Source organism: Turicibacter bilis, from assembly GCF_024499055.1.
GTDB lineage: Bacteria > Bacillota_I > Bacilli_A > MOL361 > Turicibacteraceae > Turicibacter > Turicibacter bilis.
The window spans coordinates 980,414-1,038,084 of record NZ_CP071249.1 but is presented as its reverse complement, the minus strand read 5'-3'; the positions used below and the strand labels follow the sequence as shown (position 1 = coordinate 1,038,084).

Below are 57,671 nucleotides of genomic sequence, written 5' to 3'. Positions count from 1 at the left end.
AGAATAAATTTTATCGTTGTAAATTGGTTGGCAATGAGTTCTATCGAATCGGTCATACCTACTTGTGGAGTTAGCATATCGTTAAAGGAAAATAGGGTGAAAAGGGTTTGAATAAAGTTGAAAATCATTTCATTAAAGGCCATAAAACCATTTAAAAGCGAGGTTTCAAAATAGAAAGTTGTGGCCAAAATAGCAGCAAGATAGTTGAAGGTGACACCTGATCCTAAAATGATAAATTGCTTATATCGAGAGAGCTTTAATTCTTGACTTTGTGGATAGATGGTCATCCCACCCCCGGGAATAATGTTAAAGGTAAAGGTCGTATATTTTGTTTTGAAGGAGATAACTTTAAATCCCATGCCTGTAATAACGTCAGTGGCTTTAACACCAAAGAAATAGGCAGATGAATAATGCCCCATTTCATGAATAAAAATACTAATGTAGGCAATTAGAATATACCAAAAAATCGCCATCATATCCCCCCTTGTTTGCATTAACCGTATTGATACAATATATGCAATTAAATTTAAAATATAAGTATTGAATATGAAACATTGGGGGGGAGAGAGTCTAGCGATTAAGAAAGATAACTTTTTAGTTGAGTGTCATATATTGGAACAATTTGTAAGAAGAGTTAAAATAAATTTGAAAAATTAGGAAAAAATAGCTCCCAATAGTTCATAAGTGTGTATAACATTTCAAAAAAATATAACAAAGCCATTTATTTCACTCCTTTTTTTTTGTATAATACGAATAGTTTGCATTTTTAACGGAGAATTTATAAGCTAAAAAATATATTTTTCTACATTTTTCGTGGTTAATTCGCGAAAAAGCAACAAAATGTGAGTGAAATGTAGAGGCGTTTTATATTATTTTCTTTTGCAATTTGAATTATTATATGGTACAGTATAAATTTCGAGTTGACTTTTCTTTTGTAAGGTGGGATTACTGATGCAAAATATGAATGATATTATTAAAGAATCGATGATTGCCAATGCGATTAAATGTAATTATGATGAGAGTTTTGAAACAATTTTAAATAAATTAAAGAAACCTGAATTAAAAGCAATCGTGGATGCACATGGTTTAAAAGGATGTTCATCATTAGCTAAAGGTGGATTAATTGAGCGTATCAAATCAACATTAGCAGATTCAGCTCGCTTAGAGTATATTCTTTGTGGATTAGATGACGTCATGATGAGTGATTTCGTAATGCTCGCAAATGAAACGTATGTATCTGTTGATGATGTCATGAGCGGATGCGTTCATATTTTATATAGCCTAGGATATGTTTTACCAGTTATGAATGGTAAAGAGGTTGTTTATGTGATGCCAGAAGTGGTAAAAGAGGCTTACCAATCAATTGATCAAGCAGCTTTAGAAGAGGCTAAAGTTCGAGTTGATTTAGTTTACTTATATATGAAGGCGCTAGTAAATTTATATGGAGTTTGTGAGTTCAATCAGTTAATTTCAGTGTTCAATCAATATGAAGCACCAGAATTAACAGCAGAAGAAGCATTAAACGTGTTATTCTGTAAACTAACATTCAAGGGTGATGTTCAATCATTCGGTCCATTATTAGTAAGCGATGTATTATTAATTGATTCAGAGATGGATGCTGTTGCACTATATGACATGCAACAAGATAAACCTTATTACATGCCAACGAAAGAAGAGGTTATGCAATTTGGTACAGATCAAGGGGAGTGGACACCACAACTAGAACAAGTTTGCAAATTCATTTCTGAAAATATTTGTGATGATGTAAATGTGGCACGTGAAATTGCACATGAAATGGGTGTCGCCTTCACTTATAAATATCAAGCGAAATTAGCTTTTATGGCACTTGAAAGTCGTGGAATTGAAATTGAATCATACAATGTTGGACAAGCATTAATGATTTTATTAATGGATGCTTTCAACTATGCACGCACATGGGAAAGTAAAGGATTCCGTCAAGTGGATCAAGAAGCTACTTCATTAAATGACGCACAATCTAATCAAGTCGTTGTCCCAATGATTAATCCAATGAAATCAACAAAAGTTGGACGTAATGAACCATGCCCATGTCAAAGCGGTAAAAAATACAAAAAATGTTGTGGACGTTAATATCGAAAAAACACCAGTAGAGCCTTTTGCTCATTGGTGTTTTTTTGTAGGTCTTATGTGGATGACTTAGAATTAAGTCGAAAAAATGATATAATAGAGGAGATATTTTATTAAAGTATAAGGGGAGTTATATGAGTCGATATTTTAATCAGCAAGAAGTCGAATTACTTGCGCCGGCAGGAAATTTTGAAATTTTCAAGCAGATTCTTCATAGTGGAGCAGATGCATTTTATTTAGGTGGAAAAATTTTAAATATGCGTCTGCATCGTAAAGATTTTAATTTTTCGAATGATGAGATTGTCAAAGCAATTCAGATGGCACATGAACTTGGAAAGAAAGTTTATGTCACGGTAAATAATTTATTAAGCTCTGAAGATCTGCTAGAGACAGAGCATTATTTACGTTTCTTAGAATCAGCAGCTCCAGATGCGATTATTGTACAAGATATGAGTATTATTGCGCTCGTGCAGAAGTTAAAGTTAAAGTTAAATATTCATGCATCAGTCATGATGAATGTTCATAACTTAGAGACGATTAAAAAGTTACGTGAACTAGGTGTGACGCGTGTAGTGACATCACGAGATATTGATTTAAACACTGTCAAATTATTCTCTGTTCAAACAGATATGGAGTTTGAGTACTTTGTTCATGGTGATATGTGTGTGGCACATGGGGCACAATGTACATATAGTGGAATTTTGTTTGGAAATAGTAGTAATCGTGGACGATGTATGAAACCTTGTCGTTGGGGATATAAAATTAATCATGGGAATTTACAATATAATACAACTTTCCCGATGGCAGTGAAAGATATGTATATGTATGAACATATTCCAGAATTAATTGATGCCGGAGTTGTTTCATTTAAGATTGAAGGGCGTATGAGAGATGCAGAGTATTTAATTGGGATTATTAATAGTTATCGCGATGCGATTGATCGATACATTGATGATCCTATCGTCTATGACCGTAAAAAAGAATCTCAGACATTATTTAATAATCGTAAACGTGATTTTTCGACAGCTTATGCGTTTGGAAAACCAGGTTTAAGTAATATTAATGAACGTTACGAGGGGACTGGAAAATTTTATAGTACGGGGAAAGTCTTTAGTAAACCAGTTAATGAACTTGATCTAACACAAAAGCGTGTCGAAGAAATTCAAGAGGCATTCACTATTGAGGGAATCTCACATCATCAACCAACATTAAGTGTAAAAGTAAATAACTACGCCTCTGCTTTAATGGCCATTGAAGAGGGTGTCGATTATATTTATTTATCGGGCGAGGTTTTCCAACCTAATTTGCCGTTTAGTAAAAAGGAAATTAAAGATTTAACTTCACAAAAAGGACAATCAAAAATTTATTTAGGGTTACCGACCATGATGTATGAGGATGATTTTGCAAGATATCAACATTTATTGACGGATCAAGATTTAGGAATTGATGGACTACTCGTGACAAACTTAGGAAGCATGCATAAGTTTGGATCATTAGGATATTCAATGCGAGGGGACCATGCCTTAAATATCTATAATGCAATTGCAGCTAACTTTTATCAGCAATTAGGTTTAAGCACAGGAACTATTTCAAATGAGTCACCAGTTAAAAATACAAAAGAATTAGTGACTCAAACTCAATTACCGATGGAAATGGTTGTTCATGGTTCACCAGTTGTCATGTATATGAGTCATGATTTATATGAAAATACAAAAGTGATGGCACCAAGTGAACAGAAAGGGCGTCAGTATCAAGATGCCAGACCATTACTTTTAATTGATGATAAAAATAATGAACATCCTGTTTATCGCGATAATAAAGGAAATAATCACATGTTATTATCAAAAGAATTGTGTTATTTACCATTATTAAAATCACTTCATGAATTAGGTGTAAAGACATTTAGAATTGAAGGATGTCATTATGAATTAGAGACGTTAAGAATGATTATTCAAACGTATAAAAAAGCAATCACAAATTTAGAAGAGTGTCAGAATCTATTTAAATCATTAAACTATGATCATTTAGGGTTTACGCTTGGAGCATTAAATTTTAATTAAGGAGAGGTCATTAATGATTGGCGCTAATCAAATAATTGAGAAAAAGAAAGAATTCTTACTTCCGTCATCTCATCGTAATCACTTTTATGCGAATCCTCCGCAAATCGTAAAAGGAAGTATGCAATTTTTATATGATGATCAAGGAAAAGAATATTTAGATTTCTTTGCGGGTGTTTCGGTGATGAACTGTGGGCATTGTAATCCAGAAATTTTAGAAAAGACGATTCAACAAATGCAAACCTTACAGCATACGACGATTATTTATTTAACAGAGGAAATGGTTCAGTTAGCTGAGAAACTTGCTTCGGTCTTACCGGGTGATTTACGACGTTCATTCTTCTGTTGTACAGGTTCTGAAGCAAATGAAGGGGCAATGTTACTTGCACGTTTATATACAGGAAAAAATGAGTTTATCGCGTTAGAGAATGGCCTACATGGACGTACCTACTTAACGATGAGTGCAACAGGAATACCAATGTGGCGAGCAGATCCAGATTTATCACCTAAGGTTCACTTTGCAAAAACGGTGTGGGATAGTAACACTGATTTAGAACAAGCTGCAAAAGCGTCAATTGAAAGCATCAAAGAAATTATTCAAGCACGTGGTGCTAATCATATTGCAGCCCTAATCGCAGAACCGATTCAAGGGAATGGGGGAATTATTACTCCACCTGCTTGGTACTTTAAAGAGTTAAAACAATTATTAGAAGATAATGGAATTTTATTAATTATTGATGAAGTTCAAACTGGATTTGCACGAACTGGTAAAATGTTTGCGATTGAGCATTACGATGTGGTGCCTGATATTATGACAGTGGCCAAAGCATTAGGAAATGGGATGCCAATTTCAGCATTCTGTACGACGGATGAAGTAGCAAAGGCTTTTACTAAACCATCGGCATCGACATTAGGGGGAAATCCTGTTTCATCTGCGACTGCGCTTGCCGTGCTTGATTATATTGAAAAATATGAGTTATGTGAGACAGCCGCTCATTTAGGAGAGATGTTAAAAGAGGGACTCATTGCTCTTCAAGCTAAATATTCATTAATTAAAGATGTTCGTGGCATCGGCTTAATGTTAGGGGCGGAGCTAGTTAAAGAAGACGGACAACCTGCTTCAGAGGAAACAGATGTCATTTTAGAAAAGTTAAAGGATCGTGGGATTATCGTTGGAAAGAATGGATTAAATCGAAATGTATTAGCCTTCCAACCGCCACTAGTCATTACGGAAGCAAATGTTCAAACATTACTTCATGAGTTAGATGAGGTATTAGCAGAACTTCAATAAAAGGATAGAGAGTACTCTTAAACTGAGTACTCTTTTTTCTAACAACCTATTCTAAAAGATAATGGCATGATATAATTTAAAGATGGAAAGGTACTCAAGTGGCTCAAGAGGATGTCTTGGAACGGCATTAGGACGAGAAATCGTCGCGAGGGTTCGAATCCCTTCCTTTCCGCCAGTATGAAAATAATATGAGAGGTTCATAATCGATCATTAGGATAAATAAAGGTGTGATTGAAACGTGTCAACGATAAAAGAGGTAGCCAAACGAGCTGGTGTCTCGGTTGGAACTGTCTCGAAAGTGATTAATAATATTGAAGTAAAGCCAAAAACGAAACAGGCGGTTGAATTGGCTATCAAAGAACTAAATTATCAGCCAAATGTCTATGCGCGTGGTTTGAAAGTTAGCCGAACGAATACGGTGGCACTCATTTTACCAACCGTCTGGCATCCTTTCTTTGGTGAATTGGCTTATAACATTGAAAAAAATTTAAGACAACATGAGTATAAAATGATTCTTTGTAATTCCGAAGGTGACTATTTAACCGAATTATCTTATCTGACGATGGCAAAACAGAATCAAGTAGATGGGATTATTGCGATTACATATAGTGATATTGAACATTATGTTTCATCGAATATTCCATTGATCAGTATTGACCGCTTTTTTAATGATGAAGTACCTTATGTGAGTAGTGATAACTTCTTAGGTGGCCAGTTAGCCGCAAAACATTTAGATGAAGCGGGATGTCAATCACTGTGTTTTATCGGAGCTGGTTCTAAGAAAGAAAATACAACAAGGAATCGAAAAAAAGGATTTATTGATTACTGCGAAAAATATCAAAAGACCTATGAGATCTTTGATTTAATTGGCAGTCAATCTGAGTTTCATGAGAAAATGGAGCAGTTTTTACTAGAAAAAATTATTAAAGAACATTCAATTGATGGAATCTTTGCCGTAACAGATGCCTATGCTTTAGAAGTGATTAATTTTTTAGAAAAACATCAAATTTCAATTCCAGATGACGTACAGATTATTGGTTTTGATGGGGTGAAATCCTCTAAACATGATCAAATTGAAATTTCAACGATTCGTCAACCGATTGAAGAGATAGCTAAAGAGAGTGTTGCAGCAATCATTCATTTGATTAATAAAGAAACGATTGAAAAAGAAATTCTTTTACCTGTACACTTTATCCAAGGGAATACAACGAAACGACAAAAAGACAGCTAATCGAAAAAAGAGGCTGTCTTTTTTTATGGATTAGATTCTGAGTAACTTTCCTATACATAGTGAGCGTGTTATTGATGATTTTTGAATGACGGTTGCTTAATATATACAAATAGATTTATAGAATATCAGACTTAGTATCATTAAACATGTTTCAATCAGATCGCTTCTTATAGAATTAATCTTCATTAAAGTGAAAGATACTATGAAAAAAGTAAGAACGGATAGAACTTAGACTAAATGAAAACATTTTTTGAAAACGTTAAAAAATGTTGACGGTTACAAAAAAATATATTATGATTATACCATAGAAAGTGAAACGTTTCATTTTTAAGTGAATGAGTAGTTTCTTTTTTAGGAATAAAAATGAAACGTTTCATTTTTATATAAGGAGGAATCAGTATGGCAAATAATCAATACCTTGAAGCTGCAAAACAAATTGTTGCTTTTGTAGGTGGGGAAAACAACGTCATTCGTGTTGCAAGTTGTGCCACACGTTTACGAGTTGTTGTAAAAGATGATAAAAAAATTGATGTTGATCAAATTGAAGCAATGGATCTTGTTAAAGGAACATTTAATAATGGAGGGCAATTTCAAGTTATTTTAGGAACGGGGATTGTGGATCAAGTTTATCGTGAGTTTGTGCAAGTAACTAATATTCAAGAAGTTAGTAAAGAAGAATTAAAAGAAGCAGCTGGATCAAAGTTAAATGTCTTCCAACGTATGCTAAAATCGTTAGCTGATGTGTTTGTTCCTATTTTACCAGCTTTAGTTGCTGCTGGTTTATTAATGGGATTAAATAACGTCTTAACGGCACAAGGGTTATTCATTGAAGGGAAGTCTTTAGTTGAAGCTTATCCGCAAACGGCCGATTTAGCTGAGATGATTAACTTATTCTCAAATGCAGCCTTTACGTTCTTACCAGTGTTAATTGGATTCTCAGCGACTAAAATTTTTGGAGGAACACCCGTTCTTGGGGCTGTTATTGGGGCAATCATGATTCATCCAGATTTATTAAATGGATATGATTATGGACAAGCCTTATTAGATGGTACAGTTCCAGCATGGAATATTTTTGGTTTTGAGATTGCAAAAGTAGGTTATCAAGGAACGGTATTACCAGTTATCGTATCATCATTTGTTTTAGCTAAGATTGAACAACGATCACGTAAAATTGTACCAGCAATGTTTGATAACATCATTACACCATTAGTTTCAGTGTTATTAACGGCAGCTTTAACATTTATCATCATTGGACCTGCAATGCGCGTGGTAGGAGATGGACTAACAGAAGCTGTAATGTGGTTATTCTTTAGCTTAGGCCCAGTCGGGGGAGCAATCTATGGTGTAGCTTATCCATTATTAGTAATTACAGGGATGCATCACTCATTAGTAACTGCTGAGACGCAAATTTTGGCCAATATCGGAACATTAGGCGGGTCACCAACCTTTGCGGTTGTTGCAGCATCAAATGTGGCGCAGGGAGCGGCTGCTTTAGCCGTGATGTATCTCATGAAGCGTAATGCAAAGATGAAGAGCTTGGCTTCAGCAGCTGGAGTATCTGCTTTACTTGGAATTACAGAACCAGCGGTGTTTGGGGTTAACTTAAAGTTTAAATATCCGTTTATTGGAGCTTTAATTGGTTCGGCTGTTGCCTCTGCTTACTGTACGTTTATGCAGGTTTTATCAGTTTCTCCTGGACCAGCAGGAATTCCTGGAGTTATTGTGATTCGTCCAGAATCAATGATCCAATACATGGTGACTTTAGTAATCGCATTTGTGATTGGATTCATTGCGACAGTGATTTTAGCCAAATTATTTAACAAAAAACAAAATGTTTAATTAACAAAATGACTGCTTTAATTTCTTTGGAGATTAAAGCAGTTTATATTAGTAAGAATAAAATAAAACGATTACTTTTTTAAGGAGTGTGCAGAAGATGGAGTGGACGAGAGAACAGCGTTATCGACGCATCGAAGAGGTATCAAAAGAAGAGTATGATGCATTAAAACAGCAGGTTAGTCAGTGTTGTTACCGACAAACATATCATAATCAACCAATTACAGGTTTATTAAATGATCCGAATGGATTTAGTTACTTTAACGGGGAATATCACATGTTCTATCAATGGTTCCCATTAGGTCCTGTACATGGGGTGAAGTATTGGTATCATACGACATCAACGGATTTAGTTCATTGGAAAGATTGTGGGATTGCTTTAGAACCCGATCGTTCTTTTGATAGTCATGGTGTATTTTCCGGGACAGCGATTGAACATGATGAAAAATTATATTTAATGTATACAGGGAATGCGCGTGATGAAGAGTGGGTTCGTTATCCAACACAATGTTTAGCAATTATGGATAAAGAAGGGCATATTGAAAAATATCCAAAGCCTGTGATTAAGGCTGCGCCTGAAAATGTAACCGAGCATTTTAGAGACCCTAAAGTTTTCAAGATTGATGAATCATTTTATTGCTTAGTTGGAGCTGAAATAGATGATCATCAGGGAACAGTCGTTTACTATGAGTCAAAAGACCTAATTCATTGGAATTATAAAGGAGAAGTTCAGACCCAGTTTAAAGGGAACGGCTTTATGTGGGAATGCCCAGACTACTTTACTCAAAATGGTAAAGGTGTTATAATTATATCGCCTCAGGGAATGGAACCGGAAGGAGATAAATATCAAAATATTTTCCAATCAGGGTATTTAATTGGTGAAGAAATTAATTGGGAAAATGGCGTATTTAACCATGGATCATTTACAGAGTTAGATCGCGGATTTGAATTTTATGCTCCTCAGACAATGCTTGATCCAAAAGGTAGACGCATTTTAGTTGGTTGGTTTGGACTCCCAGGTATTGATTGTGTGAGTGATGAATCTGGTTGGGCGCACTGTTTAACACTACCTCGTGAGCTAGAAGTAGTAGGTGATAAATTGTTACAAAGGCCAGTAAAAGAATTACAACAGCTACGAGGGAATCGTGTTGAGGTGAGTACTCACTTACAAAATGAAGTGAAGTCATTTATCGGATTTAATGGGCAAGTCTATGAATTATTCTGTGAGTTTAGTGACTTTGAAGCTCAGGAACTAGGGGTTAAGCTTCGTACGAGCCAAGAAGAAGAAACGCTCTTCTATTATGATACACAGAATAAAAAGCTAGTCTTAGATCGTTCGAAATCAGGTCGTACTTGCGGAAACGAATTTGGATCACAACGTAAATGTGAATTCGAGACAGACAAGTTAACGCTACAAATTTTTGTTGATACATCATCAGTTGAAATCTTCGTTAATGATGGACAGGAAGTCTTCTCAACACGAATTTTCACGAAAGAGGAAAGTACAGGAATTGAATTCTTTACAGATGGAACAGCAAAATTAGAGGCAAAAATCTGGGAACTAAATAAGTAAGAAGAGGTGTAAATATGGCAAAAGTAATCTGTCCTGGTGAAGTATTAATTGATTTTATCTCACTTGAAAATGGAAAAAAGTTAGTTGATGTTGAAAAATTCCAAAAAAAAGCTGGGGGGGCGCCAGCAAACGTTGCAACTGCTCTTGTGAAATTAGGGGCATCGGCTGAATTTGTAGGAGCTGTTGGAAAAGATTCATTCGGAAAATTTTTAATTGAAACATTAGAACATTATAAAGTTGGAACGTCACATGTGATTGAAGATCCTAATTTAGGAACAACGATTGCTTATGTTTCAATTGATGAAGACGGAGAGCGTGATTTCGAGTTTATGCGTGGTGCAGATGGAAATATTTCACCTGAACAAATTAATTTCGAAGCATTTAATGATTGCAAAATTGTTCACTTAGGTAGTGCGACAGCTTTACTTGGAGCTCAATTATATGAGGTTTATCAAGCCTTTATTGATTTTGCAACTAAAAATGACAAATTTATCTCATTTGATCCAAACTATCGTGATGCCTTATATCATGATAAGCAAGCGTTATTCGTGAAACATTGTAAAGAAGTCATTAAACATGTAGACTTAATTAAAGTGTCTGAAGAAGAAGGACAAATTATTACAGGCGAAGAAAATCACGAGAAAATGATTGCTGCCCTACATGCATTAGGAGCAAAAATTGTTACCTTAACATTAGGTAAAGAAGGATCATTAGTTTCAATTGAAAAAACATATAAGGTTGAAAGTATGCCAGTTAAGATGATTGATTCGACTGGAGCAGGAGATGCGTTTATTGGAGCATTATTATCTCAAATTGCGAATTTAGAGCAACCAAAAAGTATTCTAACTGATGAAGCAATGTTAGTTGACTTTACGAAAAATGCGAATAAAGTTGGGGCCTTAACAACGACTAAATTAGGTGCTTTAGATTCCATTCCATCATGGGATGAAATTACAGCCTAGTATTATAGATGATGTCAAAAAAGAAGGAATCGCGAGACTTAATAGTAGATAAAATTTAATAGTAAGAGAAGTCATCTAAGTTAATTGGCTCTTTGTCAACTGGTGTGGGTGAAGAAATTTTATACCTGTAATCGTGAGGGATTAAGCTGCTCGTTGAGCAGTTTGATTCCTTTTATTTTTTTGTTCAAAGGTGTACTTATGGATAATCAAAATTCTAGCTTTGAAATGATAGAAACTACGGTATCCAAAGGCCATGCGTTTAATCACTTTAATCTTGTTATTAATCCCTTCAAGCACTCCATTGGTATAAGATGTTTCAATCGTATTTTTGATATAATCTTGGTAGTTAGTTAATGTTTTTAAAGCTGTTTTCATTTCAGGTGAAAGTAAGTCAGAGGGGTTTTGAATGGCATGATGAAAAGCATCAAAGTTGCGAAGTTTGATGGCCTGTTTGATGGTTTGATAGAAGTCATAAGTCGCTTTTAATTCAGGATCTAAAGCGAGTAAAAAGTCGATGATTTCTTGTTGAGAAATCTGCTTTTTGAAACAGTTAGAATAGAAGTAGTGGGTAGAATGGATATCCTCTTGGGCTTTTAATAAAAGGCGCCAATAATGTTTGAATTTATTGTAGAATTCTTTGTTTTGGTTCATGAAGCGAATACGAGTTTTATTGAGGGCACGAGATAAAAGTTGAACGACGTGGAACTTATCTAAAACAATTTTAGCGTTGGGAAACACCTCTTTAATGAGTGTCATATACGGAGCATACATATCAATAACAACGTGAGTTACACCTTTACGGGCCTCCTTAGAAAATCGCATGAAATAAGGTTTTAAAGTGCTTAGACGACGGTCTTCAACGATATCAATTAACTTCCCATTAGAAGCATCACAAAAAATGAATGACATAGCCCCTTCCGCTGATTTGACCGACTTAAACTCATCAAAACAAAGCACCTTTGGAAGAGAGTTAAAATGAAGGGGTTGTTCCTCGTACGATGTATGAATGATCCGATTGACCGTTGAATGGGATACGTTGAGTTCACGGGCAATATCTGACTCGGATTTTTTATGGCTAGCCTCTAGGAAAATAGCTTGTTTAAGGGGATTAGAAAGGTAACAATTAGATTCCACAAGAGAGGTTTTAAGCGTAAAGGTACGATCACAATGATGGCATTTAAAATGTACCCTAGAGAGTAGACAGATAAAAAAAGTCTACCCTCTAGGGTCTTTTTGGTATAATATAAACTATTAGATTTTGGGAGGATTTTAGATGAGCAAGAAGTTATTTACACCACAAGAGATTGAACAACTCAAACAAAATGAATATGTTAAGTCAGTGTCTGAAAAAGGGATTACTTATACGAAAGAATTTAAGGAGAACTTTATTATGATGAGCGAGAAAGGAAAGTTTCCACGAGAGATATTCGAATACTATGGATTTAATGTTGCGATGCTTGGCATGCAGCGTGTGAATTCTGCAGCTAAACGTTGGAAACAAGCCTTTAAAACTCAGGGGCCATTAGGATTGGATGATAGTCGTACCAAGAATTCTGGAAGGCCTCTAAAACGAGAGTTAACGATAGAAGAACAATTATTACGTACGCAAGCTGAATTAGAAGTTTTAAAGATTGAGAACGAATTATTAAAAAAGTTGAGACTCATGAGAAAAATGCTCGAATAGTCTCTAAAGAAGTAAAGTTTCAAATGATTCATCAAGTAGTGAGTCAGACATCAACTAAATTTAACTCTTTAATTTCTCATTTATGCGATAGTCTTGGTGTTTCAAGATCAGGTTATTATCGTTATTTTTCGTCATGTGCTGAAGAAGCACGTTTAAAGCGATTAAAAGAGGAACAACAACGTTTAGAAGTTATTCAACAGGCCATTCATTTCAAGGGACGAAAAAACAAGGGAATTCGCCAAGTAGCGATGGTTCTTAAAGGAGAATTCAACATCGCCTTTAACCTAAAATCTATTCATCGAATCATGAAAAAATATGGATTATTGAGTCAAGTTCGTCGCAGCAATCCCTATCGTAAACTCGCTAAAGCGACGCAAGCACATCGCGTCTGTCCAAATCTTGTTAACCGTCAATTTAGGCCATCAGAACCTTACAAAGTTCTATTAACCGATATCACTTATTTAAAATATGGAAAGGGTCAGACTGCCTATCTCTCGACCATTTTAGATAGTGCAACGAATGAAGTTTTAGCTTTTCAATTAAGTGATAATTTAAAGATAGATTTTGTTCTCCAAACACTGAACCAACTTGAAGAAAATCCGACTGTCCAATTAACGAAAGAAACGATTATTCACTCCGATCAGGGCGTGCACTATACGAGTCCACAATTTTCGAATCAATTAAAGGAATTGGGAATTCAACAATCGATGTCTAGAAAGGGTAATTGTTGGGATAACGCTCCACAAGAATCATTTTTTGGGCATCTAAAAGATGAAGCAGATATAACAAATCAACTGACATTTGATGATTTACTCATTGAAATTGAAGATTATATGGATTACCATAACAACTTTAGATATCAATGGAATTTAAATAAGCTGACTCCTGTAGGATACAGAAATCAGCTTCAAGTTGCTTAGTTTTTTTTCTTTGTCCTTGACAAAGGGTACAGATTAATTTATAGCGTTGCTTTTTTAAATCGAGATAGGTATCAAAGCCAGAGAGTTTCATCATCTTAATACGAGAGGTTTTGAAGCCGTGTTTAATGATTTGTGAGTCAAAGAGATGACCACAGTTGTAACAATGGGTCGGTTGAAAAGAGAGGATACCAGAAATCACCTTAGAGCGGATCCCGTTAATCTGAACATCTTTCATCCAATTTTCTGAAAAAGTAATATTTTTATCTTTTAAATCGAGTAAAGTTAAGATACAATTATTGTGAGACATAAACCCAATCCTTTCGTGTTTTTTTGGTCAATTACATGGTATAGAATTTGGGACGTGATGTCTCTTTTTTTATACTTATTTTTTATTCCAAATAAAAGAAGTGTGGGAATCACCCACACCAAATATTATAGAACCAGTTAATTAACCTAGATTACTTCTCTTTTTTATGCCTTTTGATACGTTTAAGAAAAGTGTGCATGTTTTCAAGGCATATTTCTCTTTCATTGAAATAGGATGTATTGAAGTCGTATTGAATGAAGTAGGAGGAGACACTATGGAAAGAAATTTTAAACGTATTAGAATTGTTGTTGTTCAGCCTGATGAGCAAGTTTATTTTGATCGATATTATACTGATCCATTAGTAGCCATGGATAAGTTTAATTACTTTTGTCAACTAGCGAAAATTAATTACCCACAAGAAGTTGAGTTCGCGATGGAACGGACCGCTTTATATAATGAAATGACGGCATATTTTCCATATAATGAAATTAATCCATCGAATCAATCAGGATTTGTTCAAGTCTCGATGTATTTTGAGGTCGATCGTTTACAAGTCGTAGATTTATAGCCGTATTACATATTTCTCGTCGGATTCTCATATAATGTAGCAAGCAAGAGTGAACTAATGGGGGATGAGGTGAATGAGACATTTAAATCCGACGTTATATGAAGTTATTTATGATTGGTTTCATCAATTACCTATGGATTATGAAGCTAAAAAAGAAGGAAATACTCATAATAATTTAAAAAATAGTCAAGAAGCGATTATTGCTTGTTTAGTTGAGCAATTTCCAAGAAGTTATCGTGAAGCTTATGAAGTTTATCGTGATTTATTTAGTCAAATTGATATTTTTTCAGTTTATGATGAATTAGAAGAAATGAATATGCTAGCTTTCGGAACGGGGTCTGGAGGGGATGTGTTTGGACTTATTCATGCCTGTGAATCTTTTTTTAGAGGAAAGCGAATTAATATTTTTACGGTAGAAGGAAATAAAGATGCATTAAGAAGTCAAATCAATTTATTTCGGCAACATGTTCAGTTAAACTTAGTAGAAAATGATATTAATCTAATTCCGATTCCAGTTGTGATTGAACCCGGTTTTGTTAAGTTGATGACTGAATTGAAAAAGCGCTGTTTTAAAGCTTACGGCGTACAAAAATTTGATTTAATTCAAAGTTTTAAGTGGATGAATGAGCAATCGATTCGAGGACGATTACGCTTTTATGATTTATACACTTGGATTAATGACTGGTTATTACCTGATCGATTAGCTGTTATTTTAGAGGATGCAAGCCCTGTTTCGAACCATAAATGTGATCAACAAGTCTCAATGCGAGCAATTAATGATTTTGTCTTTTTTTGCAAACATCAATGGCGTAAAAATCAATTGGTGGCCTTAACGCCAACACCTTGCATTGCAAGAAAGCTAAATGGGAATAAAGCCATGCAGTGTCGAGGGTGTAGTGGATGTTATGATGAGATGGAGGCGTATATAAAATTAGCTGATCAAAAATCATATTCTTGGCAAAGTAATTGTGTGTTCGTAATGAAGTTAGCAACTGGGGAGCTTGGACAAAGATTAGCTGCCAACTTACAAGATGAAAGTGTCGGTTATCAGACTGCTACTCATATTGGTGAACATCCGAATCGCTTTTGTACACTAGATGCGAAAGTATCAGCGAATCAACAAGCAAATGCTTTTATCATTAATCAACGTTTGTAAAAAAGTTAGTGCTATATTATGAATAGCACTAACTTTTTTTGTTGAGAAAAAGTCAATTTAAGCACATAGCTTAGTCAAATTTCATAACTTATGTTAGATAGAAAGGAGGGATTAGACGATGAGAAATATAGGATTGGTTTTATGTGGTGGAGGGGCAAAAGGAGCTTATCAAGTCGGGGTAATACGTGTTCTTGAAGAGTTTGGATTACTTGATGAAGTGCAAGCAGTAGCAGGGGCCTCTATCGGTGGGATAAATGGTGCTTTGTTTTTACAATATACACCTGATGAAATTGAAGAGTTTTGGCTCCGTTGCCCATGGTCATCTGTATTTTCCGTGAGTAAAGAAAATATGAAACGAATGAATCAGATTATTGATTCCATGAATAGACGCCAGCTATCCCCCTTTTTTGGAATGATGAATTTAGTAGGTGTAGCCAATACCGTTGACTTACCTCTTAAACGAACAGGATTTGAGAAAGCCTTTCGTTATTATTTAAATCCAAGTTTAATTCAAAGCAGTGACATTGATTTATATGTCTCTTGTGGGCGAATGAAAACGACGGAGCGACGATTTTTTAAGCTGAATGATTTAAGTTCAAGGGAAATGAAAGATGCCTTGCTTGCGACAACGGCCGTTCCGGGTTTGTATGAACCTGTTTATATAGAGGGAAGTTATTACGTCGATCCAATGAAGTATGAACGTGCACCGGTGCGACCTTTACTGTCAACCGATTGTGAAACGATTATTATTGTATATTTAGATTCACGCTCACGAATTAATCAACCAATGATTGAGGGGAAACGAATTATTGAGATTTTCCCAACTAAAGAGCTCGGTAATGGAATCTATGGTTCTTTTGATTTTAGACCCTCTGTATTGAAGTATTACATGGAATTAGGGAGTGAGGATGCTTACCGTATCTTATATCGTGTCTTAAGGAAAAATCCAAAAGCTCCACATCGAGTGAAGATTACAAATAACTGACTTTATATAAGAAGCAGTCTTTTTTTGTACATCGTAAAATCGATAGATAGCCTACGTATGATGTTTTAAAATGTTAATTTAATGTGCTCAGTATAAATGGTGAATTCATTGCTGTCTCAGTTGATTTAAATACTTTCAACTCGCCTATAATATAGTAAATGATAAATTTGAAGAAGCGGGATAAGGTATGACGAAACAGAGCATGAAATATATTTTTATATTCATTATTGCTGCAATTTTATTTTATCGATTTACAGAGCGCCCACAACTGTTTTATGATTTTTTTGGATTTATGTGGAGATTGTTTCGGCCATTTTTTATTGGTATTTTATTAGCGGTCTTGGTAAATCCTATTGTTAAGTGGTTAGGGGAATATTTTAAATTTCCAAGAGCTCTAAGTATACTTTGTACTTATTTATTAGGTTTAATTTTTATTGTGGTTTGTTGTCTACTTGTTGTTCCTTCATTTATTGTTGGAATTTCAGATTTATTTTTAAAGACGAGTACTTATTTAAATTCTATAGAGGAGGAGAATTGGCTCTATCAATTCATGCAAAATACTCCATATATTGAAGAGATTATCTTTTATGTTCAGGAGAATATTCATAATATCACTAAAAATATGATTGCGTTGCTTAATAGTTTATCTACGTCTTTATTTACTTCTGTGATGGGATTGGCGTCGGAAGTTTTTAATTGGTTTTTTGGAATTACAATTTCTATTTACCTGATCATTGATTAAAAGAAGGTTTTACATGCATTTGAACAGTTTTTAATGGCCTATGTGCCGAAGTATAAGCACCGTATTATTTATTTTGTTAGATTTGCTTATCGAACCTTTCAAGATTATATGATTGGACGATTGGTCGATTCGTTTATTATTGGATTGATTGCTTTCGTTGGGTTTTATCTATTAAAGACGCCATATGTACCACTGTTTGCATTTACTATTTTTATTACGAATATTATCCCTTATTTTGGTCCGATTATTGGAACTATTTTCCCTATCTTTATGACCTTGTTAATTAATCCGATGCAAGCGATTTGGGTAGCTCTTTTTATCGTGCTATTGCAGCAGCTTGATGGGAATGTGATTGGACCTAAAATTATGGAAGATCGTGTGGGCTTATCTCCCCTTTGGATTATTTCTGTTGTTATTTTAGGAGGCACTATGTTTGGTTTTGTTGGATTTTTCCTAGCAGTTCCGGTTTCAGCAGTGATTAAAGAAGTTTATGATTTATTAATTAGCGAACGATTAACTGGTTTACAAGAGAACTTATTTGAACAATATTAAAGAATAGGAAAGGCTGTCACACTATGTAGCGGTGACAGCCTTTTTTGTATAAATGAAAACCACCTGCTATGCAGGTGGTTCCGGAAAGCTTTTAGCGTGGTATTAAAAATAAAAAACCTCCTAATGTGAAAAGATAAGATAGGTTTCCCGACCACCAAATCAACACATTAGGAGGTTATCCCATGAAGGACAATAACAGTTTAGCACATACAACGTGGAACTGTAAATATCATATTGTATTTGCTCCAAAGTATAGAAGACAAGCGATCTATGGAAAGTATAAACAGAGCATTGGACAAATTATTAGAGAGTTATGTGAAAGAAAAGGGGGAGAAATCCTAGAAGGAAATGCCGGTCGAAATCATATTCACATGCTAGTGAGTATACCACCCAAATTAAGGGTATCGGCGTTTATGAGATATTTAAAGGGGGAAAAGTAGTTTGATGACAGTTGATAAACATGCGCCTTTAAAGTATAGATACGGAAATCGTAAATTTTGGTTTAGAGGATACTATGTCGATATCGTAGGAAGAAATAGAAAGAAGATTGAAACATATATATACTACTATAATCATAAACGAATCAAAATAAAATTGGCTGGCATGAGTCCAGTACAATACCGAATACATACCAGCCAATGGGCTGCTTAGTATTTAGTTCAACATTTGGGGTGCACATCAGTTCTACTGGTGTTTTTTTTAATCAGTTAATAGGTTATGTAAGAAGCTGTAATTTTCGTCCATCGTAAAAAATTTACTACTTCTATCGTAGGGCTGTGTGAAGGACTGTTTATGATTTTAAGTCTGATGCAGTCAATGGCTACTATTCATCTATTTTGATATATGACGTTTAAAAGCTTCTATTAAAGGAACGAGAATAGAAGCAACGATTCCTGCAGAAAAACCATTGTTATAGAGGTTTAATCCGGCATGAAGTTGGCCAATATGTAGGACGACGGATGAGTGTAAAAACCCCGCTAAGATTCCAAAAAACCAACCATATGTACCAGCGATAGGTGCTAGTGCAGTTCCAAATAAGGAAGCTAGTAAGATGGAGGGATCATTAATAGACCATACTTTAACTAAAGATCCAATGATGATTCCAATCATGATAGGGATAATATTTTTCAAATGTTTTCCGTATGCACCGAATCCAATGACAGCAAAGATTCCGCCTAGCGTCGGTCCATTCAATTGACCACCTACGATTAAAATATAAGAAGTGACCATAATCCCATTTAACCCCATATTAATTAAGGTGGCACTAAAGCCTTCTAGTTGGATAAAGTCTGTTGATAACTTACCGCTATGCGTCATAATTTGTTTGAACTGAAGAAATGCATCAGCGTGACTAAAGTAGCCAACTACGAGAAGACTAGCACATAAAAGATATAAATAAAGGGCAAGCAGCATGTTATAATCTTCTCCCCAAATTAGTTGAGAAGAAGGATGATAGCCAAATGATTTAAAGAGTGCGACTAAGACAGTAATAATTAACCCCGCTGAAAATCCGACATTATATAGATTATATCCTTCATGAAGTTTAAAAAAGTGAAGGGCTAGTGGCGGGAGAATGAATCCAATTCCAATTCCTAGGATGATTCCAAGAATTAAGCGAAACGGGAATGAAAGGGTGGCATGAAAAATAATTTCTGTCACAATTGGGGCCATTGCGGTTCCAAATAAGGCAATGTATAAAAGTGGACCAAATGGTTGACGGTGATATTTAGCATATAAATATACTCCTGTAATGATCGTCCAAACATTTAAAATATTTTTTCCTAAAAATGAAAATCCAGCGATTAAAAATAAAGCAGCGAAAGTTGCACCATTAAACGGAACATGATGGCGGTTTAATAAATAAATGAACAAGAGCGTTAATACCCCCGAATTAACGAAGGCAGCACCAATACCACCAACGACTAGATAGTCTGTAATGAGTGAATCGGGATGAATAATAATGTCATAAATTCCTTGCATAATTTCAATAGGATGAGTGGTGATAAAGCCAAAAATAATTAATGAACAGGCAATCAATGTCATGGTTATAGTTTTTTGACTTTCAATCCACGATCGCTCTTTTTGTTTATTCCTTGAATTTCTCATTAAATTCCTCTCCCCTTAAAAAAAATAAAATCGCTTTATATTTTTAGTTTATCATATGAAGAGAAAAAGTATGAAAGGTTAAGTACGAAAATAATTTTTTTCAACTTAAACTAAATTTTGAATACGTAACTCTGTTTAAATGATAGATTTCTAGAGATGTGATATCTGAATAAACACCTGCCAAATGAGTAAAGAAAAGGATTAAATTCATTTTTTTAAAGTAATAAGAAATCGCTTGGTGTAGATAAATAGTTTTCCTTACTTGTTGTAATCTAATAGTAGAATGAGTTAAAATCCCTATAAAATCAATAATTTTAACAAAAAAGGTAATTGATTCTACTATTCTATTCTTAATATGAAATAAAATCGTTTTCGTAAAGAGATTTGTAGAAAATATGTTTGAAAAAAGTATGAAAAAATGTTATTTTATTAAAGGAATTTTATCTCAAATGAAAGTTAGAAAAATACTAGGATACAAAAATGGAGGAAAGTATATGCAACAGCCACGTATGTTATCAGCTAAAGAGATTGCCAATGAAGTAGTTGAAGTTGGTAAGTATAAAGTATCACGTAAGAATAGTGTCGTTATCATCTCAGGGATGTTAGCTGGATTATTCATCGCCTTAGGGTACACAGTATATTTATTAGTATATGGACAAATGGAAAACCATTTTGTCGGGAAGCTTATTGGAGCATTCTTATTCCCAGTTGCTTTAATTTTAATTTTATTAACAGGAGCAGACTTATTTACTGGTAATACATTAATCGGTAAGGCGTATTTCAAAAAAGAAGTAAAACTATCAGCGTTTATTAAAAACTTAGCTTTAGTTTGGATTGGAAACTTATTAGGGACTTTATTAGGAGTTGCCTTATTAACAGGTGCACATTTATTTACTAATGGTGTTGGTCCAGGAGTAGCAGATAGTATTCGTCATATTGCTGAAGTAAAAATCAATACTTTATCAACTTCAGAAGTCTTTTTCCGTGCAATTCTATGTAATATCTTAATTGCAGGTGGGGTATATGTTGCTTATGCTGCTAAAGATGTTGCTGGTAAATGTATTTTAAATATTATCGTTGTTGCAGTATTCGCAATTATGGGTGTAGAACACTGTATCGCGAATATGTTTGTCTTATCAATGGCTAAAGTATTAGGTGCTGATATTTCTTATGCAGGTATGGCATGGAACATATTCATTGCAACAATCGGTAACATTATTGGTGGATTTGTCATTGTTGTTCCTTATTACTATAACTTCATCCATAGTTACAAAAATAGACAACACTAATTTAAAATAGTTTGTAAGGTATTAATTCAAATGAAGATTTGGATTAATACCTTTTTTTAAGTTTATAAATAGAACTAACGTTTGTTTTTGTCCTCTTTTTAGACAGCTGTTTTTATGTTATAATGAAGCGATAAAGAGGTGATGTCGATGTTTGCATATTTAAAAGGATATGTTGCTTATAGTGGAAAAGATTTTGTGGTGATTGATGTGAATGGTATAGGGTATAAAGTTTATACAGCTAATCCATATGAGTTTAGAAAGGAAGAAGAGGTTCAAGTATTTACGCATCAAGTTGTATCAGAAAATGATATGAGCTTATATGGATTTAAAACAATGGAAGAGCATGATTTATTTATTAATTTAATTAGTGCCCGTGGAATTGGGCCAAAAACAGCATGTGCAATTTTGGCGATGAAGGATATGAGTGGTTTACGTCAGGCTATTGAGAATGGGGATGCAAAATATTTATGTAAGTTCCCTAAAATTGGGCCGAAGACAGCTCAGCAAATTATTTTAGATTTAAAAGGAAAATTAGTTGTTCCTGATGCTGCTTTATTTATGAATAACAGCTTAGCAGAAGCTCTTGAAGCATTACAAGCATTAGGGTATGGTGATAAAGAGTTAACAAAAGTTAAGACTGCATTTAAAGATATTGATGCTTCAGTAGATGAGATTATTAAAAAAGGTTTACAATTACTTGTTAAATAATTAAGGTAGGGATTTAGAATGGGGGATAAACAACGAGTTAATCCATTTGCAATTGGAGGAGCTTTTGTTCAGTATTGCATCGATCATCATATTTTAGAGGTCGAAATTTTAGGAAATGACATTAAATATTATCTCACTGAAAAGGGTGAACAAACATTAGAAAGTCAGTTTGGTATTGTTTTAACATCTTGTGCAAAAATAAATGAATGAGAAAGTAGGTAGGAGCATGACAGAAGAACGCTTAGTGACACCTGATGAAATGATGGAGGATGAGTCAGAGTTAAGTTTACGTCCAGAACGATTAAATCAGTATATTGGTCAAACAGCTGTTAAAGAAAATTTGCGTATTTTTATTGAAGCTGCTAAAAATCGTAATGAATCATTAGATCATGTTTTATTATTTGGACCTCCTGGACTTGGGAAAACAACTTTAGCAACAATTATTGCGAATGAGATGGGGGTTAATATTAAAACAACTTCAGGTCCAATGATTGAACGTAGCGGGGATTTAGCTGCCATTTTATCGGTTCTAGAACCAGGTGATGTTTTATTTATTGATGAGATTCATCGTTTACCAAAAAGTATTGAAGAGGTTTTATATCCGGCGATGGAAGATTATGTACTAGATATTGTGGTAGGAAAAGATGAGTCAGCACGTTCGATTCGTGTAGACTTAGCACCATTTACGTTAGTGGGAGCGACGACACGTGCAGGAGATTTATCAGCTCCACTTCGTGATCGCTTTGGTGTGATTAATCGTCTTGAATACTATAATGAAGAACAGTTACAATCCATTGTTAAGCGAACAGGAATCGTTTATGAAACTCCAATTGATGATCAAGCATCACTTGAGCTAGCGCGCCGTTCACGTGGAACACCACGTATTGCGAATCGATTATTCCGTCGTGTGCGTGATTATGCGCAAGTGATGGGAGATGGAGTGATTACGCATGATATTGCCCAGTTAGCCCTAGATCGTTTGGACATTGATTCATTAGGTCTTGATTATGTCGATCATAAATATCTAATGGGGATTATTGAACGCTTTGGTGGAGGGCCTTGTGGAATTGAAGCGATTGCTGCGTCAATTGGGGAAGAGCCACAAACGCTTGAAGATGTTTATGAACCCTATTTACTTCAATTAGGATTTATTAAGCGAACACCACGTGGTCGTGTTATCACACCACAAGCCTGTGAACATTTAAAGGTACCATATCCGTTAAAATAAAGATTGAAAAATGAGGATATTTGGTAGATAATTTATAAAGAGCTTTAAATTTTGCAACATAGAAAGTTGGTGTGTTATGCGAGTAGAACAATTCGATTTTGAATTACCTGAAGAATTAATCGCACAGACTCCGTTAAAAGATCGCGATACATCGCGCTTAATGGTTTTAAATAAAAAAACGGGTGAAGTTAACCATGAAGTTTTTCATGATATCATCAATCATTTGCGCCCAAATGATACGTTAGTTTTAAATAATACGAAAGTCATGCCGGCTCGTTTAATTGGACAGAAGCCTGATACAGGAGCTAGTATTGAAGTATTGCTTTTAAAACAAGAAGAGCAAGATTGTTGGGAAACGCTCGTGAAACCGGCAAAACGTGTGAAAATTGGAACGATTGTTGAATTTGGTGATGGTCGTTTAAAAGCCGAGTGTATCGGAACAGGTGATATGGGGAAACGTATTTTTAAATTCGTTTATGAAGGGATTTTCTACGAAGTATTAGATTCATTAGGCGAAATGCCTTTACCTCCATATATCACAGAGAAATTAGATGATCGTGATCGTTATCAAACGGTTTTCGCGAAAGAAATTGGATCAGCAGCAGCTCCAACAGCAGGGTTACATTTTACGACGGAATTATTAGATCAAATTAAGGCTAAAGGGATTAATATTACTTATGTCACTTTACACGTTGGTCTTGGAACATTCAGACCTGTTTCAGTTGATAGTGTTGAAGAACATGATATGCATGCTGAGTTCTATCAAATGTCTCAAGAGACTGCTGATGTTTTAAATGCGACACATGAAAAAGGTGGACGTATTATTACAGTTGGGACGACATCAACACGTACCCTTGAAACGATTGCACGTGATCATGGGAAATTTATTGCATGTGAAGGATGGACAGATATTTTTATTTATCCACCCTATCAATTTAAAGGGATTGATGGAATGATTACAAACTTCCATTTACCTAAATCAACCTTAATTATGTTAATCTCAGCTTTAGCGGGACAAGAATCAGTGATGAATGCTTACCGTATTGCTGTTGAAGAAAAATATCGTTTCTTTAGTTTTGGAGATGCGATGTTAATTATTGAAGAGTAGCAACTAAGATAGTAAAAGTGAGGTGCCGATCTTGGCGATTAAGTACGAATTAATACATGAATGTAAACAATCAGGTGCGCGCTATGGAAAACTTCATACGCCACATGGAACTTTTGAAACACCTGTTTTCATGCCTGTTGGAACGTTAGCCACAGTCAAAACTTTATCACCAGAAGAATTAGATCAAATGGGAGCTAAAATCATTTTAGCGAATACGTATCATTTATGGTTACAACCAGGTGAGAAAATCGTTGAAGAAGCAGGTGGATTACATAAATTTGAAAACTGGGGTGGAGCGATTTTAACAGACTCTGGTGGATTCCAAGTTTTCAGTTTAAGTAAATTACGTGAAATTACAGAAGAAGGGGTTACGTTCCGTGATCATCGTAATGGAGCTCCATTATTTATGTCACCTGAAATTTCAATCGGTGTACAAAATTCATTAGGGGCTGATATCATTATGTCATTTGATGAATGTCCACCATATCCAGCAACATTTGAATATATGAAAAACTCAGTTGATCGTACCATCCGCTGGGCGGAACGTGGGAAAAAGGCTCATAAAAACCCTGAAACACAAGCTTTATTCGGAATTGTACAGGGAGGAGAATTCCCAGAGTTACGTAAATACTGTGCTGAAAAATTAGTTGAAATGGACTTCCCAGGATATTCAATTGGTGGGGTATCAGTGGGTGAGCCTAAAGATGTTGCTCGCAAAATGATTGAGTATACAGTACCTTATTTACCAAAAGATAAGCCACGTTACTTAATGGGAGTTGGATCACCAGATGATTTAATTGATGGAGCAATTCGTGGAATTGATATGTTTGACTGTGTATTACCAACACGTATCGCTCGTCATGGAACAGCGATGACATCAGTTGGTCGTGTTGTCATTAAAAATAAAGTGTATGAACGTGATTTCACGCCACTAGATCCAAACTGTGATTGCTATACATGTAAAAACTATACACGTTCATATATCCGCCACTTAATTAAGGCCAATGAGTCATTTGGTCAACGTTTAGTATCATATCATAATTTACACTTCTTAATTAATTTAATGGAACAAATTCGTGAGGCAATTCGTAATGACCGCTTATTAGATTTCCGTGAAGAATTCTTTGAACAATACGGAATTAATTTACCAGGATCACGTGGATTTTAATAATGGATGCGGAATCAACCATTAAGTCGTTGGTTGATAAGTATAAAATGATTGGATGAACTCAATATATGAGCTTGATCAATAAAGGAAACGGAGAGATTAAAAATGAATCAAACAGTATTATTAGTGTTACAATTAGTATTATTAGGGGTTATCTTTTACTTCTTCATGATTCGTCCAGAAAACAAGCGTCGTAAAGCTATCGCTACGATGCAAAGTAGTTTAGAAAAAGGGGATCGTGTCGTAACAATTGGTGGGATCCATGGACGTATTCATGCATTAGAACAGGAAACAGTGACGTTAATTAATGATGAAGGTCAAAAATGGATTTTTGAACGTAATGCTATTTCTCGTAAGGTAGAAAAATAATCATAAAAAGAGCACATTAATGTGCTCTTTTTTTATCCATTTAAAAAGCATCTATTCAATTAATGAATGAGATGCTTTTTTGGAAATAGTTTAAGTGACCGATTGAGGATTATCTTTTAGCACTTGGTAAGTTTACCCCAATCATTCCTCCTGTAATACAAACAACAAAGGTGATTAAGCTTCGAATGAAAAACTTTAAGGTTAATGGACTATCAATTCCAATAGTATAGAACATTAGACTTAATAAGACCATCGTTGTTGCTACACCGATTCCAATTAACCAACCTTTTTGTGCAAATTTTTTAGAAATTAAAGTTGTACCGATAAAGAAAATTGCAACGAATGAGGCATAGATTAATTTGTCAAGCACGCCTACTGAAATCCATTCAAAATAAGCAAATGTTGTTATAAGAAGTCCAAGGATGAGGATACTAATAACAATGAATGCAATGCCATGTAGTAAGGCTTTTCCTAGTTTTTCTGACATATTCTCAACTCCCATTACAGTATGTATTCAATAGTAACTGTATGAGAAAAAATTAAAGTTTATGCGGCTTTATACATAAAACAATTAAGTAGATTAAGCGAAAAAGGAGAATTTATGGATTCAAATTGTTATGTTGTGATATATAGAACCACACTTTTTTATATTATCCTATTAATCGTGTTTAAATTAATGGGAAAAAAGGAAATTGGTCAATTAACGTTGCTTGACTTAGTAGTTTCAGTATTAATGGCTGAAATTGCAGCTATGGCGATTGATAACTTAAACCGTCCTATTCATGAGGTATTGTTAGCCATTGGGTTACTTGGAGCCTTGCAGTTTACTTCAGCCTTTATTACCTTACGGTTTAAGAAAGTTCGTGAAATTATTGATGGAAAACCGTCTATTTTAATTCATCAAGGTCGAATTGATTTAGATGAGATGAGAAGACAGCGCTATACCTTTGACGATTTAATGCTACAATTGCGAGCTAATAATATTTCTTCTATTTTTGAAGTTGAATACGCCATTTTAGAGTCGAATGGTCAATTATCTTCCTTTAAACGAGATGATATGAGCTTCTGTCCATTACCTATTATTACATCTGGTGGTTTAGAAAAAGAAAATTTATTAAAAATTCAAAAAACGAAGGAATGGGTGGAAGAAGAATTAGAGAAACAGGGAATTTTTGAAATTAAAGAGGTTTATTATGCAGCGTATGATGGGAAAGAACTTCATTTTTTAACCCGTGAATCATTAAATATGAAAGAAAAAAAACGTCACTAGTCGTAGTGACGTTTTAAAGAATGAGATTGTCATTTGAATTATTCCGTGAATGTTGTTCTTTTATGTTATAATATGGTTGTTATTTGGAACGTAGGGTGTCTGCCATTTTTCCTGTAGGAAATAGCCCACAAATAAATAATAAGAATAAATAAGCGATTCCAACAATAAAGCTAATCATAATCATATTTAAAAAGGAGTCTGTACTAAAGACAACCGCTAATTTTAAATAGGATCCTAGCATAAAGGTTACAGCGATGATTAAAATGGCATTAATAACTGAGCGCATATTCATATGATAAGCAATATGTTTTCTAACAAGCAAATAGTGCCATGCAGTAACAAAAACAACGTTAAATAATACGGCAATGACTAGTCCGTAAATATTGAGGCTTGGAATTTGAAGGAGAATAATCATCATAATAATTTTAATAACTGAAGAGATTAAGGTTGTGCTCATGGCTTGTGTTGCCTCATCAATGGCTTGCAAAGTAGAAGTTAGTGGTGCTTGGAAATAAAGTAATAGAAATACTGGTGCCATGACAATTAAATAATTGGCTCCTGTTGAAGAATCAAATAATAGATTCATGAGCTCAACAGGAAATAGCATTAATAGGACGGTATAAATTCCACTTGGTATGAATGAGAGTTGGAATGCATTGTCTAGGTGTGAATGAATACGATCAAATCGTTTGCTAGCATAAGCTTGGCTAATAGGTGGGACAATGGCTTGTGTGATAGCATTAGTAATAAATGATGGCATTAGAACTAATGGTAAAGCAAACCCAGAAACTGCACCATAAAGTTTTGCACTGAGTTCACTACTGTAACCAATCTTGAATAAGCATTGCACCACAATAATTGGTTCTAGAAAGTGGGAGAATGAACCAATAAGGCGACTACCTGTGGCAGGCAGAGAGATGGCCAAGACATCTTTAAAATTTTGTGGACTTAAATGAATAGGCTTTAGGGTAGCCCCGTAATGATTATGATGGATATGTTTGAAGAATAGGAATAAGAGAATTAAAATTGATGCAAATTCTCCGGCAATCGATGCCCACATCGTTCCTACTACACCGTAAATAATTCCATAAGGTAATGACCAGTTAATAAATAAGATAGAGATGACAATTCGAACAATTTGTTCAACGAGTGTTGAAATAGCTGATGGGAACATATTTTGTTCCCCTTGGAAGTATGCTTTTAAAATAGTCGATAGAGAAACGAAAAAGAGTAGTGGACCAATTGAGATTAATGGTAAATAAGTTCGTTCATCTTTCAGTAAATAGATTGCTAAAGGTTTGGCAATAAAGAAGAGTAAGATACTCACTAGCAAACTTGATACCATTGCAATAATGAGTGAGACGGATAAGACTTTTTTCTGACGTTCATTGGCTCTCGAAATTAATGTTGGGATGGCAATTGGAAGTCCTATGCTTGCGAAGGTTGTTAAAAGCATGAGGGTAGGTGCAATTAACATGTAAATTCCAATTCCGTCTTCGCCAAGTAGTCGTGTGACAATAACTCGGTTAACCATACCTAAGATTTTAGTGATTAAACCGGCTATAACGAGAATAAATGTTCCTTGTGCTACGCTTTGTTTTTTCATAATTTTTCCACCTATACTTTAGTTATGATTTTGCTTAAGTCTATGAGTATGAAGTTTAAAATATGAAGGTGAGGAGATACTTTTGTTTAAATCAAGAATGAATTGGAAAATATCTGACATATTTAGTGAGGACTATGACTCACAAACCACAGTGCTAAATCCTGCGATTGAGCAACTAGTGTTAGCACGTCAACTGGCTACGGCTGAGAGTTTGGATACATTTGCAAAAGAGGAAACCATTCATCATGATCCTTTTTTGTTTTCAGAAATGTCAAAAATTATTACGCGTATTAATGAGGCAATTGATCAAGGAGAGCCGATTTTAATTTATGGGGATTATGATGCAGATGGTGTAACAGGAACATCGATTTTAGTTCGTTGTTTACGTGAGCTTGGGGCCCTAGTTGATTATTATATTCCAAATCGCTTTTATGAAGGGTATGGACCGAATGAAGATGCGTTTATGCAGGCAATTGCTGATGGTTATCAGTTAGTCATCACCGTAGATAATGGGATTGCTGGAGTTGATGAGGCAGAAATTTTACTTGAACATGGGGTGGATTTGATTATTACGGATCATCACCAGGTAAAAGAAACACTTCCACGTGCCTACGCCATCTTACATCCAGAACTTGATGAAAATTATCCATTCCATCATTTATCAGGGGCAGGAGTCGCGTTAAAAGTCGCAGAAGCTTTATTACAAGAAGTGATTCCTGAAGATTTTTATGCCATTGCAATGCTTGGAACGATAGGGGATGTCGTTCCATTAATTGATGAAAATCGTTCGATTGTTAAACGCGGGCTAGCTGCTTTACGTAAAACAGAAATTGAAGGATTAAATGCAATGATGGACCTAGCTGGAACCGAAAAGTCTGAGGCAACAGAAGTTAATGTCGGTTTTGAACTATGTCCCCGTTTAAATGCTCCTGGTCGAATGGATGAGGCCGCTTTATCAGTCGAATGTTTAATTGCGGAAGGTGAAGGAGAGGCTAAACTCATTGCGGATCAAATTGAAAGTTTTAATAGCGAACGGCAAAAGGTAACACAAAAAGTGTTGGAGGAAGCAACAAAGTTAGTGGATGCGAAAACGTTAGCTAAGAAAAAAGTCGTTATTTTATATTCACCGCATTGGCATGAAGGTATTTTAGGAATTGTGGCAGGACGTTTAGCGAAGCAATGGCAAAAAGCTGTTTTTGTCGTCACAGATGATCATGAGGGATACATTAAAGGATCGGCTCGTGCGGTAGAAGGATATCACTTATTTGAACTATTGAATGAATGTCAAGATTTAATCGAACGTTTCGGTGGTCATGCTTTAGCAGCGGGGATTACGTTTGCTCCTGAAAATTTACAAGCCTTAGAAGACAAGATGAATGAATTATTACAAGAGGTTGAAGTGACGCCGAGTCTTCAAGTTGATCTAAGTTTACCATTATCGGATTTAAATGTTTCGTTTGTTGAACAGCTTTCAATACTAGCTCCATTTGGTGAAGGAAATCGTCCACCTGTTATTGAGCTTAAGAATGTTTATGTGAAAAATGTTAAACCAATTGGAAATAAGTTACAACATTTAAAATTTACGCTATATCAAGACAAACACTCAGTTGATGCAATAGCTTTCAATCAGGCCCCACTTGCTATGTATTTGACCCCTGATACGTTATTTAGTTTTGTGGGAGAGGTTAAAATAAATGAATGGAATGGAAATCGTAGTGTGCAATTTCATTTTATTGATGTTTTGTGCAATGAGTTTCAATTCATTGATCTTCGTAATCGACAAGCGTATGAACAACGAAAAGATCAACTTCAACTAGCAACGATGTATACAAATGCAACTGAGGCTGATGAGCTTGAGACATTGGTCATTAATCAGCTTCCAAATTCAAAAGAAGAGTTAATGACTTTGATTACAAGAAAGAAGCCAGGAAATATTGTAATAGCGCCACTTGAATCAAATGTCACGTTTGCTCCACGTGAGAAGTTTGTCATCGTATATAAAGTTGTGAAACAACATGGGCCTATTACGTTGAATCACCAAATGATTAATTATTTTATGCGTTTAGGGATTAGTAAAAATGAATTATTATTTATTTTACAGGTGTTTTTTGAAGTAGAACTTGTTATAATAAAGAATGGCTCTGTTTTTCCAACTGATAGTGTGACCAAGCGTGATTTAGCAGAAGCACCAACGTATCAATCTCAAAAGGCAAAACTTGAGATGCTTGAGTTTTTTGAGTTAACGACGTGGTCAGAATTAAAAACAACCTTTAAAACAGCTAGGGAGGAAATGACTCATGAATCTTAAAGATTATGTAGCAAATGTACCTAACTTTCCAAAAGAGGGTATTCAATTTAAAGATATTACACCGTTAATGGCGGATGGACAAGCTTATAGCTATGCGACAAATCAAATGGTTGAATTTGCAAAGCAACAAAACGCTGAAGTGATTGTAGGTCCAGAAGCTCGTGGATTTATTTTTGGATGCCCTGTTGCACATGAATTAAAAATCGGATTTGCGCCAGTTCGTAAACCAGGAAAATTACCTCGTGAAACAGTATCATTCAATTATGATTTAGAATATGGTTCAAATACATTATGCATGCACAAAGATGCCATTAAACCAGGACAACGCGTTTTAATTGTAGATGATTTATTAGCAACAGGTGGAACAGTTGAAGCAACAGTTAAGTTAATTGAACAACTTGGTGGTGTTGTTGTTGGATGTGCATTCTTAATTGAATTAGAAGAGTTAAATGGTCGCAAAACATTAGAAAATTATGAAGTTTTATCGTTAATGAAATACTAAGGCTGCGAAATATAAAAGATTGAGTAGAGATGAAGCATTTATTGTTGCATTTCTACTTTTTTTTATGTTAAAATTTTAAAAAAGTAACAATATAGCATATTGTAAATATGACAAAAGGTTAAATGGTTGATGAAATATCATCCTTTTTTTTCATCTTAGGAAAGATTAAAATTTCTAAGTTTTCTTGAAACAAATCGTAGTTTTAGCTTTATAATAAAATAAGTAGATTAGACAATAGGAGTAATGCTTATGTACCAATTAAACGGGTATGAAATATCAATTGATCATGTTTTAGAGCAAGCTAAAACGTATATTAAAAATCCAGATAGTATTGCGGTCATCGAACGTGCTTTTGAACTTGCCTTTCAAAAACATAAAGACCAATTGCGAAAATCAGGTGAACCTTATATTATTCATCCGATTGAGGTTGCTTATATTTTAGCTAAATGGCAAACAGGGCCTCGTACGATTGCCTCAGGACTATTACATGATATTATCGAAGACACAGAGATTACAAAAGAAGAAATTGCAGAATTATTTGATGATGAAATTGCAGAAATTGTTGACGGTGTAACGAAGCTAACGAAACTTAAATATAAATCAAAAGAAAAACAACAAGCAGAAAATCACCGTAAAATGTTACTAGCCATGAGTAAAGATATTCGTGTAATCCTAGTTAAATTAGCCGATCGTTTACACAACATCCGAACACTTAAATTTTTACCGCCTGAAAAGCAATGTTCGATTGCTCATGAAACGATGGAGATTTATGTTCCGATTGCCCATCGCTTAGGGATGTATCGTGTGAAAGCTGAGCTTGAGGATACTTCACTTCGCTTTTTGAAGCCAGAAGATTTTTATCGTATTGCCCAATTAATTAAGCAAAAGAAACATGAGCGTGAGCAACAAATTCAAGAAATGGAAGACGAAATTACGGCCGCTTTAGCGGAATATCATATTCCGTTTGAAATCAAAGGTCGTATTAAAAATATTTATAGCGTTTACAAAAAAATGATGACGCGAGAAAAAGACTTTGAAGAGATTTATGATTTATTAGCAATTCGCTTAATTGTTAATTCAGTTCCAGAATGTTATTCAGCTCTTGGAGTGATTCATGCGCACTTTAAACCTATCCCAAATCGTTTTAAAGATTATATTGCCATGCCAAAGCCAAATATGTATCAGTCATTACATACGACGATTATTGGTCCAAATGGAAATATATTTGAAGTACAAATTCGTACAAAAGAGATGGATGAAATTGCTGAACAAGGGGTTGCAGCACACTGGGCATATAAAGAAAATCGTCAAATTACGGCTAAACAAGAACAACAAGAAATTCAAGATAAATTAAAATGGTATGAAACATTAATTGCCTACCAAGAAGAAGTGAACGATGCTGAAAAATTAATGAAGCTTGTTAAAGATGACATTTTTAATGCCAATGTTTATGTGTTTACACCTAATGGTGATGTCTTTGACTTCCCTCCAGGATCAACACCAATTGATTTTGCTTATCGTATTCATACTAATTTAGGACATAAAACAACGGGTGCAATAGTTAATGGTAAAATCGTGACCTTAAATTATCAATTAAAAACGGGGGATATTGTTGAAATTAAATCCTCTCGTAATTCGTTCGGTCCGAGTGAAGATTGGTTAAATATTGTTAAAACCTCACAAGCACGCCATAAAATTCGTCAATACTTTAACCGTACTAAACGTGAGGAGTATACGCATAAAGGAGAGGAAATGTTCTTAAAAGAACTAGCCTCAAAAGACTTATCATTGAGTTCAATTGATATGCAAAAATTACTTGGAGCGTATAAAAAACAAAGTATTGAGAAATTAGATGAATTATATTATCAAATTGGGCGCGGACGCTTAGTTTCTAAGACGATTCTTGAGCGATATTTTGCGGATGGGAAAGAAGTTGATGATACAGAGTTAATTCAACAAATTAATGATGCAGCAAAAATCAAAGAAGAACATCGTAAAAAAGCAAAAAATCGTTTCGGAATTATTGTAGATGGGTTAGATAATGTTGATTTACGTATTGGTAAATGTTGTCATCCTGTTCCAGGTGATCCAATTGTTGGTTATATTACAAAAGGAAGCGGGATTACTATCCATCATGCTGAGTGTCATAATGCTAAAATAGATGGTCGTATTGTTCCAGTTGAATGGGATGATGAGCATTCAAATTCATTTAATGCTAAGATTAAAGTGACAGCCCTTGATCGTAAAAATGTGTTAGGCGATATCATTCAAAAATTAACGGTTATTAATGCAAATATTACAGAATTAAATGCATTGACTTCAAATGATACGATTATTATTAACTTATCGTTATCGGTTCGTAATATTGATCAATTAGTAAGTGTTGTGAATACGATTAAACGCGTCAAAGATGTCTTTAGTGTCGAGCGTATCATTCAATAGTGAGGTGAAAACAGATGAGAGTCGTTGTTCAACGAGCAAGACAAGCAAAAGTAACGGTTGATGGTAAGGTAACAGGTGCTATTGAACACGGATTAATGCTATTAGTTGGGCTCACGCACGAAGATACAGTGAAAGATTTAGAGTATTGTGCGAAGAAAGTCGCTAATTTACGAATCTTTGAAGATGAAAAAGGAAAAATGAATTTATCAATCAAAGAGGTAGGCGGATCGATTCTTTCTATTTCTCAATTCACCTTATACGGGGAAACTAAAAAAGGGAATCGACCAAGTTTTATTGAGGCAGCACGTCCAGAGGTGGCAGAGCCTTTATACCATCAATTTAATCAAATTTTAAGAGAGACTTATGATATACAAGTAGAAACAGGAATATTTGGTGCAATGATGGATGTCTCATTTACAAATAATGGTCCTGTTACTTTAATCGTTGAATCTTAAAAAGAAATGTATTATAATAAAGAAAATAGTCAATAATACTTATAAATTCGAAGATCGAGAGATTCTATAAAACTAATACGTGACAGAGAACGAAGCCTTGGCTGGAAGCTTCGACGGATAAATTATAGATAGACACTCGTGAGAAAATATTCTGAACTGCTAGTAGGAATATTCGTTGACGGCGTTAACGTTTTAAAGTGGTAATAGTTTTAGACTATTACAAGTAAGGTGGCACCGCGTATACTACGTCCTTAGATTTAATCTAAGGACTTTTTTTATACTCGAAAAAAGGCTTTACTAAACACGATGAAATAAACCAATCATCCTGAATGAGAGGAAAGCCTCAACAATCATGACTATGAAAGGAGCTCTAACATGAATTTCAGTAAACCAAAAGGAACATACGATGTTCTACCTAAAGAAAGTGCACGTTGGCAAAATGTTGAAAGTTTAATTCGTGAAATCTGTTCAATTTTCAACTATAAAGAAATCCGTACACCAATGTTTGAAAGTACACAATTATATCACCGTTCTGCTGGTGAAACATCAGATGTTGTTTCAAAAGAAACATATGACTTCAAAGATCGTGGAGATCGTTCAATGACATTACGTCCGGAAGGAACAGCTGGAGTCGTGCGTAGTTACATTGAAAATAAATTATATGCAGATCAAATGGTTCAAAAATTATTCTATATTGGACCAATGTTCCGTTATGAGCGTCAACAAAAAGGGCGTTATCGTCAACACGTTCAATTCGGGACAGAAGTATTTGGAAGTGCAGATCCTGCTATCGATGCAGAAGTTATCTCATTAGCTGTTACGTTATATCAAGTTTTAGGACTTCGTAACATTAAAGTTAAATTAAACTCATTAGGGGATACACAAAGTCGTGAAAACTATCGTGCAGCCTTACTTGCACACTTCGAAGGGCATAAAGAAGAGTTATGTTCAGATTGCCAAGTGCGTTTAGAAAAAAATCCATTACGCGTGTTAGATTGTAAAGTTGACCGCAATAAAGAGATTATGCAAAACGCTCCTCAAATGATTGATCACCTAACAGACGAAGATCGTGCATACTTCTTAAATGTTCAAAAATATTTAAAAGCAATGGGAATCGAATATGAATATGATGCGACATTAGTTCGTGGATTTGATTACTATACACATACAATCTTTGAAATCCAAGCAGACATTGAAGGATTTGGAGCTCAAAACACATTATGTGGTGGAGGGCGTTATAACAAGTTAGTGTCTGAATTAGGTGGACCAACAGTTCCAGCTATCGGATTCGGTATGGGACTTGAACGTTTATTATTAGCATTAGAAGCTGAAGGAATTCAAGTTGCTGGAGAAGATGCTGTGGACTTCTTCTTAATCGCATTAGGAGAAGATGCTAAGATCTTTGGATCACGTTTATTATTTGATTTACGTTCACGCGGATTAGCCTGTGAAACGGACTATTTAGGGAAAAACTTAAAAGGTCAATTTAAACAAGCAGATCGCTACAATGCTCGTTATACAGCAATTCTTGGAGATGAAGAATTAAAACACGGCATGATTAATATTAAAAATAATCAAACAGGAACTCAAGAAACCATTCCAGTTGGATTTATTATTGACTACATTATTCAAGACCAACAGCGTAATCACCAACATGGTGGAGGATGCTGTGGTGGTCATGGACACGATGAAGACCATGGATGCTGCGGTGGACATGGACATGATGATGACCATGAATGCTGTGGAGGAAATGGACACGGCTGTGGATGCCAACATTAAGAAGAGGTGAGTAGTATGAATCGTACACATAATAATGGAGAATTAAGACTTGAACATGTAGGTCAAGTTGTTGAATTAAAAGGTTGGGTTGCTAAAACTCGTAACTTAGGTGGATTAGTTTTCATTGATTTACGCGACCGTTATGGAATTACTCAGTTAGTAGCTAATCCAGAAAACGTAAGTCATGAAGTTTTAGAAGCGGCAAACAAAGTACGTAATGAGTATGTAATCGCTGTTAAAGGAACAGTGGCTGAGCGTCAAAGTAAAAACCCTAATATGTCAACAGGAGATATTGAAATTATCTTAGATGAACTAACAATTATCTCTGAAGCAGAAATGACACCTTTAATTATTGCTGATGAAACTGATGCGTTAGAAGATACACGTTTAAAATATCGTTATTTAGATTTACGTCGTCCTGTGATGCAAAAGAACTTCATTTTACGTCACAACATCTTAAAATCAATTCGTAGCTATTTAGATGGAAATGATTTTATTGAAGTAGAAACGCCGTATTTAAATAAATCAACACCAGAAGGAGCACGCGACTATTTAGTTCCAAGTCGTGTCCATGAAGGTCATTTCTATGCTTTACCTCAATCACCACAAATCTTCAAACAGTTATTAATGGTTTCGGGATTTGAACGCTATTATCAAATCGCTCGTTGCTTCCGTGATGAAGATTTACGTGCGGATCGTCAGCCTGAATTCACTCAAATTGACATTGAGACATCATTCTTAACTCAAGAAGAAATCATGAATATGATTGAAGAGATGCTAGTTAAAATGATGAAAGACGTTAAAGGATTAGATGTTGCTCGTCCGTTCCCACGTTTAAGCTATGAAGAGGCGATGGGACGCTTTGGTTCAGATAAGCCAGATACACGTTTTGAAATGGAATTAATTGCTTTAAATGACGTTGTTGCTAATTGTGGCTTCTCAGTATTTGCACAGGCAGTTGAAGCTGGAAATGAAGTTAAAGCATTATGTGTTAAAGGAGCAGCAGAACGTTTTTCTCGTAAAGACATTGATAAATTAACAGACTTTGTTAAAAAATATAAAGCTAAAGGTTTAGCATGGATTAAAGTAGTGGAAGAAGGATTCAACGGTCCAATTGCTAAATTCTTCAATGAAGAAGAAGTTGCAAATATTAAAGAAGCAACAAATGCTGAAGTGGGAGACTTATTATTATTTGTTGCTGATAAAAAATCAGTCGTTGCAGATAGCTTAGGAGCATTACGTTTACATTTAGGAAAAGAATTAGGATTAATCGATGAATCTAAATTCAATTTCTTATGGGTGATTGATTGGCCACTATTCGAATATGATGAAGAGGCTGGACGATTCTTTGCTGCTCACCATCCATTCACAATGCCAAGCTTAGATACATTAGACACATTTGATACAGATTCTCACAATGCAAAAGCACAGGCTTATGATATTGTCTTAAATGGATACGAATTAGGTGGAGGATCATTACGTATTTATCGTCCAGATGTACAATCTCGTATGTTTGAAACATTAGGATTTACAAAAGAAGAAGCTGAAGAACAATTCGGATTCTTAATGAACGCATTTAAATATGGAACACCTCCACACGGTGGATTAGCGTTAGGATTAGACCGTATCGCCATGATCTTAACAGGATCTCAAAGCTTACGCGATGTTATTGCTTTCCCTAAAAATGCATCAGCATCATGCCCGATGACTGAAGCTCCTGGAACAGTAACAGACGCACAATTAGAAGAATTACATATTCAACTAAGAAAATAATGAAATTGCTAGACCTAGTCAATGAGACTAGGTCTTTTTAGTGTAAATAAGTGTATGAATTTGTATTTTTTTGTGTAAAAAAATATCCAACTGTTTTCAATTATGGCTAAATCATGTAAAATGGTACTATATGTTTTTTCTTCATAAATAGTCTAGAGTTATTTAACTATTAGGGGCAGGATAAAGAAAGTATAGTCAAATGTACTGATACTATTTTCAGAAGCGGTTATGATAACGAATCGTGTGATTATAGTACAGAGTGGAAAGGGACGGTGTAGACATGAATATGAAAAAGATCATGAGGCAACCATTAGCGGTTTTTGGTAGTATATTTTTGATTACAACCTTACTGCTGGTAGGTGTTCTTCTTTATCAAGTTAAGGGGATTACTGATGGTGGGAAAAGTAGTGATAATGTAATAAAACCAACTCCACCAATTGTTGAAAAAGTTCCAGATGAGTATCAGTTATCAGATGTAGCGACAGCTTATCAAAAAGAAGTTTTTGAAGAGTTAGTGACTGCGCAACATGCATATAAAGATAAATATACGGAGTTAACTAAAGAAGAATATGCGACTTTAGTTGTGAAAAATTTCATAGCAGATTTCTATACATGGTCTAATAAGACCGGACGCAATGACGTAGGTGGTGTACAATTTATTGCAGAAGAAATGAGATCTACTTTTAGAAAACAGGCTATTGATGGATTTTATGAAAATTTAGATTTTTATTTAAATGATTATGAAGCGACATCTTTAATAACTGTCAATGATGTAACCATTTTAGATGTTAATTTAAATGATACACTTAAAACAGAGGATGAAGTGATTGATTGTATTTCAGTTCAGGCGAGTTGGCAATATGAATTATCTTCTTCAGTTGAGATAGAACAATTCCAAAGTGAAGCAACATTTATTTTAACTGAATCAGAAGATCATTTAGTCCTAAATGCAATTTTATCGGAGTAAGGAGGGGAAAGCCATGTTTAATAATAAGGGTTTAAAATGGATTTACAGAATAATCATGATTTTACCGATTATTCCAATTATATGGAATATTATTTATATCAATCAATATTCAGGATTTGATTCTTTGTTGCGTTTGAATCTTTCGTTAATCTTCATCTTCTTATATTTAGCTATTTTAATGTTTGGATTATATGTTGTTAAAGAAGAGAACAAAGTAGGCACAATCATTTTAACAATAGTTGCATTGATTGGTCTTTTTACAGGAACGTATTTTGGATATGTTAATACACGCGTTTATCATTCGTTAAATAACATGACGATGCAAGACTCAATTATTAGTTATAGTTTAGTTACAATGGCAGATAGTCCTTTCACTGAAGTAAAAGATTTAGAAGGGTATACAATTGGGACTTTAAATTTAACTAAGCAAGAAGTGATTGATAATATTGACCAATTTTTAGAAGAAAATGAATTAACAGATGAAGCAGAAGTTGAAAAATATGATTCTCCAATTTCTATGATTCATGATTTATATGATGGAAAAGTTGATGCGATTATTGTAGGGGATAACTATGGTTCATTATTTTCAGAACAATTAGGATTTGAAGATATTAAAAATGAAACTAAAATATTAGCTAATATTGAGACTGTTATTCAGCAAGAAGAATTAAAACCAGGAATGGCTAATACGTCATTAATTGACGATCCATTCTCCATTTTACTAATTGGAGTTGATTCAACTGAACAAGGATTAGAAGCTGCTTCATTAGCTGATTCATTAATTATAGCGACTGTGAATCCTCAGAATCTATCAGTAACGATGACATCTATTCCACGTGATTCATATGTTGAAATTCCATGTTTTAATAATACAAAAGATAAAATTACGCATTCAAATAATGGTGGAACAACGTGTGTCATTGAATCAGTTGAGAAAATGTTTGATTTAAATATTCCTTATTATGTAAAGATTAACTTTAAAGGGGTTGTTGAGTTAGTTGATACAATCGGTGGAATTTACGTTGATGTACCTGTGACAATTGAAGAACAAGATAGTAATCGTCAGTTTGGTGAGCATTTAATTACTGTTGAGGAAGGGTATCAACATTTAAATGGAGAACAAGCGTTAGCACTTTCTCGTCATCGTAAGACGTTAGCTAAAGGTGATTTAGGTCGTGCAGAACATCAACAATTGGTTATTGAGGGAATTGTAAATCAAATGTTAACAGAAATGAACACAGTTGGTGAGTTTTTAGATTTATTAGATGTTTTAGGTAATAATATTGAAACAAATATCTCACTCAATCAGATGACATCAAGCCTTCAATATTTATTAGGGCTTGTCTCAACATTTAATGGTCAAAATCCATTAGACTATATTCATATTAAGAGCATGGTTGTAAGTGCTCAATATGGTTATATGGATAATCCGTATTATAGCTTTAAGTTAAGCTATGCTTTCCCATATAAAGGGGCTATCGCAGATGCACGTGAACAAATGTTAATTAACTTAGAGAAGGAATCGCCTCAATTTAACTATAGCTTCACATTTAATGGATTTGAAGAATATGAAGGCACTCAGTGGGTACAAACGTATTATAATGAGCCACTTCCTGGAGGAGCAACAGAGAATAATGTAACTACAGATGATGAGGAGGAAGTGAAAATCACTGTAACAGATAAAAATACATCATTAACGAATGATAAAACAATTAATAATCCTAGTTCATCAAGTAATGGATCAAACGGTATAACAAATGATGGGTCAAACAGTGAATCGAGTAATGGATCAAACGGTATAACAAATGATGGGTCAAACAGTGAATCGAGTAATGGATCAAACGGTATAACAAATGATGGGTCAAACAGTGAATCGAGTAATGGATCAAACGGTATAACAAATGATGGGTCAAACAGTGAATCGAGTAATGGATCAAACGGTATAACAAATGATGGGTCAAACAGTGAATCAAATAATGAATCAAACGGTGTAACAAATGACGGGTCAAACAGTGAATCAAATAATGAATCAAACGGTGTAACAAATGATGGGTCAAATACTGAACAGGTGGAAACGGATCTAACTCAGGAACAGGTGGAAATGGATCTGATCTTGGATCAGATGGCAGTTCAATACAGTAATAGATATTGCCGAGGGATACGGTTAACACTATCATTAAAGAAGTAGCCGAATAGATTTGTTAAGTACCAATTATGATATTAAGTTTTTTATTCTAACCTCTTGAAATATGGTATCGAATTCGAACGCATATTTGAGTATTTATCATTTTGAATTATTCGCAACTCTTTTATTTAACTGTTTTTTCCCTTATGATGGTATTCAGTTTTCATAAATGATAAACATTAAAAGATGCATTGTTGTAGCATACAAAGATCCATTATAAATGCTAATAATTATATATCTCATAGATAGGTATTATTTTAATTTGAAATGATAAAGAATTATTTTTTAAAAGTTTTAATATAAAAATTTAATTTATCAAGATGAGTAATAGGCAATTGAATAACATTATCTTGGAGTTGTTACTAAAAATTTTGAGATAAATTATAGATTGACTAGATAACAATTGGACTAAAGTCATTTAATTCCCCTATTATCCATTTTTGAAAATTCGGATTTTTACAAAAGATTGCATCTTATTAAAAATTCAGAGTAGCATGGATATTGTATTTTAGATGAGACTTCAAGAAATACATCTTATTAATAAAATCACTAAATAGTGAATATTAGTTACCTAGTGACTAGATGGTTATAAAATACATAGCATTTTAATAAAAGAAAAAGTGTGATAAATTTGAAACCTCAAACGTCACACTTTTTTCTTTATGTTTTATTGTAGGAGAAGTATATAAAATGTTGAGTATCCATTGAGTTCTGATAAGAAAGTCGGATATAATAAACATAGGTAACATGTGACTGGTGTAATAGGAGATATAAGTATGAGATTAAAGAAATCGATGATTAATTCTATATCAAATATATTGATTTATTTTATTTCAATGGTTCCGTTGTTCATTGTTAGAAAAGTTTTCTTAAATCAATTAGGTGATGAGTTATTAAGTGTGAATTCATTATTTTCCGACATCATTGGTATGATGTCCATCTTCGAGTTAGGTATAGGAACTGCTATTGTCTTTTCACTATATAAACCTTTCGCTGTAGATGATCGGATAAAGATCAAAGGGTATTTAGATTATTATCAAAAGTTTTATAGACGAGTTGGATTGATTATTTTAGTCGTTGGATTAGTATTAGCCCCATTTATTTCAAAATTTATCAAAGTAGATATTAAAGTTCCTTATTTAGGGTTTTATTTTATTTTATATCTGGTTAATACAGTGATTAGTTATTTCTTTACGTATAAGACTTGTATTTTACAAGTTGCGCAACAAGGATATAAATTAACGTTATCGACAGCTTTATCCAAGTTAGCGATTTCTTCATTTCAAATCATCGTCTTAATCAAATATCAAAACTATTATTTATATTTACTATTAGAGATTTTTATTAACTTAATTTACTATATCTTAATTAATCGATATATTGATAAGAAGTATGAATGGTTATCACAAACCAAAGGAAAAATCGAAAAATCGGAAGAGCAGAATCTTATTAAGAACATCAAAGCAATGTTTATGCATAAGATTGGTTCATTAGTTATTAATAGTACAGATAGTATAGTTATTGCGAATTTTGTTAACTTAATTTCTGTGGGTAAATTTAAAAGTTATCGAATGGTAATTGCAGCAGTGGAAACACTTACTTGGAAAGGAATGAGTGGGATTATTGCTAGTATTGGAAATTTGATTGCTGAGGAAGATGAGCAAAGTATTTATCTGGTTCACAAACGTCTCTTCTTTTTAAATTTCTGGATGGTTTCATTTATTATTATTTCATTATTTAATACATTGAACCAATTTATTGTTTTATGGTTAGGTGTTGATCAACTGATAGATTCATTGACATTCGTTGTAATTTTATTAAACTGTTATTTTTCACTTATGCGCTCATCAGTTGAAAGTTTTAAAGAGGGAGCAGGGGTTTATCATGAGGATCGCTATGCTCCATTAGCAGAGTCTATTATAAACTTAGTTGCATCGATTATCTTAGTACAATGGATTGGTTTACCAGGGGTATTCTTAGGAACAATGATTAGTAACTTAACCGTTGTTTTTTGGATAAAGCCACTTGTTGTTTATCGCCATTTATTTAAGCGATCAGTTTTAGAGTATTTTAAAACCTATTTTAAATATGTTCTAATTGCAATAATTCCATTAATCCTTTCATCTTGGTTAACAGCGCCCTTTAAATATACGTATACGATTGGTGCTTTTAGTATCAATGTGATGATTAATATTCTTGTGATTAATATCCTGTATTTAATCATTTTCTGGAAAAATAATGAATTTGATTATTTTAAAAGTATTTTGATAAAAATAGGAAGTGGATTATATCAAAAGTTAAAAGGATAAAAGATAAATAAATTGTTGATTTTAGTTGAAAGAGTGATTGTAATGAAAAAAGGTAAGATTATGTTTTGTTCGAGTGCTGGAGGACATTATACTGAATTAATGCAGTTGAGATCACTGATTGTAAAGTATAATGGAGTCGTCGTAACCGAGAAAACAAAATTATCTCTTGAAACGACATTACCGACTGAATATGTGATATATAGTTCAAAAAATGATGGTTGGATTTATTTTTTTGAATACTTTTATGTGTGGTGTGTTTCATTTTATTATTTTATTAAATATTTTCCGAAAGTGATTATTTCAACGGGGGTCCATTCAACCATTCCTATGTGTATATTTGGACGTTTGTTTGGTCGAAAAGTCATTTATATTGAAACAATTGCCAATATTAAGACTCCTTCTATGACCGGAAAGATTATGTATCGTATTGCTACAGATTTTTATGTTCAATGGGAAGAGTTATTAGAGGTTTATCCTAATGCGAAGTTTGGAGGTTGTATTTTTTGATTTTAGTATTATGTGGAACACAAAAACAAGATTTTTCACGTATGATCCGTGCAGTTGAAAAATTAGCTGATGAACAAGAAATAATTGTTCAAGGCGGACATAATCATTATTCAAGTGACAAGGTTAAAGTGCTGGGCTTTATTTCTAATAATGAAATGGATAGGTTTTACGATCAAGCAGATTATATAGTAACGCATGCGGGTGCTGGATCAATGATTCAATCCTTAAAAAAGCAAAAAAAGACGATTGCAGTGCCAAGGTTATCTAAGTATGGAGAGCATGTTAATGATCACCAAATTGAATTAGCAAAGAAGCTGGAAGATTTAGGTTATTTACTGGTGTACCACGATGGAGATAATATGAAAGAAGTTTTTAGAAGATTAAAAAACTTTAAAACGAAACCCTATCATTTAAAAGGAAATTTAGTAGAATTGGTGGATAAAACCATCGAAGCTTATTTGGATTAATAATATAACAAAGAAATGGGGTATGTTTTTGATAGTAATAGTTTTTTTATTTATATTTTTATTATTGGCATCTATAGCGGTAGGGTTAAAGGTTAATAAAAGTGTATCGATTGTAGCATTTGACAAAATTCATCCTCTTTCGCTTGGTTTTTTTGTCATCTTAGGTATTTATCAATTGATAGCATGGCCGTTTATGTTACTACATTTTTCAACTACGATATTGGCTATTTTAACCTCGATCATTATATTAGCATTAGTAGTATTAATTATCAGAGAGTGGTGTGCCTTAATAAATTATTTAAAGCAATCATTTATTAAAAAACATAATTGGTTGATAATTTGTTGTTTTATATTGTTTACGTTTCTTTATACAATACTTCGAAGTCTAGATACATATTGGGATTTCAACTTCTATCTTCCTTTGATTGGAACGAATGTAGAAAGTGATTTTTTAAATGTTATTGATCCTTGGAGTGGCCAATCGGGAAATTTAAGTTGGATGTACAATTACCAAGGTTATTATGTGTTGATGGCGATGTTATCAAAATTATTTAGTGTGGATTCAACACTGTTAATGATTTGGTTACCATCATTGTTATCATTTCTGATTTTTCCGTGTGTAGTTTTAGATGGGATTGAACTATTAACTCCAAAACTTCATAAGAAATATCGTATTCTTTCATTTATGATTGTGTTCTTTTTAAGCGTCTTTAATCTCAATTTCTTAGAGTTTAGCTATTATGGTGCAAATTATCGTTTGTTTATTTTAAGTTATTTACTTTTATTGATAATGATATATTTAAAGCATCCGAATCGACGCTTATTGTTAGTCACAGTCTTAATAATGACTGCCCATTTGAGTACTCATTCAACTGCTTTATTTATATCGGTTATGATATTACTTTTATTATTTTTATACTTAGTATGGTTTAGGTATGCGGATTACTTTAATTTCTTCTTGGTATTATCATCTCCAGTCGCACTATATGTAGGCTCAGTTTTATATGATATTGTTGGAGGATTGAGTATAATTCCTATCACCTTTCTTTTAGCTCTGTATTGTCTAGTTTATAGATTTAATCAACGTGACGCTAAATGGTGGTTTTCATTTTTAAAAATTATGAGTCTTTTAATAGTTATTGGGATTTTTATGGCTAGTGTGATAATGATAGTTATGAAAATGAATGCACCAGTGACTTTAGTTGATTTTTATCAAGCGTTCATTCAAATTTATTATAACGGCTTTTCAATCAAGTTGGTTGATATGGGACAAATACTAGTAAATATGATAATTGTCCTTCTATTAGCATGTGGATTTAACAAAAAGGATGATCATCATATTTTATACTTTATGCCATTGGCGACACTAATTCTATTTTTTAATCCTATTGTTGCCCCCTTTATTAGTTCAATCTTAACAGGTATTGTGTATGACCGTACAATTGCACTTGTAATTTCGAATATTACTGTTACATTAGCTATTTCTCAATTAGCTGATTTTAAATATAGACGTATAATGTTAAGTGGATTTTTCTTGATTAGTAGTGTGATTTTTATTAATGATACGATATTTCATGAAGATACTAAAATTCATACAATTAATTCAGTTAAGACTTATAATTTACTTTATAAGCAACCTATTGATTTGCTTGAATTAGATGAGTTCTTAAATGACTATACAAAAGATAAAATACCACAGCAAACACGTATTATAAGTTATGATTTTAGAATTCGTCTTCAATCAAGAAATCATATATTAGTCTATACGGTTCCAGATTACCGTGAACTTGAATTAGACCTAAAATCTGAACAACCCAATTTAGCAAAAGCATATGATATCATCACACGATCTTTAGAATTAGAAAAGCTAAATGTAGAGATTTCATGTATTTCAGATATTCTTTTGGCTAATCAAGTAAACTTAGTAATTGTACCTAGTCCGATTTCATCTGATTTGAAACAAAATTTAAATGAATTTAGTCAATTAATTTATGAAAATAATAGTTATCAAGTTTATGAGGTAAACGCCTCGAAATAAAAGGAGTTTCTCATGATTAAGGTTAGTGTTATTGTACCTGTTTATAATGTAGAAGATTATTTAGTTGAGTGTTTAGAGAGTTTGGTTTCACAAACATTAAAAGAAATTGAAATTATATGTGTCAATGATGGAAGTACTGATGGTTCAATGGCAATTTTAGAGGATTATAAGAAAAAATATCCAGCAATTAAAGTATTTACAAAGCCAAACGGAGGATTATCAGATGCAAGAAATTTTGGATTAAAACGCGCAACGGGTGAATATATTGCATTTGTTGATTCGGATGACTATGTACATGTAAATATGCTTAAAGTTTTATATGAGGCTATGATTGATGCCCAAGCAGATTTATGTGTTTCTCAAATTAAAGAGGTGTATCAAACAGAAAAAAAAGATTTGATTGACCATAATGAAATCTATCCAATGTTAGGTCATCCAACGGTGTGGAATAAGTTATATAAGCACGAATGGATAAAGATGTTTGATATTGAGTTTCCAGTTGGACTTTGGTATGAAGATAATGTATTTACCTATAAGTATTTATTAAATCAACCTAAGATTGTTTATGTCGAAGATTTTTTATACTATTATCGTAAGGAACGTGTGGGATCGATTATGTCTTCCCAAGTGAGTCCAAAAATTTATGATATTTACGAAGTTGGAAATCAATTAGCCGCTTATGGAAAAACTCGTTCACTAACAACCTTTGAAAGACAACAGTTTGAACTATACTTCATTCGTGGAATTTTCTTTAGGCATTTACCGAAGATCATTAAGTTAGAAGGTAAACATCCATGGCATCTTTATCAGAAACTACGTCAACATCATGCTTATTTAATGTCATATTATCCAAATTGGATTAACAATCCGTTGTTTTTAGAAGATAAGGATCGTTATTTTACAGACAAGTTAGGAAAGCATTTCATACTTAAAATTAAGATTTTAAAAGTATTATTAAACCTAGGTGTCAGACGCTCGAATTAGAAGGGAGGAAGACAATGAAGAAAGTCATGTTCATGATTCCCCATTTAAAAGGGGGAGGGGCTGAGAGGGTCTTAATTGATCTTTTAGGTCGCCTTGATCAAAAGAAGTTCGAGATTACGCTCATTGTATTGCAGCATCAAGGCGTTTATCTTGATCAAATTCCAGCAGGGATTAATGTTCAGTATTTAATGAAAGGTTCAGGGTGGATGTACTGGTTACAGAGCCGAATTATTAAGTATTTTCGAAAGTGGTATTATCGTTTAAAGATTAAAGAACAATATGATGTTGAAATTGCTTTTTTAGAGGGGATGGCTACGAATTTAATTGCTCATTCTCCTAATAAGGCGAGTAAAAAAATCGCATGGATTCACACAGATATGCATAAAAATCATTGGACTAAAAATATGTTTTATCCAGGAGATGAAGCACGTTGTTATTGTCACTTTGATGAGTTGATTTTTGTTTCCAATGATTCAGTTGCTGCATTTAAGGATCGGTTTAAACAGGTTGATGTCTCTTTAAGAGTTATTCCTAATCCTGTGATTCCGGAGCAAATTATAAAAAAAGCAGAAGCCTTTGAGGTGAATTATCCGCGACAGACGATTGTTACAATTGGTCGTTTGAATCCTCAAAAAGGATTTGATATACTGATTCGAGCTTTTGCTAAGATAGTTGAACGTTTTGAGGTAGATTTAGTGATTGTTGGAGAAGGACCTCAACGTGTAGAACTTGAAAAGTTGATTGATTCGTTACAGTTATCTCACTGTGTAAAATTACTTGGTTATCAAGAAAATCCTTATCCTTATATGAAATCAGCAAATATTTTTATGTCTTCTTCACGAACAGAAGGTTATCCTATTGTTTTGTTAGAGGCGTTAGTTTTAAATAAGGCTATTGTTGCAACAAAAATTACTGGAAATCAAGAAATTTTAAATGATGGAGAAGCGGGACTGATGTGTGAATGTAGTGCTGATGGAATGGTGGAAGTATTAAGTCAAATTTTAGATGGAAGTTTTTCAATCCCAATGCTGGAGGCAAAAAGTGCAAAACTAGCTGCCCAGTTTGATATTGATGAAATTTTATATAAAATTGAATCTATTTTATAGGAAGTGATAATATGAAGATTAGCATCATAATACCTGCTTATAACGTAGCAGATTATATTACGACTTGTTTAGATTCAATTGAATCTCAGTTCTATCAAGAAGTTGAGGTTATTATTGTTGATGATGGATCAAGTGATCAGACAGCTAGGGTGGTTAAAGATTATCAACAAAGTCATGCATTAAAACTGATTTTACTTCGCCAAGCAAATCAAGGCGTACAAGTTGCTAGACAGAAAGGATTAGAAGTGGCCAGCGGAGATTATGTTTTATGGATGGATAGTGATGACTGGTTAAATCCAAATTCTTTACAACGCTTAAATGAGATAGCATGTCAATCTACTGCAGATTTAATTTGTTTTGATTATCAATTTGTAAGGAGTGATGGACAAATTCGACCATCATCTTTGCATTTAGAAGAGTTAAATAATGAAAGCTTAATCAGTTGCTTGTTAAATGGAGCTCTAAATGGAGCGTTATGGAATAAATTAATTAAACGAGAGTTTCTAATGGAAAATCAGATAGTGTTACCTAAAGATTTACGTTATGGTGAAGACTTAGCAAGTTTATTTTTAATAGCGTTATCAAATCCAACTGTATCAGTTATACGAGATATTTTGTATAATTATTATTTAAGACCAAGCAGTGTTTCAAATACAAAAGGGACCTCTATTTATACTGTATCAAAGTCATTAAATTACGTTCGAAAACTTTTGAATGCACAGCCTGAATATAAACAGGAACTTGATTTATTTTTATACTTACATCTTTACTATTATCGGGTTGTGCTTGAATGTGATGCACAAGTTCGTTCTTATTTTAAAGATGAATGGAAAAAACAAAATATTTCAATGAAGAAGAATCCACTTTTTTATCGTTTTATAATGAAACTTTCATTGAAGGAAAAAATAAAGTTTTTTAAATATCTTTTATTAATTGCTAGAAAATAAAAATAAGGTACTTCAATGTTGATAAAATGTACCCTTGTAAAGGGCAAAATAAAAAGGTTCTTTTTTACAAAAGAAAAGTTGTAGGACTGTCACCCACACCAAATATTATAGAACCAGACTTTTGGAATGACAATTCGAGAGGTTTTAAATCCATGCTTCTTAAATTTTGAATCAAATAGAGTTCCGCATTTTTGACAATGAGTCGGTTGATACGAGAGGGTTCCTTTAAAAATAAAGCTAGTAATTCCGTTTAATTTAACTTCTTCAAGTGAATCTTCAAGGAATGTAATGTTTTTATCTTTAATATTTAAAAGTTTTCTAGTAAAATATGAGTGAGACATCAAATCTTATCCTTTCAATATTGTTTTAGCCGATAACATTGTAACAGGATTGAGACTTGAGGTCTCTTTTTTTGATGCCATGAAAAAAGTGCTGCTTAATCAGCAACACCAAATATTATAGAACCAAAAGTCTCCCTTCATGATACCTACTTAGAGCTCAAAAAACAGCGTTATTATTGTGGGCATTGCCAATCTACCTTTACACTAAAAACTTCAATCGTTGAAAAGAACTGTTATATTTCTTATAACACGAAACATGCCATTGCTTTAGAGGCTCAAAATAAAATCTCTGAATGTGATATCGCTCGTCGTCATCAGGTCTCTCATTCAACTGTCAATCGTATCATCCATAGCTTTTATGAATCTCAAACCTTAAACTTTAATTATTTACCTGAAAATCTTTGTTTTGATGAATTTAAATCGGTTAAGTCTGCTGAGGGTCACCTGGCATGCGAAGCATAAATCCTCCACTGCTAGGGAATGGGTCATATGTCTTTTATCTTTTGTGATGCTGAATCCAAACAAATCATCGATATCATTGAAGATCGTCGTTTAAGCTCCCTTCAAGCTTATTTTAAACGATACACAAAGGAAGTGTATATTGCAAGTGAAAAGTTAACTTAATTGAAATTTAATTTTTAACTTTCATGATTTTCTAAGAATTTTTTTGATTGTTGTAGACGATAGCTTGTTCCATTCATGTTAATCACATAAGATTGATGGGTAATGCGATCAACCATGGCCGCTGTGATAATCGGATCATGGAAGATTTCATTCCATCTTGAAAAGGGCAAGTTAGTCGTAAACATTGTTGATGCTTTTTCACATCGAGTAGAGATAAAGTTAAAGAGCAGCTCTGCGCCTTCTTTATCAAACGAGATATAACCAAGCTCATCTAAAATAACGAGATGATATTTATCAAACTTCTTTTTTAAACGTTGTAGGACACGTTCATTTTTTGCTTCTTTTAACTCAATAATTAAAGTCGGAACATGCGCAAAATACACATGATATCCAGCTTGACAGGCTTTAATTCCAAGTCCAATGACCGTATGACTTTTACCAGTTCCAGGGTTACCTGCTAGTATGACATTTTGTTTCTTTTCAATAAATTCTAAGCTTTTTAATGTTTGATAATGTTTTTGAGCCTCTAATGGTAAAGCAGCGACCTCTAATTCCTCTAAATGTTTTAGATATGGAAATTTAGCAGCTCTTATACGCGTATTAACCCCATTCTGTTGTCTAAGTTCAACCTCATATTGAAAAAGATTCAGTAAGAACTCTTCATAGGATTGATTTTCTAACCGAGCTTGTTCTAAATGAAAAGACAAATTTTGATGAATATAAGGTAAGCGTAAATGTTTGGTGTAAGTTTTAATTAATTGATCCATGAGTTTTCTCCTTGACTATACATTGAACTAATTTCAGATAATTGATGATAACAAGCTTGTTCAATAGGGGCTTCAATTAAATCTTTGGTATTGAACTGACTAGGGTTTAAATTCAATAAGTAATTGATGATGTGATGATTTTGAATCGGTAACCCTTGTCGTTTTAAAGATTCAATCGCAAACTGAACCGTTTCAAGAGAGTTCTGCTCAATTATTGTTAATAGATAGATAAAGTCTCGTGGATTTGTGTTATAATAAGTTTGGAATATGTTTTGAAGCCAGGGAGTAGCTTGTTTGAGAGCCAAGCTATGCGCAATTGCCCCGGGCTTCTTTTTTAATGTCGCTAAATAGTGATGAATATCTATATGATATTGGTGACGTCCGATTAATCGGTTAGCCTTAAATAAAAATCGATCATCGAAATAAACTTTAATCTGGTTAATGTTTTTACGGACAGTCACCTCTTTTCCTACTAAGTAATCCGGAACAGAATAAAAATTGGAATCGACATGAATAAAACTATATTTATTCACTTTATAGGTAGAGGTTAAATAAGTATCCAAGGGTAACCTATATGGAAGTAAATTCTTCTGTTCTTGTGCAAATACAGTTTCTGCAGATTGGTTCGTTCGTTGTTTTATTTTTTGATTTTCACGGTGAGTTGCTTCTAAAAGTGCAGTAACAGCATCTGCAATTGTTTTGAAATGGTGAGACTTACTATAAGCTTTTCGTCGAATTAATTCAACAGAACGCTCCACATGACCTTTTTCATGACCACTGTAAGGATTGGTGTATCGGGGAATATAACCGTAATAATTCATTAATTTTTTAACCACCTCAGTGGGTTGTTTTTCTCTACCAGCTAGATGTTTCACTTGAACACGTGCATTGTCATAGACGATTTCAGTCGGAACCCCTTTGATTTCTTCAAAGAAGCGAGTGTGAATATCAAGAAAAGCTTCCGTATTTTCATGTGAATAAAGGTAAGCAAATCTCTTATCACTATATTTTAAGTCAAACACTCCAATTTTAAATCGTCGCTCAGCACCCAATTCCTCAATATAAAGAGTAACATCTCCCCAATCAAATTCAGCCACTTGTCCAGGCTCATAAACTTGCCTAATAAATGCCTCTTTTGAACGTTGGGCTTGTTTAGAAACATAAGCACAAACTGAACGATAGCTAATATCAATATTTTTCGAAATCAGCCATTCATAAATATCTGTATTTTTCATGATGAGTTTCCGTTTCCCCTGTTGAATCTTTTGTTTATTTTCTTCTAAGCAAGAATCAATCATTGACTCAACATCAGGTGTTAATTTAATACGTTGACGTTTACTACTATCGTACTTAGGCTTAGCAGATGAACGGATAATAATCTGTTCTTTTTCTTCAGCGGTCGTAGCTAATTCTAATTCTTGTTGATCCTTCTCATATTGCTTAATATATTTACTAACCGTTTGTCGAGTCATTCCTATCTCTTTAGCAATGTCGGTATAAGATAGACCTTTTAGATATAAACGAATCATTTTTTCTTTCTTCTCCAAAGTTAGCACTCCTATCTCCTCCATATCTCTAGTTGATATGGATAATTTTACAAAAGAGATGTTAACTTTTCAAATGCATCCCTGTTAATTATTAGAATACTATAAACAATATCTCTCGTGCACTGAATAAAACTCGTATCCGATTCATGAAAAAGTTTAAAAAGCACCATCGAAAATTCAAACGTTATTGGCGACTATTTTTAAAATCTCACTCTTTACTTAATACCACAACTTATCGATCAGTTTACTTCTTTAAACAACCGATGCGAGAAATTGATATCTTAAACTTTCTACTTGATTTATCTCCTGAACTAAAAGCAACTTATGATCTCTATCAAGACTTACTTTTCGCTCTTCAAACGAAAAACTTAGAACGATTTAATCATTTGCTTGAAACAGAACATTCGCTTATTTCTCCTGAATTTCAAACAGCTTTTCAAACCTTTAAAACTTATCAATCTTATATCAAAAATACACTCTCAACTCACTACAAAAATGCTCTTATTGAAGGAATTAATAATAAAATTAAAGTCATTAAGCGTATTGCCTTTGGATATCGCAGTTTCTATCATTTTAAATCTTGTATTCTCATGATTCAAAATCTAACAAAACCTAAAACAAAAATCCTAGCAGCATAACCACTAGGATTTCAATTTAATTTTTCATTGTAATAGGTCACAAATTAATCAGCAACACTATCTGACAAAGAACCTCTTTTTACAGTGTCTATTCTAGGGTTACATTTTATTACCTTTTTATGAGAAATAAAAAAACACAAGCAAATGCTTGTGTTTCTCCAAAATACCGTAGGTGTTAGGATATAAACCCGCTAAATTAGCAGGTGGGCATCGTATCTAATACGTTAGGAGTCCTAGGTGGAAAAAGCTAGGCATTCAACACGGTATTAGAGAATCGGATTCCCTTATCAAAAGTGTTCGGATTTAAAGAACTAATCACCTTACGCATATCTCAGATTTTGATTAGATTTTATCATGTTCTTGGTAAAAAGACAATAACCTGAAATAATAAATCTCATGATTCATTGATTTATCATGGCACCAAATTGATCGACAATCTGATTGCAGATTGTTAGATTATCTAGGGCCATTTTTTATCATGTTTAGGGGACATGATGAATGGTTATATTAGATAAACTAGTTTAAAATGTGTGTGTGTTTATTCATAACAAATAATAAAGTTCAATCAATTTGGATTTTAATTTTATCATGTTCATGAATATTAATCAACTATTAATTTAATATTTTAAAAACTTCTCTAAATTGTATGATCATTAAGCGAAATTCATGTTTAATTGGTGGCTTCATCATATCTAATCTATAGGTAATCTAAATGAATATAATGACCCAAATTGCCGTAAGTGTTAGGATGTAAACCCGCTAAATTAGCAGGTGGGTATCTTATCAAATTCTTTAGGAGTCCTAGGTGAAAAAAAAGCTAGGCATTCAACACCGAATTTGAGAATCAGATTCCCTTATTAGAAATGTTCGGATTTAAAGAACTAATCACTTTACGTACAGTCCAGGATGTTTTGGATTCGGGTCACTCATGACCGGATACATATCCTAACATGTCGGGCCAACAAAATCAATATGATTGGTTCTGGAAAGTCTTAGTTAATGGGCAGGTTATGAATGATACCCAAATGGCCGTAAGTGCTAGAGTATAAACCCGCTAAGTAGCAGGTGGGTATCTTATCAAATTCTTTAGGAGTCCTAGGTAGAAAAAGCTAGGCATTCAACACCGAATTTGAGAATCAGATTCCCTTATTAGAAATGTTCGGATTTAAAAAGTTAGTCACTTTACGTACCATTCAGGAATAACCTTTTTCATGGGGAAAGCTATCTTAACACGAGAATGAATTAAAAGCAATCAGGTGATATCTGGAAGTTAATATGAATCTAACAGATTGATAGGAGTGGTTGTATATAGAAACAGAAATGTATTTTACAACTCTACATCAGTGTTAGTTGGTAATAAAATTTAATACTGGTTTCCTATGCCATTTCGAACCGAAGTAGGTTGAGAGTTCCCTGTCGATTTCTGAAAGAAATCTATTCTTCCTTTGCTAGGAGTGTAAAAGTTTTTACCATGTAAAAAACTTATCTGAACTTATATATTTAGATTTTAAATTAGTTTAGAAAATAAAAAAACACGGGTACGGAACCCGTGTTCTTCTTAATTGCCCAAATTGCCGTAGGTGTTAGGATAAAAACCCGCTTGGTAGCAGGTGGGTATCCTGTCTAATACATTAGGAGTCCCAACAATGTTGGGCATTCAACACCGTATTAGAACACCAGATTCCCTTATCAGAAATGTTCGGATTCAACAACTAATCACCTTACGCACAATCTAGGGAAACTAAGAGAGAGTGTATATTCGTTACAATCGCTAAATAGGAAATTCAGAATATACGTGTTCAAGAAGAGCAATAATAATAGATTATCTCACATATATAATTATCAGACGTACAGTGACTTGATGTTGCATACCTTAATCCGACGTATAGGTATCATATCGGCAACAAATACTCACTGCAAATTTACTTCTCTTCTTGACAGTACTAGTATGAGCAGATTGTGTAATTTTAATCGTTATTACAATAAAAAAATTAAAAAGTTCTATTCATTTTAGACGCTCTTCATAGCATTTTGGACATAATAAAGGTATAATCAGTTTATAACTTTTAAATAGAAAGAGTAAGGAGCTTCAAAGATATGTTACATCAATTTTCTAGAAATGAATTAGTCTATGGACCAGAAGGAACAGAAATCTTAAAGAATAGTACAGTTGCTATTTTAGGTATTGGAGGTGTTGGGTCATTCGCTGCTGAAGCATTAGCACGTACGGGCGTTGGAACATTAATTTTAATTGATAAAGATGTCGTTGATATTACGAATGTTAATCGTCAAATTCATGCGACATTAAAAACAGTTGGTCGTTCTAAGGTAGAAGTTATGGCAGAGCGTATTGCAGAGATTAATCCAAATTGTAATGTTATTCAAATGCATATGTTCTATAATGAAGAAACTGCTCCAAGATTATTCGAACATCAGATTGATTTTGTTGTTGATGCTTCAGATACGATTACATTTAAAATTCATTTAATTAAACAATGTCTACGTCGTAAAATTAAATTTATTTCATCAATGGGGGCAGCCAATAAACTAGATCCTACAAAATTTGAGATTGCAGACATTCACCAAACGTCTTATGATCCAGTAGCGAAGGTAATTCGTACAAAGCTGAAGAAAGAAAAAGTGAGTGGAAAAGTTCCAGTTATCTATTCAACAGAAAGTCCAATCATTGGACGAGAAGATACGTTAAAGGTTGTTGGAAAAGAAGATAGTGAAGTTCGTAAACAGCAACTACCACCCGCTTCAAATGCTTTTGTTCCAAGTGTGGCCGGATTAATTGCAGCAAGTTATGTGGTTCGTGAATTAACGAAGTCAATTCCAATTCGTCGTAAAGGGCACTAATAAGTATGAAGGAATGTGAGAAAATATGAAACAAATTGTTTTAGCTGGAGGATGCTTCTGGGGAGTTGAAGCATACTTTAAACGTATCAAAGGGATTATTAAAACAAAAGTTGGGTATACGGATGGTCTAACGGCAGATCCAACCTATAAAGAAGTTTGCATAGGAAAAACGCATCATGTTGAGGCTTGTGAGATTTTTTATGATGAAACGATCATTTCATTAGAACGAATTTTAGAACATTTATTTTGCATCATCGACCCGACCTCTTTAAATAAACAAGGTGGAGATATAGGAACACAGTATCGGACGGGTGTATATTATGAAGATGAGGCAGACGCAGAAGTGATTCGATTATTTATTAATCAAGAACAATTGAAGTATGAAGATGAAATTGTTGTTGAAGTTAAAAAGCAGACAGCTTTTTATGATGCAGAGGAATATCATCAAGATTATTTAACTAAAAATCCAACAGGTTATTGTCATGTCAATTTATATCGAATTCCAGAAGAAGATTTAAAAGAAGAGTATCGATCAAAATAAAAAAGATTAGCTATGAGCTAATCTTTTTAAATTAAAGTTATTTCATTTAACAAAAAATCAAGTTCTCATGTTAGAATAGAATTATTTCAAAAGAGGGAGTGAGTCCATTCGAAAATGAAGCGAATTAAAGAAGTGATTAAACAAAAGGCAAAGGAGTATCATGCTAGACGAATTTATGGAGAACGTCAAGTCAAACATTTTTTATTAGTGACGTTTGTCTTAATTCAGTTGGGATTATTCGTTGAATTTGGATATTATTCAACGATTGGTCATTTAGGACAAAGCATAGCATTTGAAATTTTCAAGGTTCATGTTATCAAATTAGGAGTAATTCTAGGCTATGCTTACTTGATTGATCTATTAGTTTCATTTATTGTTGGGACGAATCCACACACAGTGAAAGAAGGAATATTTTTTCCTTTGAAGCGTCCAACATTTTTATTTAGCACGTTATTAATTTTGATGTTTTCATTAGATGCCCCTATTTCTGTTTTTTGTATGGCAATTATGGTCATGACTATTTTTTCACAAAATACAAAAAAGGGTCACACGTTTTATCATCTTCATCCTGCATTAATTGGTTATTTTATTGGAGTACTTGGAATTAAAATGACTAATTATAATTTAGGATTAACTGAACTTCCCCCGATGCTATCAGCCCCCTATATGGTAGTAACAAATGCGCTTCATCCATTGTCCTTCGATGGTTTTATTTCAGAATATTACTCGTTACAAACAGTAATCTTTGGAATCTTTGAGGGCA

General features: G+C 33.8%; 49 protein-coding genes, 1 tRNA gene, 4 other RNA genes, 2 pseudogenes and 1 other annotated feature (2 of these 57 running past the window's edge). Of the genes and pseudogenes, 43 read left to right on the top strand and 13 right to left on the bottom strand.

Annotated features, from left to right (window positions below):
- A protein-coding gene (locus J0J69_RS04825) for a site-2 protease family protein (RefSeq protein WP_212724838.1) crosses the window boundary here: on the bottom strand, positions 1–473 show its 5' portion. Its footprint begins 346 nt before the window's first position; 473 of the gene's 819 nt are visible here — the first part of the coding sequence; it begins with the start codon at positions 471–473; its stop codon lies beyond the left edge, outside the window.
- A 478-nt stretch (positions 474–951) separates the two neighbouring features.
- Here J0J69_RS04825 and J0J69_RS04820 point away from each other — a divergent pair, with 478 nt between their 5' ends.
- The 8 genes from J0J69_RS04820 (at position 952) to J0J69_RS04785 (ending at position 11,056) form a co-directional block, all read left to right on the top strand.
- Positions 952–2,109 (top strand): YecA family protein, encoded by a 1,158-nt coding sequence (locus J0J69_RS04820; RefSeq protein ID WP_212723469.1) that lies wholly within the window; start codon positions 952–954, stop codon positions 2,107–2,109.
- 131 nt (positions 2,110–2,240) lie between these two features.
- Positions 2,241–4,166 carry a peptidase U32 family protein gene (locus J0J69_RS04815; protein WP_068758920.1) on the top strand — a complete coding sequence of 642 codons (1,926 nt, stop codon included), beginning with the start codon at positions 2,241–2,243 and terminating at the stop codon, positions 4,164–4,166.
- A 13-nt stretch (positions 4,167–4,179) separates the two neighbouring features.
- A complete protein-coding gene (locus J0J69_RS04810; protein ID WP_068758919.1) occupies positions 4,180–5,454 on the top strand; it encodes an aspartate aminotransferase family protein in 1,275 nt (424 codons plus the stop codon).
- A gap of 84 nt (positions 5,455–5,538) precedes the next feature.
- A tRNA-Ser gene (locus J0J69_RS04805) sits at positions 5,539–5,629 on the top strand.
- Positions 5,630–5,692: 63 nt separating this feature from the next.
- Positions 5,693–6,685, top strand: a complete 993-nt coding sequence (locus tag J0J69_RS04800; protein WP_068758918.1) for a LacI family DNA-binding transcriptional regulator — start codon at positions 5,693–5,695, stop codon at positions 6,683–6,685.
- A gap of 399 nt (positions 6,686–7,084) precedes the next feature.
- The gene (locus J0J69_RS04795; RefSeq protein ID WP_055305984.1) at positions 7,085–8,524 is read left to right on the top strand and encodes a sucrose-specific PTS transporter subunit IIBC; all 1,440 of its coding nucleotides are present in this window, start codon (positions 7,085–7,087) and stop codon (positions 8,522–8,524) included.
- 97 nt (positions 8,525–8,621) lie between these two features.
- Entirely contained in the window at positions 8,622–10,094 is a 1,473-nt protein-coding gene (locus J0J69_RS04790; protein WP_212726101.1) for a glycoside hydrolase family 32 protein, read from the top strand.
- Positions 10,095–10,108: 14 nt separating this feature from the next.
- Positions 10,109–11,056 (top strand): carbohydrate kinase family protein, encoded by a 948-nt coding sequence (locus J0J69_RS04785; RefSeq protein WP_068758914.1) that lies wholly within the window; start codon positions 10,109–10,111, stop codon positions 11,054–11,056.
- A 141-nt stretch (positions 11,057–11,197) separates the two neighbouring features.
- Here the strand turns inward: J0J69_RS04785 and J0J69_RS04780 are convergent, their stop codons facing one another.
- Positions 11,198–12,262, bottom strand: a complete 1,065-nt coding sequence (locus tag J0J69_RS04780; RefSeq protein WP_256637950.1) for an ISL3 family transposase — start codon at positions 12,260–12,262, stop codon at positions 11,198–11,200.
- A gap of 67 nt (positions 12,263–12,329) precedes the next feature.
- On the opposite strand from J0J69_RS04780, the gene J0J69_RS04775 reads away from it, so the two are divergent.
- A protein-coding gene (locus J0J69_RS04775; RefSeq protein WP_370456843.1) for an IS3 family transposase occupies positions 12,330–13,660 on the top strand; the annotation gives its coding sequence in 2 pieces (ribosomal slippage) (positions 12,330–12,731 and positions 12,734–13,660; 1,329 coding nt in all).
- On the opposite strand, the gene J0J69_RS04770 is transcribed toward J0J69_RS04775, so the two are convergent.
- Positions 13,593–13,967 carry a transposase family protein gene (locus J0J69_RS04770; RefSeq protein WP_256637934.1) on the bottom strand — a complete coding sequence of 125 codons (375 nt, stop codon included), beginning with the start codon at positions 13,965–13,967 and terminating at the stop codon, positions 13,593–13,595. The two genes, J0J69_RS04775 and J0J69_RS04770, sit on opposite strands and share 68 nt — an antisense overlap.
- Positions 13,968–14,241: 274 nt before the next feature.
- On the opposite strand from J0J69_RS04770, the gene J0J69_RS04765 reads away from it, so the two are divergent.
- The 5 genes and pseudogenes from J0J69_RS04765 (at position 14,242) to tnpA (ending at position 18,621) form a co-directional block, all read left to right on the top strand.
- The gene (locus J0J69_RS04765; protein WP_212726087.1) at positions 14,242–14,535 is read left to right on the top strand and encodes a hypothetical protein; all 294 of its coding nucleotides are present in this window, start codon (positions 14,242–14,244) and stop codon (positions 14,533–14,535) included.
- A 73-nt stretch (positions 14,536–14,608) separates the two neighbouring features.
- Entirely contained in the window at positions 14,609–15,691 is a 1,083-nt protein-coding gene (locus tag J0J69_RS04760) for a hypothetical protein (RefSeq protein WP_212726086.1), read from the top strand.
- A 118-nt stretch (positions 15,692–15,809) separates the two neighbouring features.
- The gene (locus J0J69_RS04755; protein ID WP_055245259.1) at positions 15,810–16,676 is read left to right on the top strand and encodes a patatin-like phospholipase family protein; all 867 of its coding nucleotides are present in this window, start codon (positions 15,810–15,812) and stop codon (positions 16,674–16,676) included.
- A gap of 187 nt (positions 16,677–16,863) precedes the next feature.
- Positions 16,864–17,970, top strand: a pseudogene (locus J0J69_RS04750) (AI-2E family transporter).
- A 182-nt stretch (positions 17,971–18,152) separates the two neighbouring features.
- Positions 18,153–18,621: pseudogene (gene tnpA / locus J0J69_RS04745) on the top strand (IS200/IS605 family transposase).
- Between the two features lie 180 nt (positions 18,622–18,801).
- Here tnpA and J0J69_RS04740 read toward each other — a convergent pair.
- Complete coding sequence (locus J0J69_RS04740; protein WP_212724829.1) at positions 18,802–20,076, bottom strand: DUF1576 domain-containing protein; 1,275 nt, start codon at positions 20,074–20,076, stop codon at positions 18,802–18,804.
- Positions 20,077–20,471: 395 nt separating this feature from the next.
- Here J0J69_RS04740 and J0J69_RS04735 point away from each other — a divergent pair, with 395 nt between their 5' ends.
- The 7 genes from J0J69_RS04735 to yajC all read left to right on the top strand — a co-directional run bounded on the left by J0J69_RS04735 (position 20,472) and on the right by yajC (position 25,946).
- Positions 20,472–21,365 carry a formate/nitrite transporter family protein gene (locus J0J69_RS04735; protein ID WP_256637933.1) on the top strand — a complete coding sequence of 298 codons (894 nt, stop codon included), beginning with the start codon at positions 20,472–20,474 and terminating at the stop codon, positions 21,363–21,365.
- Between the two features lie 147 nt (positions 21,366–21,512).
- A complete protein-coding gene (ruvA, locus tag J0J69_RS04730) occupies positions 21,513–22,073 on the top strand; it encodes a Holliday junction branch migration protein RuvA (protein ID WP_055244457.1) in 561 nt (186 codons plus the stop codon).
- 18 nt (positions 22,074–22,091) lie between these two features.
- Positions 22,092–22,283, top strand: a complete 192-nt coding sequence (locus tag J0J69_RS04725; RefSeq protein WP_055244458.1) for a hypothetical protein — start codon at positions 22,092–22,094, stop codon at positions 22,281–22,283.
- A gap of 16 nt (positions 22,284–22,299) precedes the next feature.
- On the top strand, positions 22,300–23,301 hold the full coding sequence (ruvB, locus tag J0J69_RS04720) for a Holliday junction branch migration DNA helicase RuvB (protein WP_055244460.1): 1,002 nt from the start codon (positions 22,300–22,302) through the stop codon (positions 23,299–23,301).
- Positions 23,302–23,377: 76 nt separating this feature from the next.
- Positions 23,378–24,409, top strand: a complete 1,032-nt coding sequence (queA, locus tag J0J69_RS04715) for a tRNA preQ1(34) S-adenosylmethionine ribosyltransferase-isomerase QueA (RefSeq protein WP_055244462.1) — start codon at positions 23,378–23,380, stop codon at positions 24,407–24,409.
- A gap of 31 nt (positions 24,410–24,440) precedes the next feature.
- Positions 24,441–25,577, top strand: a complete 1,137-nt coding sequence (tgt, locus tag J0J69_RS04710) for a tRNA guanosine(34) transglycosylase Tgt (RefSeq protein ID WP_055244463.1) — start codon at positions 24,441–24,443, stop codon at positions 25,575–25,577.
- A gap of 105 nt (positions 25,578–25,682) precedes the next feature.
- On the top strand, positions 25,683–25,946 hold the full coding sequence (yajC, locus tag J0J69_RS04705; RefSeq protein ID WP_055244465.1) for a preprotein translocase subunit YajC: 264 nt from the start codon (positions 25,683–25,685) through the stop codon (positions 25,944–25,946).
- Between the two features lie 109 nt (positions 25,947–26,055).
- On the opposite strand, the gene J0J69_RS04700 is transcribed toward yajC, so the two are convergent.
- Complete coding sequence (locus J0J69_RS04700) at positions 26,056–26,433, bottom strand: TIGR04086 family membrane protein (protein WP_055244466.1); 378 nt, start codon at positions 26,431–26,433, stop codon at positions 26,056–26,058.
- Between the two features lie 189 nt (positions 26,434–26,622).
- Here J0J69_RS04700 and J0J69_RS04695 point away from each other — a divergent pair, with 189 nt between their 5' ends.
- Positions 26,623–27,216: a DUF421 domain-containing protein gene (locus tag J0J69_RS04695; RefSeq protein ID WP_237252719.1), complete on the top strand. Its 594-nt coding sequence runs from the start codon at positions 26,623–26,625 to the stop codon at positions 27,214–27,216.
- A gap of 79 nt (positions 27,217–27,295) precedes the next feature.
- Here J0J69_RS04695 and spoVB read toward each other — a convergent pair whose 3' ends face one another.
- Positions 27,296–28,822 (bottom strand): stage V sporulation protein B, encoded by a 1,527-nt coding sequence (spoVB, locus tag J0J69_RS04690; RefSeq protein WP_212724826.1) that lies wholly within the window; start codon positions 28,820–28,822, stop codon positions 27,296–27,298.
- Between the two features lie 82 nt (positions 28,823–28,904).
- Between spoVB and recJ the strand changes: the two genes are divergently transcribed.
- From recJ to J0J69_RS04615, 15 genes are all read left to right on the top strand, one after another.
- On the top strand, positions 28,905–31,130 hold the full coding sequence (gene recJ / locus J0J69_RS04685; protein ID WP_237252717.1) for a single-stranded-DNA-specific exonuclease RecJ: 2,226 nt from the start codon (positions 28,905–28,907) through the stop codon (positions 31,128–31,130).
- Positions 31,120–31,632: an adenine phosphoribosyltransferase gene (locus tag J0J69_RS04680; protein ID WP_055244473.1), complete on the top strand. Its 513-nt coding sequence runs from the start codon at positions 31,120–31,122 to the stop codon at positions 31,630–31,632. The genes recJ and J0J69_RS04680 overlap by 11 nt, the downstream gene beginning before the upstream one ends.
- 249 nt (positions 31,633–31,881) lie before the next feature.
- A complete protein-coding gene (locus J0J69_RS04675) occupies positions 31,882–34,074 on the top strand; it encodes a RelA/SpoT family protein (RefSeq protein ID WP_212726084.1) in 2,193 nt (730 codons plus the stop codon).
- Positions 34,075–34,088: 14 nt separating this feature from the next.
- A complete protein-coding gene (gene dtd, locus J0J69_RS04670; RefSeq protein WP_212726083.1) occupies positions 34,089–34,529 on the top strand; it encodes a D-aminoacyl-tRNA deacylase in 441 nt (146 codons plus the stop codon).
- A gap of 41 nt (positions 34,530–34,570) precedes the next feature.
- Positions 34,571–34,785, top strand: a binding site (T-box leader).
- Between the two features lie 119 nt (positions 34,786–34,904).
- On the top strand, positions 34,905–36,308 hold the full coding sequence (hisS, locus tag J0J69_RS04665; protein ID WP_055244479.1) for a histidine--tRNA ligase: 1,404 nt from the start codon (positions 34,905–34,907) through the stop codon (positions 36,306–36,308).
- A 15-nt stretch (positions 36,309–36,323) separates the two neighbouring features.
- Positions 36,324–38,081: an aspartate--tRNA ligase gene (aspS, locus tag J0J69_RS04660; protein ID WP_212726082.1), complete on the top strand. Its 1,758-nt coding sequence runs from the start codon at positions 36,324–36,326 to the stop codon at positions 38,079–38,081.
- A 280-nt stretch (positions 38,082–38,361) separates the two neighbouring features.
- The gene (locus J0J69_RS04655; protein ID WP_055305456.1) at positions 38,362–39,048 is read left to right on the top strand and encodes a hypothetical protein; all 687 of its coding nucleotides are present in this window, start codon (positions 38,362–38,364) and stop codon (positions 39,046–39,048) included.
- 13 nt (positions 39,049–39,061) lie between these two features.
- Entirely contained in the window at positions 39,062–41,236 is a 2,175-nt protein-coding gene (locus tag J0J69_RS04650; RefSeq protein ID WP_256637932.1) for an LCP family protein, read from the top strand.
- A 773-nt stretch (positions 41,237–42,009) separates the two neighbouring features.
- Positions 42,010–43,542: a lipopolysaccharide biosynthesis protein gene (locus tag J0J69_RS04645; protein WP_212726080.1), complete on the top strand. Its 1,533-nt coding sequence runs from the start codon at positions 42,010–42,012 to the stop codon at positions 43,540–43,542.
- Between the two features lie 42 nt (positions 43,543–43,584).
- Positions 43,585–44,049, top strand: a complete 465-nt coding sequence (gene pssD / locus J0J69_RS04640; protein WP_055245074.1) for a PssD/Cps14F family polysaccharide biosynthesis glycosyltransferase — start codon at positions 43,585–43,587, stop codon at positions 44,047–44,049.
- A complete protein-coding gene (pssE, locus tag J0J69_RS04635) occupies positions 44,046–44,516 on the top strand; it encodes a PssE/Cps14G family polysaccharide biosynthesis glycosyltransferase (protein WP_055245076.1) in 471 nt (156 codons plus the stop codon). Before pssD ends, pssE begins: the two co-directional genes overlap by 4 nt.
- A 22-nt stretch (positions 44,517–44,538) precedes the next feature.
- Positions 44,539–46,554, top strand: coding sequence for a DUF6077 domain-containing protein (locus J0J69_RS04630; RefSeq protein WP_237252715.1), 2,016 nt, complete (start codon positions 44,539–44,541; stop codon positions 46,552–46,554).
- A gap of 12 nt (positions 46,555–46,566) precedes the next feature.
- Positions 46,567–47,538, top strand: a complete 972-nt coding sequence (locus J0J69_RS04625; RefSeq protein ID WP_055245079.1) for a glycosyltransferase family 2 protein — start codon at positions 46,567–46,569, stop codon at positions 47,536–47,538.
- A gap of 14 nt (positions 47,539–47,552) precedes the next feature.
- Entirely contained in the window at positions 47,553–48,644 is a 1,092-nt protein-coding gene (locus J0J69_RS04620) for a glycosyltransferase (protein ID WP_212726078.1), read from the top strand.
- Between the two features lie 11 nt (positions 48,645–48,655).
- Positions 48,656–49,591 (top strand): glycosyltransferase family 2 protein, encoded by a 936-nt coding sequence (locus J0J69_RS04615; protein WP_212726077.1) that lies wholly within the window; start codon positions 48,656–48,658, stop codon positions 49,589–49,591.
- 89 nt (positions 49,592–49,680) lie between these two features.
- Here the strand turns inward: J0J69_RS04615 and J0J69_RS04610 are convergent, their stop codons facing one another.
- Complete coding sequence (locus J0J69_RS04610) at positions 49,681–49,932, bottom strand: hypothetical protein (protein ID WP_212726076.1); 252 nt, start codon at positions 49,930–49,932, stop codon at positions 49,681–49,683.
- Positions 49,933–50,046: 114 nt separating this feature from the next.
- Here J0J69_RS04610 and J0J69_RS13495 point away from each other — a divergent pair, with 114 nt between their 5' ends.
- Entirely contained in the window at positions 50,047–50,394 is a 348-nt protein-coding gene (locus J0J69_RS13495) for a helix-turn-helix domain-containing protein (protein WP_156343971.1), read from the top strand.
- 27 nt (positions 50,395–50,421) lie between these two features.
- Positions 50,422–50,556: a hypothetical protein gene (locus J0J69_RS04605; protein ID WP_256637931.1), complete on the top strand. Its 135-nt coding sequence runs from the start codon at positions 50,422–50,424 to the stop codon at positions 50,554–50,556.
- Between the two features lie 14 nt (positions 50,557–50,570).
- Here J0J69_RS04605 and istB read toward each other — a convergent pair whose 3' ends face one another.
- Together istB and istA are read right to left on the bottom strand one after the other, a co-directional pair.
- Positions 50,571–51,323 (bottom strand): IS21-like element helper ATPase IstB, encoded by a 753-nt coding sequence (istB, locus tag J0J69_RS04600; protein ID WP_055243484.1) that lies wholly within the window; start codon positions 51,321–51,323, stop codon positions 50,571–50,573.
- Positions 51,311–52,894, bottom strand: a complete 1,584-nt coding sequence (gene istA, locus J0J69_RS04595; protein ID WP_256637852.1) for an IS21 family transposase — start codon at positions 52,892–52,894, stop codon at positions 51,311–51,313. Before istA ends, istB begins: the two co-directional genes overlap by 13 nt.
- Before the next feature lie 77 nt (positions 52,895–52,971).
- Here istA and J0J69_RS04590 point away from each other — a divergent pair, with 77 nt between their 5' ends.
- Complete coding sequence (locus J0J69_RS04590) at positions 52,972–53,508, top strand: transposase (RefSeq protein WP_370456892.1); 537 nt, start codon at positions 52,972–52,974, stop codon at positions 53,506–53,508.
- 151 nt (positions 53,509–53,659) lie between these two features.
- Here J0J69_RS04590 and ssrS (J0J69_RS04585) read toward each other — a convergent pair.
- From ssrS (J0J69_RS04585) to ssrS (J0J69_RS04570), 4 genes are all read right to left on the bottom strand, one after another.
- Positions 53,660–53,849, bottom strand: a non-coding RNA gene (ssrS, locus tag J0J69_RS04585) — 6S RNA.
- 378 nt (positions 53,850–54,227) lie between these two features.
- Positions 54,228–54,419: non-coding RNA, 6S RNA (gene ssrS, locus J0J69_RS04580), on the bottom strand.
- Between the two features lie 103 nt (positions 54,420–54,522).
- A non-coding RNA gene (gene ssrS / locus J0J69_RS04575) (6S RNA) lies at positions 54,523–54,711 on the bottom strand.
- Positions 54,712–55,067: 356 nt separating this feature from the next.
- A non-coding RNA gene (gene ssrS, locus J0J69_RS04570) (6S RNA) lies at positions 55,068–55,250 on the bottom strand.
- Positions 55,251–55,605: 355 nt separating this feature from the next.
- Here ssrS (J0J69_RS04570) and J0J69_RS04565 point away from each other — a divergent pair.
- From J0J69_RS04565 to J0J69_RS04555, 3 genes are all read left to right on the top strand, one after another.
- Complete coding sequence (locus tag J0J69_RS04565; protein ID WP_055274763.1) at positions 55,606–56,367, top strand: tRNA threonylcarbamoyladenosine dehydratase; 762 nt, start codon at positions 55,606–55,608, stop codon at positions 56,365–56,367.
- A gap of 25 nt (positions 56,368–56,392) precedes the next feature.
- A complete protein-coding gene (msrA, locus tag J0J69_RS04560) occupies positions 56,393–56,908 on the top strand; it encodes a peptide-methionine (S)-S-oxide reductase MsrA (protein ID WP_212726195.1) in 516 nt (171 codons plus the stop codon).
- 114 nt (positions 56,909–57,022) lie between these two features.
- Positions 57,023–57,671: the 5' portion of an RnfABCDGE type electron transport complex subunit D gene (locus J0J69_RS04555; RefSeq protein WP_212725224.1), read on the top strand. It continues 410 nt past the right edge of the window; 649 of the gene's 1,059 nt are visible here — the first part of the coding sequence; the start codon lies at positions 57,023–57,025; its stop codon lies beyond the right edge, outside the window.

What these genes read in the sequence shown, in the direction of transcription:
- queA (WP_055244462.1), top strand. Translation starts at nt 23,378, where the DNA reads ATGCGAGTAGAACAATTCGATTTTGAATTACCTGAAGAATTAATCGCA.
- J0J69_RS04815 (WP_068758920.1), top strand. Translation starts at nt 2,241, where the DNA reads ATGAGTCGATATTTTAATCAGCAAGAAGTCGAATTACTTGCGCCGGCA.
- J0J69_RS04735 (WP_256637933.1), top strand. Translation starts at nt 20,472, where the DNA reads ATGTTTGAAAAAAGTATGAAAAAATGTTATTTTATTAAAGGAATTTTA.
- J0J69_RS04655 (WP_055305456.1), top strand. Translation starts at nt 38,362, where the DNA reads ATGAATATGAAAAAGATCATGAGGCAACCATTAGCGGTTTTTGGTAGT.
- J0J69_RS04675 (WP_212726084.1), top strand. Translation starts at nt 31,882, where the DNA reads ATGTACCAATTAAACGGGTATGAAATATCAATTGATCATGTTTTAGAG.
- J0J69_RS04645 (WP_212726080.1), top strand. Translation starts at nt 42,010, where the DNA reads ATGAGATTAAAGAAATCGATGATTAATTCTATATCAAATATATTGATT.
- ruvB (WP_055244460.1), top strand. Translation starts at nt 22,300, where the DNA reads ATGACAGAAGAACGCTTAGTGACACCTGATGAAATGATGGAGGATGAG.
- J0J69_RS04615 (WP_212726077.1), top strand. Translation starts at nt 48,656, where the DNA reads ATGAAGATTAGCATCATAATACCTGCTTATAACGTAGCAGATTATATT.
- J0J69_RS04765 (WP_212726087.1), top strand. Translation starts at nt 14,242, where the DNA reads ATGGAAAGAAATTTTAAACGTATTAGAATTGTTGTTGTTCAGCCTGAT.
- J0J69_RS04790 (WP_212726101.1), top strand. Translation starts at nt 8,622, where the DNA reads ATGGAGTGGACGAGAGAACAGCGTTATCGACGCATCGAAGAGGTATCA.
- J0J69_RS04630 (WP_237252715.1), top strand. Translation starts at nt 44,539, where the DNA reads ATGTTTTTGATAGTAATAGTTTTTTTATTTATATTTTTATTATTGGCA.
- J0J69_RS04795 (WP_055305984.1), top strand. Translation starts at nt 7,085, where the DNA reads ATGGCAAATAATCAATACCTTGAAGCTGCAAAACAAATTGTTGCTTTT.
- J0J69_RS04620 (WP_212726078.1), top strand. Translation starts at nt 47,553, where the DNA reads ATGAAGAAAGTCATGTTCATGATTCCCCATTTAAAAGGGGGAGGGGCT.
- J0J69_RS04725 (WP_055244458.1), top strand. Translation starts at nt 22,092, where the DNA reads ATGGGGGATAAACAACGAGTTAATCCATTTGCAATTGGAGGAGCTTTT.
- J0J69_RS04820 (WP_212723469.1), top strand. Translation starts at nt 952, where the DNA reads ATGCAAAATATGAATGATATTATTAAAGAATCGATGATTGCCAATGCG.
- yajC (WP_055244465.1), top strand. Translation starts at nt 25,683, where the DNA reads ATGAATCAAACAGTATTATTAGTGTTACAATTAGTATTATTAGGGGTT.
- J0J69_RS04605 (WP_256637931.1), top strand. Translation starts at nt 50,422, where the DNA reads ATGTCTTTTATCTTTTGTGATGCTGAATCCAAACAAATCATCGATATC.
- J0J69_RS04695 (WP_237252719.1), top strand. Translation starts at nt 26,623, where the DNA reads ATGGGAAAAAAGGAAATTGGTCAATTAACGTTGCTTGACTTAGTAGTT.
- istA (WP_256637852.1), bottom strand. Translation starts at nt 52,894, where the DNA reads ATGGAGGAGATAGGAGTGCTAACTTTGGAGAAGAAAGAAAAAATGATT.
- J0J69_RS04625 (WP_055245079.1), top strand. Translation starts at nt 46,567, where the DNA reads ATGATTAAGGTTAGTGTTATTGTACCTGTTTATAATGTAGAAGATTAT.
- J0J69_RS04610 (WP_212726076.1), bottom strand. Translation starts at nt 49,932, where the DNA reads ATGTCTCACTCATATTTTACTAGAAAACTTTTAAATATTAAAGATAAA.
- J0J69_RS04565 (WP_055274763.1), top strand. Translation starts at nt 55,606, where the DNA reads ATGTTACATCAATTTTCTAGAAATGAATTAGTCTATGGACCAGAAGGA.
- J0J69_RS04650 (WP_256637932.1), top strand. Translation starts at nt 39,062, where the DNA reads ATGTTTAATAATAAGGGTTTAAAATGGATTTACAGAATAATCATGATT.
- ruvA (WP_055244457.1), top strand. Translation starts at nt 21,513, where the DNA reads ATGTTTGCATATTTAAAAGGATATGTTGCTTATAGTGGAAAAGATTTT.
- istB (WP_055243484.1), bottom strand. Translation starts at nt 51,323, where the DNA reads ATGGATCAATTAATTAAAACTTACACCAAACATTTACGCTTACCTTAT.
- J0J69_RS04755 (WP_055245259.1), top strand. Translation starts at nt 15,810, where the DNA reads ATGAGAAATATAGGATTGGTTTTATGTGGTGGAGGGGCAAAAGGAGCT.
- msrA (WP_212726195.1), top strand. Translation starts at nt 56,393, where the DNA reads ATGAAACAAATTGTTTTAGCTGGAGGATGCTTCTGGGGAGTTGAAGCA.
- J0J69_RS04700 (WP_055244466.1), bottom strand. Translation starts at nt 26,433, where the DNA reads ATGTCAGAAAAACTAGGAAAAGCCTTACTACATGGCATTGCATTCATT.
- J0J69_RS04785 (WP_068758914.1), top strand. Translation starts at nt 10,109, where the DNA reads ATGGCAAAAGTAATCTGTCCTGGTGAAGTATTAATTGATTTTATCTCA.
- J0J69_RS04810 (WP_068758919.1), top strand. Translation starts at nt 4,180, where the DNA reads ATGATTGGCGCTAATCAAATAATTGAGAAAAAGAAAGAATTCTTACTT.
- hisS (WP_055244479.1), top strand. Translation starts at nt 34,905, where the DNA reads ATGAATTTCAGTAAACCAAAAGGAACATACGATGTTCTACCTAAAGAA.
- aspS (WP_212726082.1), top strand. Translation starts at nt 36,324, where the DNA reads ATGAATCGTACACATAATAATGGAGAATTAAGACTTGAACATGTAGGT.
- J0J69_RS04740 (WP_212724829.1), bottom strand. Translation starts at nt 20,076, where the DNA reads ATGAGAAATTCAAGGAATAAACAAAAAGAGCGATCGTGGATTGAAAGT.
- pssD (WP_055245074.1), top strand. Translation starts at nt 43,585, where the DNA reads ATGAAAAAAGGTAAGATTATGTTTTGTTCGAGTGCTGGAGGACATTAT.
- J0J69_RS04760 (WP_212726086.1), top strand. Translation starts at nt 14,609, where the DNA reads ATGAGACATTTAAATCCGACGTTATATGAAGTTATTTATGATTGGTTT.
- dtd (WP_212726083.1), top strand. Translation starts at nt 34,089, where the DNA reads ATGAGAGTCGTTGTTCAACGAGCAAGACAAGCAAAAGTAACGGTTGAT.
- J0J69_RS04680 (WP_055244473.1), top strand. Translation starts at nt 31,120, where the DNA reads ATGAATCTTAAAGATTATGTAGCAAATGTACCTAACTTTCCAAAAGAG.
- spoVB (WP_212724826.1), bottom strand. Translation starts at nt 28,822, where the DNA reads ATGAAAAAACAAAGCGTAGCACAAGGAACATTTATTCTCGTTATAGCC.
- J0J69_RS04770 (WP_256637934.1), bottom strand. Translation starts at nt 13,967, where the DNA reads ATGTCTCACAATAATTGTATCTTAACTTTACTCGATTTAAAAGATAAA.